The 55930-nt window shown below is 63.1% G+C and carries 55 protein-coding genes and 4 tRNA genes (1 of these 59 cut by a window edge); 39 read left to right on the top strand and 20 right to left on the bottom strand.

Translation table 11 applies throughout. The features are described 5' to 3' along the window. Positions 1–71 precede the first annotated feature (71 nt). On the bottom strand, positions 72–197 hold the full coding sequence (locus ACW8PS_RS00335) for a hypothetical protein (protein ID WP_491525259.1): 126 nt from the start codon (positions 195–197) through the stop codon (positions 72–74). Positions 198–363: 166 nt separating this feature from the next. Here ACW8PS_RS00335 and ACW8PS_RS00340 point away from each other — a divergent pair, with 166 nt between their 5' ends. The 4 genes from ACW8PS_RS00340 to mmsB all read left to right on the top strand — a co-directional run bounded on the left by ACW8PS_RS00340 (position 364) and on the right by mmsB (position 4650). Further along, positions 364–1497, top strand: coding sequence for a carboxylate-amine ligase (locus ACW8PS_RS00340; RefSeq protein ID WP_491525260.1), 1134 nt, complete (start codon positions 364–366; stop codon positions 1495–1497). Positions 1498–1586: 89 nt separating this feature from the next. After that, a complete protein-coding gene (locus tag ACW8PS_RS00345) occupies positions 1587–2732 on the top strand; it encodes an acyl-CoA dehydrogenase family protein (protein ID WP_491525261.1) in 1146 nt (381 codons plus the stop codon). After that, on the top strand, positions 2732–3766 hold the full coding sequence (locus tag ACW8PS_RS00350; RefSeq protein ID WP_491525262.1) for an enoyl-CoA hydratase/isomerase family protein: 1035 nt from the start codon (positions 2732–2734) through the stop codon (positions 3764–3766). The genes ACW8PS_RS00345 and ACW8PS_RS00350 overlap by 1 nt, the downstream gene beginning before the upstream one ends. Positions 3767–3777: 11 nt before the next feature. Next, a complete protein-coding gene (mmsB, locus tag ACW8PS_RS00355; protein ID WP_491525263.1) occupies positions 3778–4650 on the top strand; it encodes a 3-hydroxyisobutyrate dehydrogenase in 873 nt (290 codons plus the stop codon). A gap of 283 nt (positions 4651–4933) precedes the next feature. Here mmsB and ACW8PS_RS00360 read toward each other — a convergent pair. The 5 genes from ACW8PS_RS00360 to ACW8PS_RS00380 all read right to left on the bottom strand — a co-directional run bounded on the left by ACW8PS_RS00360 (position 4934) and on the right by ACW8PS_RS00380 (position 7567). Beyond that, positions 4934–5010: transfer RNA gene (locus tag ACW8PS_RS00360), tRNA-Asp, on the bottom strand. A 45-nt stretch (positions 5011–5055) separates the two neighbouring features. After that, positions 5056–5132, bottom strand: a tRNA-Asp gene (locus ACW8PS_RS00365). Positions 5133–5249: 117 nt separating this feature from the next. After that, positions 5250–6239 carry a DMT family transporter gene (locus tag ACW8PS_RS00370; RefSeq protein ID WP_491525264.1) on the bottom strand — a complete coding sequence of 330 codons (990 nt, stop codon included), beginning with the start codon at positions 6237–6239 and terminating at the stop codon, positions 5250–5252. 240 nt (positions 6240–6479) lie between these two features. Beyond that, positions 6480–6555, bottom strand: a tRNA-Val gene (locus tag ACW8PS_RS00375). A 103-nt stretch (positions 6556–6658) separates the two neighbouring features. Beyond that, a complete protein-coding gene (locus ACW8PS_RS00380; RefSeq protein ID WP_491525265.1) occupies positions 6659–7567 on the bottom strand; it encodes a hydrogen peroxide-inducible genes activator in 909 nt (302 codons plus the stop codon). 128 nt (positions 7568–7695) lie between these two features. On the opposite strand from ACW8PS_RS00380, the gene katG reads away from it, so the two are divergent. After that, positions 7696–9876, top strand: a complete 2181-nt coding sequence (gene katG / locus ACW8PS_RS00385; RefSeq protein WP_491525266.1) for a catalase/peroxidase HPI — start codon at positions 7696–7698, stop codon at positions 9874–9876. Between the two features lie 283 nt (positions 9877–10159). On the opposite strand, the gene ACW8PS_RS00390 is transcribed toward katG, so the two are convergent. From ACW8PS_RS00390 to ACW8PS_RS00400, 3 genes are all read right to left on the bottom strand, one after another. After that, positions 10160–10657, bottom strand: coding sequence for a MarR family winged helix-turn-helix transcriptional regulator (locus ACW8PS_RS00390; protein WP_491525267.1), 498 nt, complete (start codon positions 10655–10657; stop codon positions 10160–10162). Positions 10658–10737: 80 nt separating this feature from the next. Continuing rightward, entirely contained in the window at positions 10738–11007 is a 270-nt protein-coding gene (locus ACW8PS_RS00395; RefSeq protein WP_491525268.1) for a succinate dehydrogenase assembly factor 2, read from the bottom strand. 8 nt (positions 11008–11015) lie between these two features. Beyond that, entirely contained in the window at positions 11016–11420 is a 405-nt protein-coding gene (locus tag ACW8PS_RS00400) for a helix-turn-helix domain-containing protein (protein WP_491525269.1), read from the bottom strand. Positions 11421–11563: 143 nt separating this feature from the next. On the opposite strand from ACW8PS_RS00400, the gene ACW8PS_RS00405 reads away from it, so the two are divergent. Then, on the top strand, positions 11564–12766 hold the full coding sequence (locus tag ACW8PS_RS00405; RefSeq protein WP_491525270.1) for a pyridoxal phosphate-dependent aminotransferase: 1203 nt from the start codon (positions 11564–11566) through the stop codon (positions 12764–12766). A gap of 464 nt (positions 12767–13230) precedes the next feature. Here ACW8PS_RS00405 and ACW8PS_RS00410 read toward each other — a convergent pair whose 3' ends face one another. Continuing rightward, on the bottom strand, positions 13231–14622 hold the full coding sequence (locus tag ACW8PS_RS00410) for a divergent polysaccharide deacetylase family protein (protein ID WP_491525271.1): 1392 nt from the start codon (positions 14620–14622) through the stop codon (positions 13231–13233). A 185-nt stretch (positions 14623–14807) separates the two neighbouring features. On the opposite strand from ACW8PS_RS00410, the gene ACW8PS_RS00415 reads away from it, so the two are divergent. From ACW8PS_RS00415 to ACW8PS_RS00455, 9 genes are all read left to right on the top strand, one after another. Beyond that, positions 14808–15404 carry an anthranilate synthase component II gene (locus ACW8PS_RS00415; RefSeq protein WP_491525272.1) on the top strand — a complete coding sequence of 199 codons (597 nt, stop codon included), beginning with the start codon at positions 14808–14810 and terminating at the stop codon, positions 15402–15404. Continuing rightward, the gene (gene trpD, locus ACW8PS_RS00420) at positions 15401–16417 is read left to right on the top strand and encodes an anthranilate phosphoribosyltransferase (RefSeq protein ID WP_491525273.1); all 1017 of its coding nucleotides are present in this window, start codon (positions 15401–15403) and stop codon (positions 16415–16417) included. The genes ACW8PS_RS00415 and trpD overlap by 4 nt, the downstream gene beginning before the upstream one ends. 139 nt (positions 16418–16556) lie before the next feature. Further along, on the top strand, positions 16557–17222 hold the full coding sequence (locus tag ACW8PS_RS00425; protein ID WP_491525274.1) for a uracil-DNA glycosylase: 666 nt from the start codon (positions 16557–16559) through the stop codon (positions 17220–17222). Beyond that, the gene (trpC, locus tag ACW8PS_RS00430) at positions 17219–18028 is read left to right on the top strand and encodes an indole-3-glycerol phosphate synthase TrpC (protein WP_491525275.1); all 810 of its coding nucleotides are present in this window, start codon (positions 17219–17221) and stop codon (positions 18026–18028) included. Before ACW8PS_RS00425 ends, trpC begins: the two co-directional genes overlap by 4 nt. Then, entirely contained in the window at positions 18028–18501 is a 474-nt protein-coding gene (gene moaC, locus ACW8PS_RS00435; RefSeq protein ID WP_491525276.1) for a cyclic pyranopterin monophosphate synthase MoaC, read from the top strand. The genes trpC and moaC overlap by 1 nt, the downstream gene beginning before the upstream one ends. Next, positions 18498–19394 carry a GIY-YIG nuclease family protein gene (locus ACW8PS_RS00440; RefSeq protein ID WP_491525277.1) on the top strand — a complete coding sequence of 299 codons (897 nt, stop codon included), beginning with the start codon at positions 18498–18500 and terminating at the stop codon, positions 19392–19394. Before moaC ends, ACW8PS_RS00440 begins: the two co-directional genes overlap by 4 nt. Beyond that, positions 19391–20566, top strand: a complete 1176-nt coding sequence (locus ACW8PS_RS00445; protein WP_491525278.1) for a molybdopterin molybdotransferase MoeA — start codon at positions 19391–19393, stop codon at positions 20564–20566. The genes ACW8PS_RS00440 and ACW8PS_RS00445 overlap by 4 nt, the downstream gene beginning before the upstream one ends. Positions 20567–20644: 78 nt before the next feature. Beyond that, positions 20645–21337: a transcriptional repressor LexA gene (gene lexA / locus ACW8PS_RS00450; protein ID WP_491525279.1), complete on the top strand. Its 693-nt coding sequence runs from the start codon at positions 20645–20647 to the stop codon at positions 21335–21337. A gap of 192 nt (positions 21338–21529) precedes the next feature. After that, positions 21530–22516 carry a hypothetical protein gene (locus ACW8PS_RS00455; RefSeq protein WP_491525280.1) on the top strand — a complete coding sequence of 329 codons (987 nt, stop codon included), beginning with the start codon at positions 21530–21532 and terminating at the stop codon, positions 22514–22516. A gap of 208 nt (positions 22517–22724) precedes the next feature. Here ACW8PS_RS00455 and ACW8PS_RS00460 read toward each other — a convergent pair whose 3' ends face one another. After that, positions 22725–24830: a ComEC/Rec2 family competence protein gene (locus ACW8PS_RS00460; RefSeq protein ID WP_491525281.1), complete on the bottom strand. Its 2106-nt coding sequence runs from the start codon at positions 24828–24830 to the stop codon at positions 22725–22727. Between the two features lie 112 nt (positions 24831–24942). On the opposite strand from ACW8PS_RS00460, the gene gltX reads away from it, so the two are divergent. The 4 genes from gltX to ACW8PS_RS00480 all read left to right on the top strand — a co-directional run bounded on the left by gltX (position 24943) and on the right by ACW8PS_RS00480 (position 30487). Continuing rightward, the gene (gltX, locus tag ACW8PS_RS00465) at positions 24943–26346 is read left to right on the top strand and encodes a glutamate--tRNA ligase (RefSeq protein WP_491525282.1); all 1404 of its coding nucleotides are present in this window, start codon (positions 24943–24945) and stop codon (positions 26344–26346) included. Between the two features lie 117 nt (positions 26347–26463). Further along, positions 26464–27756: a citrate synthase gene (gene gltA, locus ACW8PS_RS00470; RefSeq protein ID WP_491525283.1), complete on the top strand. Its 1293-nt coding sequence runs from the start codon at positions 26464–26466 to the stop codon at positions 27754–27756. 301 nt (positions 27757–28057) lie between these two features. Further along, positions 28058–28996 (top strand): nucleoside hydrolase, encoded by a 939-nt coding sequence (locus ACW8PS_RS00475; protein ID WP_491525284.1) that lies wholly within the window; start codon positions 28058–28060, stop codon positions 28994–28996. A gap of 54 nt (positions 28997–29050) precedes the next feature. Then, complete coding sequence (locus tag ACW8PS_RS00480) at positions 29051–30487, top strand: protein adenylyltransferase SelO (RefSeq protein WP_491525285.1); 1437 nt, start codon at positions 29051–29053, stop codon at positions 30485–30487. A gap of 32 nt (positions 30488–30519) precedes the next feature. Here the strand turns inward: ACW8PS_RS00480 and ACW8PS_RS00485 are convergent, their stop codons facing one another. Next, positions 30520–31161 carry a DUF2238 domain-containing protein gene (locus tag ACW8PS_RS00485; protein WP_491525286.1) on the bottom strand — a complete coding sequence of 214 codons (642 nt, stop codon included), beginning with the start codon at positions 31159–31161 and terminating at the stop codon, positions 30520–30522. 80 nt (positions 31162–31241) lie between these two features. Here ACW8PS_RS00485 and ACW8PS_RS00490 point away from each other — a divergent pair, with 80 nt between their 5' ends. Beyond that, positions 31242–31961, top strand: coding sequence for an endonuclease/exonuclease/phosphatase family protein (locus ACW8PS_RS00490; protein ID WP_491525287.1), 720 nt, complete (start codon positions 31242–31244; stop codon positions 31959–31961). Here the strand turns inward: ACW8PS_RS00490 and ACW8PS_RS00495 are convergent. Then, on the bottom strand, positions 31930–32826 hold the full coding sequence (locus ACW8PS_RS00495; RefSeq protein ID WP_491525288.1) for a DMT family transporter: 897 nt from the start codon (positions 32824–32826) through the stop codon (positions 31930–31932). The genes ACW8PS_RS00490 and ACW8PS_RS00495 overlap by 32 nt on opposite strands. 229 nt (positions 32827–33055) lie before the next feature. Here ACW8PS_RS00495 and ACW8PS_RS00500 point away from each other — a divergent pair, with 229 nt between their 5' ends. From ACW8PS_RS00500 to ACW8PS_RS00520, 5 genes are all read left to right on the top strand, one after another. Then, the gene (locus ACW8PS_RS00500; protein WP_491525289.1) at positions 33056–34309 is read left to right on the top strand and encodes a cation:proton antiporter; all 1254 of its coding nucleotides are present in this window, start codon (positions 33056–33058) and stop codon (positions 34307–34309) included. 114 nt (positions 34310–34423) lie between these two features. Continuing rightward, entirely contained in the window at positions 34424–34846 is a 423-nt protein-coding gene (locus ACW8PS_RS00505; RefSeq protein ID WP_491525290.1) for a Fur family transcriptional regulator, read from the top strand. A gap of 84 nt (positions 34847–34930) precedes the next feature. Continuing rightward, positions 34931–35818, top strand: a complete 888-nt coding sequence (locus ACW8PS_RS00510; RefSeq protein ID WP_491525291.1) for a DMT family transporter — start codon at positions 34931–34933, stop codon at positions 35816–35818. A gap of 84 nt (positions 35819–35902) precedes the next feature. Beyond that, positions 35903–37177, top strand: coding sequence for a phosphopyruvate hydratase (eno, locus tag ACW8PS_RS00515; RefSeq protein WP_491525292.1), 1275 nt, complete (start codon positions 35903–35905; stop codon positions 37175–37177). 167 nt (positions 37178–37344) lie between these two features. Continuing rightward, positions 37345–38676: an ATP-binding protein gene (locus ACW8PS_RS00520; protein WP_491525293.1), complete on the top strand. Its 1332-nt coding sequence runs from the start codon at positions 37345–37347 to the stop codon at positions 38674–38676. A gap of 52 nt (positions 38677–38728) precedes the next feature. Here ACW8PS_RS00520 and ACW8PS_RS00525 read toward each other — a convergent pair whose 3' ends face one another. Continuing rightward, the gene (locus ACW8PS_RS00525; protein ID WP_491525294.1) at positions 38729–39820 is read right to left on the bottom strand and encodes an anhydro-N-acetylmuramic acid kinase; all 1092 of its coding nucleotides are present in this window, start codon (positions 39818–39820) and stop codon (positions 38729–38731) included. Positions 39821–39873: 53 nt separating this feature from the next. Between ACW8PS_RS00525 and tyrS the strand changes: the two genes are divergently transcribed. Continuing rightward, positions 39874–41118, top strand: a complete 1245-nt coding sequence (tyrS, locus tag ACW8PS_RS00530; protein ID WP_491525295.1) for a tyrosine--tRNA ligase — start codon at positions 39874–39876, stop codon at positions 41116–41118. A 134-nt stretch (positions 41119–41252) separates the two neighbouring features. Here tyrS and ACW8PS_RS00535 read toward each other — a convergent pair whose 3' ends face one another. Further along, positions 41253–41984 (bottom strand): GNAT family N-acetyltransferase, encoded by a 732-nt coding sequence (locus ACW8PS_RS00535; RefSeq protein WP_491525296.1) that lies wholly within the window; start codon positions 41982–41984, stop codon positions 41253–41255. A gap of 139 nt (positions 41985–42123) precedes the next feature. On the opposite strand from ACW8PS_RS00535, the gene msrB reads away from it, so the two are divergent. Continuing rightward, entirely contained in the window at positions 42124–42519 is a 396-nt protein-coding gene (gene msrB, locus ACW8PS_RS00540; RefSeq protein ID WP_491525297.1) for a peptide-methionine (R)-S-oxide reductase MsrB, read from the top strand. On the opposite strand, the gene ACW8PS_RS00545 is transcribed toward msrB, so the two are convergent. Next, a complete protein-coding gene (locus ACW8PS_RS00545; RefSeq protein ID WP_491525298.1) occupies positions 42520–42981 on the bottom strand; it encodes an outer membrane protein assembly factor BamE in 462 nt (153 codons plus the stop codon). 164 nt (positions 42982–43145) lie between these two features. Between ACW8PS_RS00545 and ACW8PS_RS00550 the strand changes: the two genes are divergently transcribed. From ACW8PS_RS00550 to ACW8PS_RS00585, 8 genes are all read left to right on the top strand, one after another. After that, positions 43146–43724 carry a YceD family protein gene (locus ACW8PS_RS00550; RefSeq protein ID WP_491525299.1) on the top strand — a complete coding sequence of 193 codons (579 nt, stop codon included), beginning with the start codon at positions 43146–43148 and terminating at the stop codon, positions 43722–43724. A 226-nt stretch (positions 43725–43950) separates the two neighbouring features. Then, on the top strand, positions 43951–44154 hold the full coding sequence (gene rpmF / locus ACW8PS_RS00555; protein ID WP_491525300.1) for a 50S ribosomal protein L32: 204 nt from the start codon (positions 43951–43953) through the stop codon (positions 44152–44154). A gap of 30 nt (positions 44155–44184) precedes the next feature. Next, positions 44185–45276, top strand: a complete 1092-nt coding sequence (gene plsX / locus ACW8PS_RS00560) for a phosphate acyltransferase PlsX (protein WP_491525301.1) — start codon at positions 44185–44187, stop codon at positions 45274–45276. After that, positions 45273–46262 (top strand): beta-ketoacyl-ACP synthase III, encoded by a 990-nt coding sequence (locus tag ACW8PS_RS00565; RefSeq protein WP_491525302.1) that lies wholly within the window; start codon positions 45273–45275, stop codon positions 46260–46262. Before plsX ends, ACW8PS_RS00565 begins: the two co-directional genes overlap by 4 nt. Positions 46263–46364: 102 nt before the next feature. Then, the gene (gene ihfA / locus ACW8PS_RS00570) at positions 46365–46667 is read left to right on the top strand and encodes an integration host factor subunit alpha (protein WP_491525303.1); all 303 of its coding nucleotides are present in this window, start codon (positions 46365–46367) and stop codon (positions 46665–46667) included. 8 nt (positions 46668–46675) lie between these two features. After that, positions 46676–47410: a MerR family transcriptional regulator gene (locus tag ACW8PS_RS00575; protein WP_491525304.1), complete on the top strand. Its 735-nt coding sequence runs from the start codon at positions 46676–46678 to the stop codon at positions 47408–47410. Between the two features lie 79 nt (positions 47411–47489). Continuing rightward, positions 47490–47566, top strand: a tRNA-Pro gene (locus tag ACW8PS_RS00580). A 61-nt stretch (positions 47567–47627) separates the two neighbouring features. Beyond that, positions 47628–48719, top strand: a complete 1092-nt coding sequence (locus ACW8PS_RS00585; RefSeq protein ID WP_491525305.1) for a 2'-deoxycytidine 5'-triphosphate deaminase — start codon at positions 47628–47630, stop codon at positions 48717–48719. Between the two features lie 82 nt (positions 48720–48801). Here ACW8PS_RS00585 and ACW8PS_RS00590 read toward each other — a convergent pair whose 3' ends face one another. Together ACW8PS_RS00590 and ACW8PS_RS00595 are read right to left on the bottom strand one after the other, a co-directional pair. After that, a complete protein-coding gene (locus ACW8PS_RS00590; RefSeq protein WP_491525306.1) occupies positions 48802–50001 on the bottom strand; it encodes a class I SAM-dependent methyltransferase in 1200 nt (399 codons plus the stop codon). Beyond that, positions 49998–50795 carry a heme-dependent oxidative N-demethylase family protein gene (locus tag ACW8PS_RS00595; RefSeq protein ID WP_491525307.1) on the bottom strand — a complete coding sequence of 266 codons (798 nt, stop codon included), beginning with the start codon at positions 50793–50795 and terminating at the stop codon, positions 49998–50000. Before ACW8PS_RS00595 ends, ACW8PS_RS00590 begins: the two co-directional genes overlap by 4 nt. Positions 50796–50879: 84 nt before the next feature. Between ACW8PS_RS00595 and dddP the strand changes: the two genes are divergently transcribed. Continuing rightward, a complete protein-coding gene (dddP, locus tag ACW8PS_RS00600) occupies positions 50880–52208 on the top strand; it encodes a dimethylsulfonioproprionate lyase DddP (RefSeq protein ID WP_491525308.1) in 1329 nt (442 codons plus the stop codon). Here dddP and ACW8PS_RS00605 read toward each other — a convergent pair. Then, a complete protein-coding gene (locus ACW8PS_RS00605) occupies positions 52205–53068 on the bottom strand; it encodes an endonuclease/exonuclease/phosphatase family protein (RefSeq protein WP_491525309.1) in 864 nt (287 codons plus the stop codon). The genes dddP and ACW8PS_RS00605 overlap by 4 nt on opposite strands. Before the next feature lie 178 nt (positions 53069–53246). On the opposite strand from ACW8PS_RS00605, the gene ACW8PS_RS00610 reads away from it, so the two are divergent. Beyond that, a complete protein-coding gene (locus ACW8PS_RS00610; RefSeq protein WP_491525310.1) occupies positions 53247–54464 on the top strand; it encodes a bifunctional alpha/beta hydrolase/OsmC family protein in 1218 nt (405 codons plus the stop codon). A gap of 8 nt (positions 54465–54472) precedes the next feature. Beyond that, a complete protein-coding gene (locus ACW8PS_RS00615) occupies positions 54473–54802 on the top strand; it encodes a DUF6455 family protein (RefSeq protein WP_491525311.1) in 330 nt (109 codons plus the stop codon). A gap of 192 nt (positions 54803–54994) precedes the next feature. Here ACW8PS_RS00615 and ACW8PS_RS00620 read toward each other — a convergent pair whose 3' ends face one another. Beyond that, complete coding sequence (locus tag ACW8PS_RS00620; protein ID WP_491525312.1) at positions 54995–55456, bottom strand: Lrp/AsnC family transcriptional regulator; 462 nt, start codon at positions 55454–55456, stop codon at positions 54995–54997. Between the two features lie 137 nt (positions 55457–55593). On the opposite strand from ACW8PS_RS00620, the gene cysG reads away from it, so the two are divergent. Continuing rightward, positions 55594–55930: the beginning of a siroheme synthase CysG gene (cysG, locus tag ACW8PS_RS00625; protein ID WP_491525313.1), read on the top strand. Its footprint extends 1064 nt past the window's final position; only the first 337 of its 1401 coding nucleotides appear in the window; the start codon lies at positions 55594–55596; its stop codon lies off the right edge, out of view.

Below are 55930 nucleotides of genomic sequence, written 5' to 3' on the forward strand. Positions count from 1 at the left end.
AAATGGGGGGCCGCGATGCGACCCCCCGATCTGTTTTGAAAAGTTTTGGTGATGAAAGCGGATGCGGCGGGTTACAGCCCGTGCGGGCCGGAATCGCGCGCCGTGATCTTGCGCCCTGCCAGAGCGCCCGAGATCGCCACCGTCATTGCGGCGATTGCGAAGATGAGGGCGGTGGTGAGGATGAAGATATCTGACATTGCTCCGGCACCCTTGCGATGTTGTGAGGCGATTGTGATTATGTGTCGGACCAGCGGCCAATTGGGTTCAAAGTTTTTTCATGGCCCAGGCTTGGCGTTTGTTTTTCCTTGGCAAATCATCGCTTTCCCGGTTTCCTGACATCATAGCGACGAAAGGACCGGCCATATGGCACAGATCGCGCCACCGTTTTCGATCGGCATCGAAGAAGAATATCTGCTGGTCGACACTGCCAGTTGTGACCTTGCCAAGGCCCCGCCCGAATTGATGGCGGCCTGTGCGGCTGAGCTGGAAGGCCAGGTCAGCCCGGAATTTCTGCAATGCCAGATCGAGATCGGCACCTGTGTCTGTGGCGATGTCAGCAGCGCGCGCGAGGATCTGCGCCGCCTGCGCAGCACCGTGGCGCGCGTGGCGGCGGGCTTTGGCCTTGCCCCGATTGCGGTCTCGTGCCACCCGTTTGCCGATTGGAAGGACCAGCCCCATACCGACAAGGACCGCTACAATGCCCTGGCCCGCGATCTGGGCGGCGTGGTGGAACGGATGCTGATCTGCGGCATGCATGTCCATGTCGGGCTTGGCAGCGATGATCTGCGCAATGATCTGATGGGGCAGCTGTCCTATTTCCTGCCGCATCTTCTGGCGCTGTCCACGTCCTCGCCCTATTGGCAGGGCCGCGATACCGGGCTGGCCTCGTATCGGCTGACGGTGTTTGACAATCTGCCGCGCACCGGATTGCCGCCGCTGTTTCCGTCTTTCAGCGATTATCAGCGCACGGTCGATGCGCTGGTTGATCTTGACGTGATCGAGGACAGTTCCAAGATCTGGTGGGATCTGCGCCCGTCATCGCGGTTTCCGACGCTGGAGACCCGGATCTGCGATGTCTCGCCCCGGCTGGAGGATGCGCTGACGCTGGCGGCGCTGATCCAGAGCCTTTGCCGCATGCTGTTTCGTCTGCGCGAACGCAACCAACGCTGGCGGCTTTACGATGCGTTTCTGGTTGGTGAAAACCGCTGGCGGGCGCAGCGCTATGGCACCCGTGAGGGGCTGATTGATTTTGGCCGCCGTGAGATCGTGCCGTTCACCGAACTGATGGAAGAAATGATCGAGATGATCACCGAGGATGCCCTGGCGCTTGGCTGCCTGGCCGAGGTCGAACATGTCCGTGACATGGGCCTGCGCGGCACGTCATCGGACCGCCAGCGCGCGGTCTATGGCGCGGCGCGCGCCGGTGGCCGCGATCATGGCCGCGCTATGCGCGACGTCGTGCACCACCTGATCGAGGAATTTCATGCTGATTTGTGAGCTGCCCCCCCGGCCTTGCAACATTGCTGCAAGATTTGCTAATTAAACACCTGTTCAATTCCAACGGGCGGGCCAAGGGGAGATACCGGATGGATTTCGCACTTTCCGAAGAACAGGGCATGATCTTTGACATGGCGCGGAGCTTTGGCGCCGAGCATATCGCCCCCTTCGCCCAAGAGTGGGAGGAAGCGGGCACGATTCCGAAAGCGCTGTGGCCACGGATCGCCGAGCTTGGCTTTGGCGGGCTCTATGTCAGCGAGGAATATGGCGGAACGGGGCTGTCGCGGCTGGATGCGACGCTGGTATTCGAGGCGCTGGCGATGTCCTGCCCTGCCGTGGGCAGTTTCCTGTCGATCCACAACATGTGCGGCGGCATGATCGACAAGTTTGGATCGGAGGAAACCAAGGCCAGATGGCTGCCTGATCTGTGCAGCATGGAAAAGGTGTTTTCCTATTGCCTGACCGAGCCGGGATCAGGGTCGGACGCCGCCGCGCTGCGCAGCCGCGCCGAACGGACCGATGAAGGCTACCGGCTGAACGGCACCAAGGCTTTCATCTCGGGCGGTGGATATTCGGATGCCTATGTCACCATGATGCGCACCGGCGAAGATGGCCCCGGGGGGATTTCGACGCTGGTGGTGGAGGATGGTGCCGAGGGGTTAAGTTTTGGCGCGCCGGAACGCAAAATGGGCTGGCTGGCGCAACCCACGGCGCAGGTGCAGTTTGACGATTGCCTGGTCCCGGTTGAAAACCTGATCGGCGAAGAAGGCCAGGGCTTCAAATACGCGATGGCGGGGCTGGATGGCGGGCGGCTGAACATCGCCGCATCGGCGCTTGGCGGGGCGCAGAACGCGCTGGATCTGACGCTGAGCTATATGGGCGAACGCAAGGCTTTCGGCAAAACCATCGACCAGTTTCAGGGCCTGCAATTCCGGCTGGCCGAACAGGAGGTCAAGCTGCAATCGGCGCGGGTGTTCTTGCGTCAGGCGGCGTGGAAGCTGGACAATGCGGCCCCCGACGCCAGCAAGTTCTGCGCCATGGCCAAGCTTTATGTCACCGATGCCGCCTTTGATGTCGCCAACCAATGCCTGCAACTGCATGGCGGCTATGGCTATCTGGCCGATTACGGCATCGAGAAGATCGTCCGCGATCTGCGGGTGCATCAGATCCTGGAAGGCACCAATGAGATCATGCGCGTGATCATTGCGCGCGCCCTGCTGGCGGAGCGCGGATGATGGCCGAGATTGAGTGCCGCATCGAGGGCTGCGCCGGACGCATCACGCTGAACCGCCCCAAGGCGCTGAATGCGCTGACCTGGGAGATGTGTCTTGAGATCGACAAGGCCTTGATGGCATGGGCCGATGACCCGGCGGTCACGCTGTTGATCATCGACGGGCTGCCCTGCGAAAAAGCCTTTTGCGCCGGCGGCGACCTGTCTGAGATGTATGCCACCGGCAAGGCGGGCGATTACAGCTATGGGCAGCGGTTCTGGCGCGATGAATACCGCATGAATGCGCGGATGTTCAATTTCCCCAAACCCGTGGTCACCTTCCTGCATGGCTTTGTCATGGGCGGCGGTGTCGGGGTCGGCTGTCATGGCTCGCACCGGATTGTCTGTGACGACAGCAAGCTGGCAATGCCGGAATGCAGGATCGGGCTGGTGCCTGATGTTGGTGGGTCGCTGATCTTGTCGCGGGCACCGGGGCGGTTGGGCGAATATCTGGGCCTGACCTGTGCCCGGATGGGGCCGGGCGATGCCATCCATGCCGGGTTTGCCGATTATTACCTGCCGCGCGGGGCCTGGGCCGATCTGATCGCCACGCTGTCACAAAGCGGCGATGTGGCGGCGGTGGACAAGGCCGCCCACGCCGCGCCGGCATCCGATCTGGCCGGGTTGCAAGATGAAATTGATGCCCGCTTTGGCGGCGAGGGGATGCGCGATATTGTCAATCTGCTGGAGATTGCCGAGTCTGATCTGGCCCGGAACGCCCTGAAAGCCATACAGGGTAATTCCCCTTTATCAATGGCTTGCACCTTGGAGCTGATCCATCGCGTCCGCGGCAAGGAGCGGATCGAGGCGGCGCTGGAGCTGGAATACCGTTTCACCTCGCAAGCCATGGAGAAGGGTGATTTTCTGGAGGGCATCCGCGCCCTGATCATCGACAAGGACAACGCGCCGCACTGGCGCCATGACGGGCCCAAATCGGTGCCAATGGTCGAAATGTCCAGGCTTTTGATGCCGCTCGGGCCAAAGACACTGACATTTTAAGGAGAGCTGCCATGCAGATCGGTTTCATAGGGTTGGGCAATATGGGCGCGCCGATGGCCGCCAATCTGGCGGCGGCAGGCCATGACGTGACCGGGTTCGATCTGAGCGCGCCCTGCCCCGATGGCGTGACCAGGGCCGCCAGCGCGCCAGAGGCGGCATCGGGGCGCGATGTCGTCATCACCATGCTGCCCAATGGCGCGATCCTGCGCGCGGTCGCGGCCGAGATCATCCCGGCCATGGCCAAGGGCGCGGTGCTGCTGGATTGCTCCACGGTCGAGGTGGACGCCGCCCGCGCGGTCGCGGCTGATTGTGCCGAGGCCGGTCTCGGATTTCTTGATGCGCCGGTATCGGGCGGCGTTGGCGGCGCGGCCGGCGGCACGCTGACCTTCATGGTCGGCGGGGCCGATGATGCTTTCGCCACCGCCGCGCCGCTCTTTGACATCATGGGCCAGAAGGCGGTCCATTGCGGCCCGGCGGGCAATGGTCAGGCCGCCAAGATCTGTAACAACATGATCCTCGGCATCACCATGATCGGCACCTGCGAGGCCTTTGCGCTGGCCGATAAGCTGGGTCTCGACCGGCAGGCGATGTTCGATGTGGTCAGCACCTCCTCGGGCTATAGCTGGGTGATGAACGCCTATTGCCCGGCCCCCGGCATCGGCCCCGCCAGCCCCGCCGATAACGGCTATGAACCCGGCTTCGCGGCTGAACTGATGCTGAAGGATCTGCGCCTGTCGCAGGCCGCCGCCACCGCCGCCGATGCCGATACGCCGATGGGGCTTGCCGCCACTGCGCTATATGAAACATTTGTCGAGGCCGAGGATGGCCGCGGCAAGGATTTTTCCGCCATGCTGCCCCGGTTCGAACGCCGCGGCCGTTCCTGAGCTTTGGCAGGGTCAAGGCGGCGGCACGCCCCGCCGTCAGGCGGCCTGGCCTTGAGGCTGGCAAAGCTCAAATCACCCTTGTTGTGGCGCTTTGACGGGGCAGTTTGCCCCTCAAACGTCTCTCGGCAGATGGACCAAACCCCTGCATCCGAAATGACCTGTCGCTTGCACCTGTCGCCCTTCCCACGCGACAAAGCGCTTCAAGGAGGGCTCCCGCAGGGGGCTTGACGCGAAGCGCCGCGCCGCCCGTCAGGGCAACGACCATACATCGAAAAGGAAAAAGTGGCGCGGTTGACGGGGCTCGAACCCGCGACCCCCGGCGTGACAGGCCGGTACTCTAACCAACTGAGCTACAACCGCGCATGGGCCTTTCGGCAAGGGCTTTTCGCCCTGGAGGGACAGCGGTGGCGCGGTTGACGGGACTCGAACCCGCGACCCCCGGCGTGACAGGCCGGTACTCTAACCAACTGAGCTACAACCGCCCGCTGCACGCGCAACCCTTGCCCGAAGGCCCGGTTGGCGTGACGGCGGTTCTATGGCCCCAACCGGCCCCCGTCAAGCGCGGTTTGCCCCGCAAATGGCCGCAGCCCGAAAAAATGTCAGCCCCGCCGCAGCGGGCGGCGCGGTGCCACCGGTGAGCGGCGTTTGCGCTCGCGCATGAAGACATGGATCCCCGATCCCGCGATCAGCACCGTGCCGGCCAGAACCCAGATATCGGGTATCTCGCCGAAGATGGTCCAGCCGGCAAGAATGGCCATCGGCAGCGCCGAATATTCAAACGAAGAGACGGTCGCGGCATTGCCCAGCTTATAGGCCGCCGACAGGCAATAGCCGATCGCGCCGGAACACAGGCCCAACAGCAAGAACAGCGGCCAATCCTCAGAGCCTGGCCAGACCCAGGCCCGCAACAGGAAGATCAGGCTTTCATGTTCCACCCCTTCGGCAAAGCGCCCATCGCCCGCAATCACGAAAAACCCGGCCGAGACCAGCAGGAACATCGCCTGGATATAGACCGCCAGCGCCGAGGCCTTGGAATAGACGCCCAAAGACCGGGTCATCACCTGCATGCCGGCATAGGCTGCCGCCGCCGCGACCGGCAGCAACAGCACCCAGATCGCGGGCGCGTCATCACCTGCGCCCGACCCCGGCCGCGTCATCACCAGAACCCCGGCAAAGCCCACCAATATCGCCCCGCCGCGATGCAGCCCGACGCGTTCCTTGAGCAAAACGATCGACATCAGCGTGATCATCAGCGGGGCCACGAAAAAGATCGACACCGCCGTGGCCAATGGCAATGTCGCCAGCGCCGCGAAATAGAGCAGGTTGGCCAGGACCACCAGAATCCCGCGCAGCATGTGCAGCCCCGGCGTCGCGGTGCGCAATTGCCCGAACCCGCCCTCGAATTGCAAGATCACCAGCGACACGGCCAGGCCGATGGCCGAGCGGATGAACATCATCTGATGCAGCGGATATCCACCGCTCAACGCCTTGATCAGGCTATCATTTACGGTAATGAAAACCATGCCCGCAAGGATCAGGAAGATCGCGCGCGCGGGCGTGTCTTCTGTGGGGCGTGGCTGGCCTTGCATCGGGCGAGACTTTCAAAAAAAGACGACAGCCGCGCGCAATACCGCCCTGTCCGGTTTTGCGCCAGCTTGCCTCACCCGAACCCGACTTGCAGAAAGGAAAGCGACGCCCATGTCGCAAAACATGCACGCCCGCACTGGCAGGCATCACAAAGGCCCCCGGGGTCATTGAACCCGGGCGCAGTTAGCAACCGCCTGATGGTTGATAGCGTCGCGCAAACGCCTGACAGCAGAAGGGGGGGCTGGTGGGTCGTGAGAGGCTCGAACTCCCGACATCTTCGGTGTAAACGAAGCGCTCTACCAACTGAGCTAACGACCCGGCTGGCACGTGTTAGCCAATCCGGTTTCGGCGTGCAAGGGTCATCTTGCGGCGCGCCCGGCAGTCGCCTTCATGGCCCCCTGCCCGCCATCGGTCGCAGATCTCATGGCCGGCCCGCGCGCAGGGCCGCAGCGGCCGATTGCACCAGATCGGCAATCGCGCTCAGCGCGTCGGCCAGCGGATTTGTCTTGCGCCAGATCATGCCGACGCTGCGGGTCGGGCGCGGGGCCGCAAAGCGGGCGATATCGACCAGGTCTGACCGGCCCTCGACCGTGACCGCCATTGCCGGGATCAGCGTCACACCAAGCCCGGCCCCGACCATCTGCACCAGCGTGGTCAGCGAACTGCCCTCCAGCCCGCCTTGCGGCACCGGTGTGGGGCGGTTGCAATAGCTGAGCGCCTGATCGCGAAAACAATGCCCCTCCTCCAGCAGCAAAAGCCGCATCCGGGCCAGACCCTCGCCATCGGGCACCGGCAGGCCGGCATCGGCGGCGGGGCGCACCAGCATGAATTCCTCCTCAAAAAGCGGCATTTCGACAAAGGCCGGTTCCGAGACCGGCAGCGCCACAATTGCTGCATCGATGCGGCCATCGGCCAATTCCTGCAGCAGGCGTGGCGTCAGCGTCTCTCGCAGATGCAGGTCAACGCCCGGGGCCTGACGGCTGAGAAGCGGCAACAGGGTGGGCAACAGATAGGGGGCAATCGTCGGGATCACGCCAAGGCGCAGCCGCCCCAGCCCCTGCCCCGATGCCGCGCGTGCCAGATCATGCAGATCATCGGCCGCGCTCAGAATCTCACGCACCCGCGCCAACAGCGCCTGGCCCGGCCCGGTCAGACGCACCTGCCGCGCGCCGCGTTCAAAAAGCGTGACACCCAGGGTCGCCTCAAGTTCCCGGATCTGCACCGAGAGCGCCGGTTGCGATATCGCCGAGGCCGCGGCCGCATGCCCGAAATGGCCATGCCGGGCGAGGGCATCGAAATAACGTAATTGTCTCAAAGTGACATCTTTCATAATTTTAAGTTATCACAGCCATGAAAAAATGCAACTTAAACCAATTGCGGGAATCGGATATAGCCGGGATCAGGACGCCAGTTATGCGTTAGCCACGAACCCAAATATCTTCAGGGAGATTGACAGCGATGGACGGAAATAATGCGGGCAAATGCCCGGTCATGCACACAACCAATGCCGGCAGCGCGACACGCGACTGGTGGCCGAACCAGTTGAACCTGAAAATCCTGCATCAGCACACGCCCGCCGCCAGCCCGATGGCCCCGGATTTCAACTATGCAGAGGCGTTCAAATCGCTCGATCTGGACGCGCTGCGCGCCGATCTGACGGCGCTGATGACCGACAGTCAAAGCTGGTGGCCCGCCGATTACGGCCATTACGGCCCGCTTTTCATCCGCATGGCATGGCACAGCGCCGGCACCTATCGGACCGCCGATGGCCGCGGCGGGGCCACATCGGGCACGCAGCGCTTTGCGCCGCTCAATTCCTGGCCCGACAATGGCAATCTGGACAAGGCGCGCCGCCTTTTATGGCCGATCAAGCAGAAATATGGCGACAAGATTTCCTGGGCCGATCTGATGATCCTGGCGGGCAATGTCGCGATCGAAAGCATGGGCGGCCCGACCGCCGGTTTCGCTGGCGGGCGCGCCGATGTCTGGGAGCCCGAGGAGGATATCTATTGGGGACCTGAGACCGAATGGCTGGGCGACAGGCGCTATTCCGGCGACCGTGATCTGCAAGATCCGCTGGCCGCGGTGCAGATGGGCCTGATCTATGTCAATCCCGAAGGGCCCAACGGCAACCCCGATCCGGTGGCCTCGGGGCGTGACATCCGCGAGACCTTTGCCCGCATGGGCATGGATGATGAGGATACCGTGGCGCTGACCGCCGGGGGCCACACATTCGGCAAGGCCCATGGCGCGGGCGACCCCGCCCTTGTCGGGCCCGAACCCGAGGCGGCAGGGCTGGCCGAACAGGGGTTTGGCTGGGCCAACAGCTATCGCAGCGGCAAGGGTGTCGATACCACCACCAGCGGCATCGAGGGGCCCTGGACGGCCAATCCGATCCGGTGGGACAATGGCTATTTCGATGTGCTGTTCGGCTATGACTGGCGGCTGACCAAAAGCCCGGCCGGTGCCCATATCTGGGAAGCGGTCGATCTGAGCCCGGCCGATCACGCACCGCAGGTCGATGGATCGGACCAGCCCGTCAAGCTGATGATGACCACCGCCGACATGGCGATGCGGATGGACCCGGAATACGAGGTGATTTCACGCCGCTATCATGCCGATCCGCAAGCGTTTGCGGACGCCTTTGCGCGGGCCTGGTTCAAGCTGACGCATCGCGATATGGGGCCGAAATCCCTGTATCTGGGGCCGTTGGTGCCTGAGGAAGATCACCTGTGGCAGGATCCGATCCCGGCGCTGGACCACCCCGTTATCGACGCCGCCGATATTGCCGATCTGAAGGGCCGGATCCTGGACTCTGGCCTGGGCATCGGTGAATTGGTGGCCACGGCCTGGGCCTCGGCTGCCACTTTCCGCGGCTCTGACCGGCGCGGCGGTGCAAATGGCGCACGGATCCGGCTGGCCCCGCAAAAGGACTGGCCGGTCAACCAGCCGGCGCAACTGGCCAAAGTGCTGACGGCGCTGGAAGAAATCCAGTCGGATTTCAACGCGGCAGCATCGGGGGGCAAGCGCGTGTCGCTGGCCGATCTGATCGTGCTGGGCGGATGCGCGGCGATCGAGGCGGCGGCAGAGGCGGCGGGAAATCCGGTCAGCGTTCCGTTTACGCCCGGCCGGATGGATGCCAGCCAGGAGCAGACCGATATCGACGCCATGGCGGTGCTGGAGCCTGAGGCCGATGGTTTCCGCAACTATCAGAGGGCTGAGTATACCGTGCCCGCTGAGGCGCTGCTGCTGGATCGGGCGCAGCTTTTGGGGCTCAGCGCGCCGCAGATGACGGCGCTGGTTGGCGGCTTGCGGGTTCTGGGGGCCAATCATGACGGATCGCCCGATGGTGTGTTTACCGACCGGCCCGGCGTGTTGAGCAATGATTTCTTTACCAACCTGCTGGATATGTCGACAATCTGGACCCCGGTATCAGAGGATGAAACCGCCTTTGAAGGCCGCGACCGTGCCAGCGGCGATCTGAAATGGACCGGCAGCCGGGTCGATCTGGTCTTTGGGTCGAACTCGCAACTGCGCGCATTGGCCGAAGTCTATGCCTCGTCGGGCAATCGCTTTGTCGATGATTTCGTCGCGGCCTGGGCGCAGGTGATGAATGCCGATCGGTTCGATCTGGCCTGAGACCTGAAACATGAACGACGTGCCCCGCCGGTTATGGTTGGGGCATGTCGATAGTTTGCCTGCGACCGGTTGCAGCGGTGTTAAGGGAGCATTAGAGCGCGTCGCGCCAAATCGAATTCACCGGCCGACCCGAACGCATTCGATTGCGCGAACGCTGCCTCGGTCCGGCCGATGAACGCTCGAATCCGATCAGGCGCGACGCGCTATAATTGAAACGGCCGAGTTCCCCTTTGGCGGAGCTATCCGGAAGGCAGCCACGTTGTGGCCCAGACACCCGCACTGCTCAATAGATATAGCGGATCTGATCGGCCCAGTAGCGTTCCACCCGTTTCAATGAGTGATTGATCTGGTCGATACCATCGGGGCCCAACACGCCCTTATCCTGCAAGCCTTCGGCGTGGCGGCCAAAGAGATCGGTCACCACATCGCGCACATCGCGGCCCCTTTCGGTCAGGCGGACCCGGACCGAGCGGCGGTCGATCTCGCAGCGTTGATGGTGCATATAGCCCATTTCGACCAGCTTCTTGAGATTGTAGCTGACATTCGAGCCCTGGTAATAGCCGCGCGTTTTCAGCTCGCCCGCCGTCACCTCATTGTCACCGACATTGAACAGAAGCAGCGCCTGCACCGCGTTGATATCGAGCACGCCAAGCCGCTCAAACTCATCCTTTATGACATCAAGGAGAAGTCGGTGCAGCCGCTCCACCAGCGAAAGCGATTCCAGATAGCCGGACATGAAACCATGCCGGGACGATTCCGCAATGGGGCTGTGCAAACTCATGATGGTCTCCGCATATCTGCTTGGCAGGCAGATTTGCCGATAAGTCCAAACATTGCGTTAAGCGCCACAAATTATTCGGGTCAGCCCTGCCCGGCGCGCAGAACCGCGGCCAGTTCAACGGCAAATTCCTGCATATAATCCGGGGCTTGGCGCTGACCAGAGACCCATTGATAAAGGTCGTGATCATCTTCTTCCAGCACCCGTTCAAACAGATCAAGCGCCAGATCATCAGCATCATCGAGATGCCGGGCCGCCCATCCGCCCAGGATCAGGTCCATTTCCTTGATGCCGCGATGGCCGGCGCGCATTCTGAGCCGTTTGATGCGAATCTGACGCGGTTCTGCCGACATCTGTGCCATCATGGCGCATCGTCGCGCGCCGGGCGCATCAACCGCAGCCGTTTTTCCAGCTTGCCAAGCGTTTCGCCAAGCCGCTGATGCTGTATCCGCACCTGGCGCAGATCGAGCAGCAGGTCATTGAAATCCTGCGCCACTTCGATCTCATCGGGATCTTCCGGGCCGACGCCTTCGCCGGTCAAAAGCCAGCGGATCGAGACATTGAGCAACCCTGCCATCATCGCCAACCGGTTGGCGCGCGGCTCGCTCATGTCGTTTTCCCAGGCCTCGACGGTTTTCAGCTTGATGCCAAGACGGCGGGAAAATTCCTCCTGCGTCAGTCCAACGGCCTCACGCGCGCCTGCCAGGCGATCTCCGAAGGTTGCATTTTCTTCGCTGAACCATCCGTCCTGGTCCGTCCCCGCCATCGCCATCCGGTCTCCTTTTCCGACCCGCTTCGTCGCGCATGGGCGCTATCACCACTTGAACGCTTGTGGCGCGGACCCTAATCATGGCCCCGCCACTATGTAAACCGGACCAATTGCCCGGCTCATCCACCGGAGACATTCTGATGACCTTCCTGTCCAAGACGCTCGCGCGCGTGAAACCTTCGCCCACCATCGCCGTCTCGACCCTTGCGGCCGAACTGAAAGCGGCCGGCAGGGATGTGATCGGCCTGGGGGCCGGTGAACCCGATTTCAATACCCCCGCCAATATCTGCGCGGCGGCAAAAGCAGCGATTGATGCAGGCAAGACGAAATATACCGCGCCCGATGGCATTATCGAGCTGAAACAGGCGATTTGCGACAAGTTCCTGCGCGATAACGGGCTGAATTACACGCCCGCGCAGGTCAGCGTCGGAACCGGGGGCAAGCAGATCCTCTATAACGCGCTGATGGCGACGCTGAACCCCGGCGATGAAGTGGTGATCCCCGCGCCCTATTGGGTCAGCTACCCGGATATGGTGCTGCTGGCCGGCGGCGAGCCGGTGATTGCCATGGCGACGGCGGAAAACGCCTACAAGCTGACGCCGGAGGCGCTGGAGGCCGCGATCACGCCGAAAACCAAGTGGCTGATCTTCAATTCGCCGTCAAACCCGACCGGCGCAGGCTATACGCGCGCCGAGCTGAAGGGGCTGAGCGATGTGTTGATGCGCCACCCCCATGTCTGGGTGATGACCGACGACATGTATGAGCACCTGGTTTATGACGGCTTTGAATTTGTCACCCCCGCCCAGGTGGAACCGGGGCTGTATGACCGCACCCTGACCTGCAATGGCGTCTCGAAGGCCTATGCCATGACCGGCTGGCGGATCGGCTATGCGGCGGGTCCGGAGGCGTTGATTGGCGCGATGCGCAAGATCCAGAGCCAGAGCACGTCGAACCCCTGTTCAATCAGTCAATGGGCAGCTGTCGAGGCGCTGAATGGCACGCAGGACTACATCGCCAGCAACAACGCAGTGTTCAAGCGCCGCCGCGATCTGGCGGTCGAGATGTTGAACAAGGCGGAGGGGATCACCTGCCCGACACCCGAAGGCGCGTTCTACGTCTATCCGTCGATTGCCGGCTGCATGGGCAAGACCACCCCTGGCGGAACACGCATCGAGACCGACGAGGATTTCGCAACTGCCCTGCTGGAAGAGAACGACGTCGCGGTGGTATTTGGCGGGGCTTTTGGGTTTTCGCCAAACTTCCGCGTTTCCTATGCGACGTCGGATGAAAACCTGGAAAAAGCCTGTGCCCGGATCCAGGAGTTTTGCGCGAATTTGAGGTGAGTGTTTCCCGAAAAGAGAGATTGCGCCGGTTGTCACCGTCGCACCAGGGGCGGCGCAACTTGCCCGCCCCAAGGGGGCGGGGTCGTGGCACCGCTTGGGGCCAGCCCCAAACCCCGGGAGTATTTTCACAAAGAAGAAGGCAAAATGTGCTTTCTGGTCTGTAAGTATCGCCTGCCAACAGGATCGAACTCCGACCGGTTGGGCTGACAATATTTACCCGGTCGACGCCGTCAGGCGTCGATACGACATGGCGCAACCTTGGATCGGGTATGCGCGTGGGTGCCCATTTTGGAACAGCCGAGCCACCAAAGCACCATCAGAGGCTTTTAACGGCCCTTGCCTTCTTTGCGCATCAAATATCCATAATCCACGGGTCCGTCACGTTGCGCCGGTGACCACTTATCACAAGGCCTCGCGCGCCGAAGGCGGGCCCGGTCGACGCCGTCAGGCGGCGAAACTTCTCATCAACGGGTCAAAACCGCCGATATCGGGGCCAGCGCCACACCTTCGGAACGCGACCCGAGCGCCCAGGAAAACAGCGCCGTCACGGTGTCGGAATAGGTATGCCCGACCACGATCACCTGCCCCTGCTGTCCTGCGGCAAAAGCCGCACGATCGAGATAGCGGGTGATCACAGTAGCGCGTTCACGTTCCAGGTCGATTTCGCGGAACAGGGTCCCGGCCGGGACATTGGCGCGCGTGGCGGTTTGCTCAGCTACGTTCAGCCCGCGCGGATAGGCGATCAGCCCGTGCCCGGTATCGGCCAGCACGGCCACCACGCTCTCCAACACCAGGCGGTTCGACTGGATTGGGCCGGTTATGGTATCCAACACTGCCACTGCCTCAGGCAGCACTGCAAACCCTGCCGCCAACAGCGCCGCCGCGCCATCTTCAGTCTCAGCCGCATCGAACCCTTGCGCCAGCAGCAAAACCTCAAAGCCGGCCGCACGATACTGGGCCGCGGCCTGGGCGGCATCGGCGCGGTTGGGGTCAATCGCGAAGGAGACCGGAAAATCAAACCGGGTCAACACATCGCGGCCAAGTGGAAAGCTGGGATCATCTATCAGGATCACCGCCATCAGGGGGCGCGTCTCATTGCGATCAAACGGGGCCGCGTGGGCCACAATCGCGGGCAAGTCGGTGGCGGGGGGGGCCGGGGTGTCGGGCAGCGCGACCGGGGCGGATGGATTCTCCCCTGCGGTCAGGCGCTGCAGGGGGGAGCCTTCGGGCGCAGGTGCGGTTTCGGCTTCGGGATCGGTCTCCATACTGGGCAGGCCAAGCGGGGCCGGCTGCAATTCAGGCGGTGGCGGCAACGGATCGTCGCCCTGCGCCGGGGCGGCGGACGCAGAGGCTTCGGGCAAATCTGTCACTGCCGGGCCCTGAAGCGAGGCTGTCGCCACCGGTTGCGGTGCGGGGGCCGTGTCGGGCAGCGGAGGGGCCGAAGGGGCCGCCAATTGGGTCAGAACCGCAGGTGCGGTGGCCGGGCCGGTGTCGATGCCGGGCAGGGCCGCGGCCTCTTCGGCGGGCGGGCGGTTGAATTCAGAGCCTGCGGGCAAGGGAATTTCAGAGGCTGGCGCGGCCACGGCCGGGGCCGGATCGGTGGGCAGAACCGGCGTGGTTTCTGCAGACCTGGTATCGGCAGGCGCTGCGTCTGATTGCTGAGAAACCGGTTGGTCGGCCATTGCGGTGTCGGGGGATGTATCCGCGCCAGTCGCCATGCCCGCTGCCGCATCGCCCATCGCGGCTGCCACCGGTTGCGACCGCTCCGGCAATGGCTGCGTCAGGGATAACAGCGCAACCGCTGCGACCACGATCAGCGCCCCCCAGATCGAACCAAGAAGAAGCCCTCTGCCCATCTTTTCCACCCTCTCGATGCCCGATGCGCCTCCGCCTGCGGGCAATATCATAACCTCGTGTCGGACCCCTGCCGGCCCATAGCCGTTCTGGCGCGCATGGCTTGACCCTGCGGCGCGGCTCTGAACATGTATAGCGCGGGGTCGCGCCCGGGCGCACCCCTTTTTCACGACAAGGACCGCCGCCAATGCTGCTGCTCATCGATAACTACGACAGTTTCACCTACAACCTGGTTCATTATCTGGGCGAATTGGGTTCGGTGCCGCATGTGGTGCGCAATGATGCGCTTGATGTGCAGGAGGCGATGGCCCTGAATCCAGCCGGAATTGTGCTGTCGCCCGGCCCCTGCGACCCCGCGCAGGCAGGGATTTGCCTAAGCCTGACGGCGGCGGCGGCGGAAACCCGCACATCGTTGCTTGGCGTCTGCCTGGGCCACCAGACCATCGGTGAGGCATTCGGCGGCAAGGTCGTTCGCTGCCATGAGATCGTGCATGGCAAGATGGGGGTGATTCACCATTCCGGCACCGGTGTGTTCCAGGATCTGCCCTCGCCGCTGCAAGGCACCCGATACCATTCGCTGATCGTTGACCGCGACAGCCTGCCCGATTGCCTGGAGATCACCGCCTGGCTGGAGGATGGCACCATCATGGGCCTGCGTCACCGAGACCTGCCCATCGAGGGGGTGCAGTTTCACCCCGAAAGCATCCGATCCGAACATGGCCATGCGATGTTGCGAAATTTCCTGCAAACCGTGCCGGGGGCACAGGCCCGGGTTCCGGCATGAGCGACGCGATGAAGCCCCTGATCGCTGTGGTTGCCGAGCGCAGCCTGACCGCCCTTGAGGCCGAAGCCGCCTTTGACCTTCTGTTCAACGGCGAGGCCACCGACGCCCAGATCGGCGCGATGCTGATGGCGATGCGGGTGCGCGGCGAGACCGTCGCCGAGATTACCGCCGCCGCCAAGGTGATGCGCGCCAAATGCGTCGCCGTCAAAGCCCCTGAAGGCGCGATGGATATCGTGGGAACCGGCGGCGACGGCAAGGGCACGCTGAATATCTCGACCGCCACCGCCTTTGTCGTGGCCGGCGCGGGCGTGCCGGTGGCCAAGCATGGCAATCGCAACCTGTCCTCCAAATCCGGGGCGGCGGATGCGCTCGGGGCCCTGGGGATCGATGTCATGGTCGGCGCGGATGTGGTCGAGCGGGGGCTGGCCGAGGCCGGGATCGGGTTCATGATGGCCCCGATGCATCATCCCGCGATTGCCCATGTCATGCCGACCCGGCAACAGCTTGGCACCAGGACGCTGTTCAATGTGCTCGGGCCGCTGACCAATCCCGCGGGCGTCAAGCGGCAGCTGACCGGGGCCTTTGCGCCCGGGCTCATTCGCCCGATGGCCGAGGTTCTGGATGCTCTGGGATCAGAGGCGGCCTGGCTGGTGCATGGCTCGGATGGCACCGATGAGCTGTCCATTGCCGGGCCATCGGCGGTGGCGGCGTTGAAAGACGGCGCCATCGAGGAATTCGAGATCACGCCCGCCGATGCCGGCCTGCCCACCCATCCGTTCGAAGCCATATTGGGCGGCACGCCCGAGGAAAACGGCAAGGCCTTCAGCGCATTGCTGGCAGGCGAAGGCGGGGCTTACCGCGATGCGGTGCTGTTGAATGCGGCGGCGGCGCTGCTGGTGGCGGAGAAGGTGAGCAATCTGAGCCAGGGCGTTGAACTGGCGGCCCAAAGCATAGATGGCGGCGCGGCATTGACGGCGCTGAAAACACTGGCGCGGGTGACCATGGCGGGGTGACGCGAAAGCCGTTTTGAAGCGGCTTTTCAACGCGGTTTCAAAACCGCGTCCCCAAAGGCCATCGAAGGCCTTTGGGCAAGGCATTTTGAAAAGCCATCAGCCCTTGCATCCGCCCCGGCCTCGGGCCAGGCTCTCTCCCATGCTTTTTGACCTCACCCCGCTTGGTCGCTGGTCCGACCTGCCCTTCTTCACCGAAGATCTGCCCGGTATCGAAACCGCGCTGGCCGCCGATCCGCAGCCCTGGTTGCCCGGACCCGATCAGGTCTTTGCCGCGCTGGCGGCCTGCCCGCCCGCTTCCACCCGCGTCGTCATTCTGGGGCAAGATCCCTACCCCACACCCGGCCATGCGCATGGGCTGGCTTTTTCGGCCGAACCGGATATCTGCCCGCTGCCCCGCAGCCTGGCCAATATCTACCGCGAAATGACCGATGATCTGGGGGCCTGCCCGGCCAATGCCGATCTCAGGTTCTGGGCCGCGCAGGGCGTGCTGCTGCTCAACCCGATCCTGACCGTGCCGGCCCATGCCGCCAAGGGCCACGCCAGGCTGGGCTGGCAGAAACTGACCGATCAGGTGCTGGCGAAACTGGCCGATACCCCGCGCGCCTATCTGCTATGGGGGGCGACCGCGCAAAAGGCGGCAACCAATGTTTCGGCGACCAAAAACCTCAAGATCGAGACCGCCCACCCATCGCCGCTGTCGGCGCGGCGCGGTTTTTTCGGCTCACGCCCCTTTTCTCGGGTCAATAACTGGTTAGAAAGCAATGGGCACGCGCCCCTCAACTGGACCAATCCGGAGCTGACATGAGCGACAGTATTCTAGACAAGATCAGAGCCTACAAGCTGGAAGATGTCGCCGCGCGCAAATCCGCGCGCCCGCCCGAAGAGGTCGAGGCCGCCGCCCGCGCGGCCCCAAAGCTGCGCCCCTTCATCAGCACCCTGCGCGATGCATCGCGCGAGGGCTATGGGCTGATTGCCGAAATAAAGAAGGCCAGCCCCTCCAAGGGCCTCATCCGCGCCGATTTCGACCCGCCCGAACTGGCGCGCGCCTATGGGCTCGGCGGTGCCGCCTGCCTGTCGGTTCTGACCGACGGGCCGTCTTTTCAGGGGGCCGATGACTTTCTGGTCGCGGCGCGGGCTGCGGTTGATCTGCCGGTGCTGCGCAAGGATTTTCTCTATGACCCCTATCAGGTGGTCGAATCCCGCGCGCTGGGGGCCGATTGCATTCTGATCATCATGGCCGCCGTCAGCGATGCCCAGGCGGCCGAGCTTGAGGGTGCCGCGACCGAATGGGGCATGGATGCGCTGATCGAGGTGCATAATACGGCGGAGCTGGAGCGCGCGCTGTTGCTGCGCTCTGAGATGATCGGCGTCAACAACCGCGATCTCAACAGCTTTGCAACCTCGCTCGATGTCACCAAGGATCTGGTGCGGCGCATTCCGGGGGAAAAACTTGTGGTATCGGAAAGCGGCCTCGCCACGCCCGATGATCTGGCCGAGATTGCCCGCTATGGGGCCCGTTGTTTCCTGGTCGGCGAAAGCCTGATGCGCCAGGACGATGTCACCGATGCAACGCGGCGGCTGCTGGCCAGCCCGCTGGTGGCGGGCAACTGATGGCGGGGCTGACGCATTTCGACAAGGACGGCCAGGCCCATATGGTCGATGTCTCGGACAAACCGGTGACGGCGCGTATCGCGGTGGCCGAGGGCGCGGTTGTGATGGCAGCGGACACGCTGGCGATGATCACCGAAGGCAGTGCCAAAAAGGGCGATGTTCTGGGCGTGGCGCGGCTGGCGGGCATCATGGCGGCCAAGAAAACCGCCGATCTGATCCCGCTCTGCCATCCTTTGCCGATCACCAAAGTGGCGCTGGAACTGATCCCGGACCCGGCCCTGCCCGGCATCCGCATTACCGCCACCGTCAAGACCGGCGGCCAGACCGGGGTCGAGATGGAGGCGCTGACGGCCGTTTCCGTATCCGCGCTGACGGTCTATGACATGGTCAAGGCAGTGGATAAGCGGATGCAGATCACCGGCATCCGGGTGGTGCTGAAGGATGGCGGCAAATCGGGGCGGTTCGAGGCATGACCGGGGGCCGGGCGCTGGAGCTGTTCTTTGTCGATGGCAACCCCGAGGGCATGCTGACGGCGGAGGTCTTCAACTGGACCGGCCATGTGCTGCGCATCCCGCGCACGCGTCTGGCTGAGGGGCTGCGCCGGGGCGAGGCCAGCCAGACCGGCATTTATCTGTTGATCGGTGAAAATGAGGATGGGCCGCTCGCCTATATCGGCGAGGCCGAGAATGTCGCCCGCCGCCTGGTCCAACATGCGCGGCAAAAGGAGTGGTGGGATCTGGCCGTGATCATCACCGCAACGGGCGACGCGCTGAACAAGGCGCATGTGAAATATCTCGAAAGCCGGTTGATTGAGGCCGCAACCCAGGCCGGTGCGATACGGCTGGAAAACGGCAACGCGCCGCCGCGCGCCAGCCTGAACGAGGCGGCGATATCCAATATGGAGGGGTTTCTGGATATCCTGCACATGGTGTTGCCCGCAATCCGGGTGGATCTGTTTCAGACCGGGCGGCGGGCCATCCGGGCGGTCGAGAAAGCAGAAGCGGTGCCTGCGGATGGCGTTGCCTTCACCCTCACCCTGCCGCGCTATGGCATCACAGCGACGGCAATCCTCGTTTCAGGTGAAATGGTGGTGCAGGCCGGATCGGAAGTTCGCACCGAATGGGTGGGAACCAATCGCTCAAAGACCTCTTACCGAACCCTCTACGAGGACCTCTTGGCGCGCGGGATCATCCAGGTTGCCGGGGACAGAGCTGTTTTCACGGAAGATTACGCCTTTTCAAGTCCCTCCGCGGCCGCGGCCGTCATTTCAGGCCGCGCCGCCAATGGCCGCACCAAATGGAAGCGCCCCGATGGCCAGAGCTATGCCGATTGGGAAGAGGCCCAGATCGCCGGGGCTACGCCGTGATCTCGGTTGCCGAAGCCCTCGCCGCCTGTCTCGATCTTTGCGACCCTCTGGAAGTGGAGGACATGCCCCTGGCGCAGGCCGCAGGCCGGGTGCTGGCCCGCCCGGTTGTGGCCACCCGTGATCAGCCGCCCTTTGCCTCCTCGGCGATGGATGGTTACGCGGTGGTGGAGGAGGACGTGATCCCCGGCCGGTCGCTGCGGGTGATCGGCGAGGCGGCGGCGGGCCATGTCTGGCGCGGCGCTTTAGGGCGCGGTGAAGCGGTGCGGATTTTTACCGGCGCACCGGTGCCCGAAGGGGCCGGGCGGGTGATCATTCAGGAGGATGTGACGCGCCAGGGCGACCGGATCACGCTTGGCGAGCATCTGGATGAGGGCCGCCATATCCGCGCCGCGGGCGGTGATTTCTCCATCGGCCAGACCCTGCCCGCGCCGCGCCGCTTGCGCCCGGCCGATATTGCGCTGGCGGCGGCGATGAACCTGCCCACCCTGCCGGTGACGCGCAAACCGGTGGTGGCGCTGATTGCAACCGGCGATGAGCTGGTCCATCCCGGCCAAACCCCGCGCGCCGATCAGATCATCGCCTCGAATTCCTACGGGCTGAAAGCGATGGTCGAGGCGGAGGGGGCCGACGCGCGCCTGCTGCCGATTGCGCGCGACACCGAGGACAGCCTGCGCGCGGTGCTGGCCCTGACGGAAGGGGCCGATATCATCGTGACCATTGGCGGCGCGTCGGTGGGCGATCATGATCTGGTGGGCAAGGTGGCGCTTGGCGCCGGGCTGAAGCGCGCCTTTTACAAAGTTGCGATGCGCCCCGGCAAACCGCTGATGGCGGGGCGGTTTGGGCCTGCGGCGCTGTTGGGACTGCCGGGCAATCCGGTCTCCTCGATGGTCTGCGGCCATGTTTTTCTGCTGCCGATGATCCGGGCCTGTCTGGGTCTGGGCAAATCGCCCGCGCCGCTGGCCCGCGCCCCTCTGGCGGTCGATCTGCCCGCCAACGGCCCGCGCGAACATTATATGCGGGCGCGAATGGGCGCGGATGGACGGGTGACACCGGCCTCGCGCCAGGACAGCGCCTTGCTGACGGTGCTGTCAGAGGCCGATCTGCTGATGGTGCGCCCGGCGGGGCAAGGTCCGGTCCGGGCCGGAAGCCCCATGGATATCTTGCCATTATAAGTCACGCGCGTTGACACGAAGGGGGAACAGGGGTAGAACATACCCCGAACGATAGCGATATTGAGGGGGATGCCCGCGATGCTGACCAAGAAGCAGCTCGACCTGTTGGAACTGATTCACAAACGCGTGCAGCGCGATGGTGTGCCGCCCTCCTTTGATGAAATGAAGGAAGCGCTGGATCTGCGCTCGAAATCGGGCATTCACCGGCTGATCACGGCGCTGGAAGAGCGTGGGTTCATCCGCCGCCTGCCGCATCGCGCGCGCGCCATCGAGATCGTGAAACTGCCCGACAGCCTGGCCGCAAGACTGGACGGGTTTTCGCCGCGTGTGATCGAAGGCAGCCGCAGCGACGCGCCGCCGGGCGCGATTCCTGTATCGGGCGCGCGCGCCACCGAATTGCCGGTCATGGGCCGGATCGCGGCGGGCACACCGATTGAAGCCATCAGCGAGGTGGCCGCCCATGTCGCGGTGCCGCAGCAGATGCTCGGGGCCGGAAAATCGCATTACGCGCTTGAAGTCAAAGGCGATTCGATGATCGAGGCCGGCATCAACGAGGGCGATATCGTGGTCATCGAGGAAGGCCCGACCGCCAATAACGGGGATATCGTGGTGGCGCTGGTCGATGGCCATGAGGCGACGCTGAAACGGTTCCGCCAGAAGGGCAACATGATTGCGCTCGAGGCCGCCAATCCCGCCTATCAGACCCGCATGCTGCGCGACGATCAGGTCAAGGTGCAGGGCAGGCTGGTGGGGCTGATCCGCAGCTACTGAAGCGAGGCTTTGGCCTGCGTCGACGCCGGCCATGGGGTTTTCAAGGGATTGAAACCGCCATCCGCGCCCCGGCCCGGGATGTGACGCCTGTCCACAATACGCGCCCAAGAGGCTTGATGAGGGCACAAAACAAAGACACCCTGCAGAAAGAGCTATTCTGCCTGGAGAATGTCGGCTCGTGGAGGCATCAGCATGCTCTTGGTTCATATCGGACTGGGAAAAACCGCAACAACATCATTACAGAAGCATATCTTCCCCGAATTGGCGAAGGGCTTGGGCTGCACCTATAACGACCCTGAAATGACGCGGGTCCTGTCTCGTGCGGCCCTGTTTGCGTTGTCAGACGCCGATATGGGCCTGATCCGGACGAAATCCGCCACCGAAGATCATATAATCAGCCTCGAAAACCTGGTTGGCTGGAACCCGGTGGTCTGGGATGAGTTTGCCGAAAGGAATCGAATTCTGTTCGGTGAAGGGGCCACGATCCTGATCACTGTCCGCGAACCATTATCCTGGATGACAAGCGTCTATCAGGAAATGGTTCATGAAGGTAATATCGTTGCCCCGCAGGAGTTCTTTGTGAATGACGAGCAATGGCAATTGGCCAGTCGCCTGTCGACGCGATACAGGCTGGATTACCTTAACGTCGATGCGGTTGATTTCAGGGCACTTCACAAAGCCTATTCGGATCGGTTCAGGACGGTTGTGTTTGCGGATGTGTCCAGGTTGGAGACCATGAACTTCCTGGACGGGTGCCTGGATATTGACGAGGGGTTGAGGAAGATCCTGCGGGAACGCATGGCGAAAAAGGGGCGTCTCCACAGGTCTTATTCTTCGTCGGGAATGTTCCTGACGCTGAAATACGAGGGGCTTCTGAAAGCGTTTCGCATGACGACCTACGGCAGCCAGGCCAAGCGCCTGAAGCACTATCGCAGCGTGCTGAGCAATGCGGAATTGGGTGAAGTCGGGGATGGCACTTGCGTTGGCAGGCGGAAAAACCTGCTGCAGAAGATCGGGGATTGGCTCGCGCCGAGACTCATTCCCCGATGGAGCAGTTTCATCAAGGGGTTTTACGACAGGATCGTTCCCTACCGAAAATACAAGCTGCCCGAAGATGTATACCTGAACAGGGAGCTTCTTGAGGCCAACCGAAGATTTATCGAGGACCACGCGGTGTAAACGGCGGTGAACCGCCCCCTTTTCGACCGGACACTCGGGCATGAACATGCAGGCTTAGGGATAGCCCCGGGGTCAGGATCAATGGGTTCTGACCCTATGGCGCGTCGCGCCTGACCGGATTCGAGCATTCATCACCCGGACCGAGGCAGCGTTCGCGCAATCGAATGCGTTCGGGCCGGCCGGTGAATTCGATTTGGCGCGACGCGCTCTAGCGCCGATCCGGCACCCAGGGCCGCGCGCCCTGACGCGCGCGCGCGGTCTGAACCCTGAGCCCGCCGCCCTGCACAATAAGCGCGATCGACCCGCTGGCGCGCAGGATGTCGGGCCCGATCAGGGTGCATTGCGCGCTTTGCGCCAGGGCAGCCCCGGCAGCTGCGCCAACCGGCAGGCCTTGCTGTTCAAATAGCTCGGGCGGGATATCCTCGGGCGTCACCACCCAGGTGTAGCGTGCGCAGGCATCGGCGATCTCGGCACCGGCCCGGCGGCCAACGCCATGCCACAGCGTGCCGCCCGCAATCCGGGTTACAAACCCCGCCCCGTCGCTTTGCCAACCGGCGCGCGCCGCAGCCGTCGCCTGATCGGCGAAATCGCCATCGTTTTCAAGCCAGAGCCCGGCCACGAACCCATCGCCGCGGGGGCGGCTAAAACTGCGACCCGCCGCATCCATGACCCCGACCAGCCGCCCCGAGGATGAGATCAGCAGCCCGGGCCGATCCACCCCGACCCAGATCATCAACGCCAGTGCCACCGGGGCCAGCCCTGCCCATCTTGCCCGCCCGCGCCACAGGATGATCAGCAGAACACCGCCCGAGATCAGCCCCAGAACCAAGGCCGGCGGCATCACCACCGGCCGGATCGCGCCGGGCTGCGTTGACGCCCACATCGCCACGCCGATGATCCAGTTCAGCCCGACTTCCATCACCCGCAGGGCCAGCATCTCCAATCCGAACGGCCAGAGCAGCAACGCCACCACGGCCGCCGGAATGACCACCGACCCCATCACCGGCACCGTCAGAAGATTGGCCGGCAGACCGTAGGCCGCAATCATGTTGAAATGCGCCGCGGCAAAAGGCGCGGTTGCGGCACCGGCCACGACGGAAGACAGGATCAGGGCAACGACCCCGCGCGTCCATTTCGGCAGGCTTGTAAGAAAAGCGTTGTTCTTCAGCGCATTGAACACCGCGACAAGCGCTGTGGTGGCGGCAAAGCTCATCTGGAAACCCGGCCCCAGCAATGTCTCGGGCCGGTGCGCCAGCACGATCAGCGCCGCAATGGCCACTGAGCGCAGGGTCACCGCGCGCCGATCGAGCAACACCGCCACGAACATCACGGCAACCTGGATGAAGGCGCGCTCGGTCGCAACATTTCCACCCGACAGGGCAAGATAGACGCCCCCCGCGAAAAGCGCCCCGATGGCCGCCAGTTTCCTGGTCGGCACGCGCAGGGCCAGCGCCGGAATGAGGGCAAACCCGCCACGCAGACACAAAAAGACGAAGCCGGTCAGCAGCCCCATATGCAGCCCCGAAATGGCCAGCAGATGGGCGATGTTGGACCAGCGCAGCGCGGTCAGAACCTCCAGGCTGATTGCGGACCGATCACCGGTCAGCACCGCGGTGGCAAAGGCCCCGGCCTCACCGGGGATGCGCGCCTGAATGGCCCGGCTCATCGCGTTGCGCAAACTGGCTATCGGCAGCGCGTCAGGCTCGGGCGGGGCCAATAGCAGCGCCGGTATGCGGGTATAGCCCACAGCCCCGATCTGCTGAAACCAGGCGTGGCGCTGAAAATCAAAGCCGCGCGGCTCACCCGGGCCTTCGGGCGGGCTGAGAAAGCCTGTCATCATCACCCGCGCACCGGGCACCGGATCGAGAAAGCCCTGATCGCCATGCAGCGACACCCGCACCCGGGTCGGCACCCGGGCCGGATCCATCCGCGACAGCACCACCTGATCGAGCGTGATGCGAACCTTGTCGCTGGCGGATCGGTCGATCATGACAATGCGCCCCTCGATGGGCCCATAGTAGCGAAAGCCAAGCACCGGCCCCGCGACATAGGCGCTGCGCGCCGCCGACAGGGCGAAGCCTGCGATCACCAGCAAAAGCGCCATCGCCACCGGGCCGAACCCCTCGCGATGCCGCCAGCCCGCCGCGACCAGCCAGGCCGCCACCAGGCCCAGGCCCGCCAGCATCGCCGCATTGGGTTCGTCGGGCCACGCGAAATAGATCAGCACCCCGATGCCCATCGCCACCGGGGACCAGGGCATCAACGCCCCGCGCTGGCCCTGCTGGACCGCGTTCATCAGGCTTAGAAGGCGCACCCTTGCCACCCTTTCCGGCCTTGCCTAAACACCCCTTGACGCAGCATTGCGCCTGCATGGTTTCCAAATCCTTAACGCGCCCGCCCGGGCGTGCATCCCGAAAGGCCCGCCCATGACCCGCGCCCCCGTGACCCGCTTTGCGCCCTCGCCCACCGGCTACCTTCATATCGGCGGTGCCCGCACGGCGCTGTTCAACTGGCTTTATGCGCGCGGTCGCGGCGGCACGTTCCTGCTGCGGATCGAGGATACCGACCGGGAACGCTCCACGCCCGAGGCGACGCAGGCGATTTTGAACGGTCTGACCTGGCTTGGCCTCGATTGGGATGGTGATCCGATCAGCCAATTCGCCCGCAAGGACCGCCATGCCGAGGTGGCGCAGGAGATGCTGGACAATGGCACCGCCTATAAATGCTTTGCCACCCAGGCCGAGATTGCCGCATTCCGCGATGCGGCCCGGGCCGAAAAACGCTCCAGCCTGTTTTTGTCGCCCTGGCGCGATGTGCCGGCCGATCAGCACCCCGATGCGCCGCATGTCATCCGCCTGAAGGCCCCCCGCGACGGCGAAACGGTGATTGAGGATCAGGTCCAGGGGCGGGTCGTGATCCGCAACACCGAGCTTGACGACATGATCCTGCTGCGCTCGGACGGGACGCCGACCTACATGCATGCGGTCGTGGTCGATGACCATGATATGGGCGTGACCCATGTGATCCGGGGCGATGACCACCTCAACAATGCCGCCCGCCAGGCCCAGATCTATGCCGCGATGGGCTGGCAGGTGCCGGTCTGGGCGCATATCCCGCTGATCCATGGCCCCGATGGCAAGAAGCTGAGCAAACGCCACGGCGCGCTTGGGGTCGAGGAATATGCCGCCATGGGCTACCCGCCTGCCGCGATGCGCAATTATCTGGCACGGCTTGGCTGGAGCCATGGCGATGATGAATTGTTCAGCGATGCGCAGGCTCTCGAGTGGTTCGATCTGAGCGGAATCGGCAAATCGCCGGCCCGGCTCGACTTCAAGAAACTGGAGCATGTCTCCGGCCACCATATCGCCAGCATGGCGGATGCGGAGCTGCTGACCGAGATCGACCGTTTCTTGGCCGCTACGCAGCAATCTCCGCTTTCGCAGGTGCAGAAAGATGGGCTTGAGGCTGCGATGTATTGCCTCAAGGACCGGGCGCGATCGATTCCGCAACTGCTTGAAAAAGCTCATTTTGTATTGGTGAAAAGCCCCATCGACCGGGATCAGAAAGCGCTGGATGCCCTCACGGATGTATCCCGTGGTATACTGAAAGAATTGACGCCGCAGTTGCAAAATGCTAGCTGGACACGTGACGCGCTTGAGGCCATTGTCGCCAATGTGGCGGAGGGCCATGGATTGAAACTCGGCAAGGTCGCGCCGGCCCTCAGGGCAGCACTTTGCGGCCGCCCGATCAGCCCAAGCGTATTCGACATGATGCTCGTCATCGGCCGGGATGAAACTTTGGCCCGCCTGACGGATGCGGCGCACGCCTGATCATTTTGCACGGTCGGGGCAGACGCGAAAGAGATCGGACCGGGCATACCGCTCCACCCGCAAACACGCGCTCGCCCGGGGCTATCGGGTCGGCATTCTAGAGATGAGGGACAAGAGATGGCAGACAGCAAAACCGCAACGCTCAGTTTCGACGGCAAGACCATTGAACTGCCGATCCACAGCCCAAGCCTTGGCCCCGATGTCATTGATATCACAAAGCTTTATGCGCAAGGCCATGTGTTCACGCATGATCCGGGCTTTACCTCGACCTCGGCCTGCGAATCCAAGATCACCTATATCGACGGCGACAAGGGCGAATTGTTGCACCGCGGCTATCCGATCGACCAGCTGGCGGGCAAATCGCACTATCTGGAAGTTTGCTACCTGCTGCTTTACGGGGAATTGCCAACCGGTGCCGAACTGGAAGATTTCGAAAGCCGGGTGACCAATCACACCATGATCCATGAGCAGATGGTCAATTTCTTCCGTGGTTTCCGCCGTGACGCGCATCCGATGGCGGTGATGACCGGCGTGGTCGGCGCGATGTCGGCCTTCTATCATGACAGCACCGATATTTCCGATCCCTGGCAGCGCGAAGTGGCCTCGATCCGAATGATCGCAAAGATGCCGACCATCGCCGCGATGGCCTATAAATACACCATCGGCCAGCCCTTCGTGTATCCGCGCAATGATTGCGACTATGCCACCAACTTCCTGCGCATGTGTTTTGCGGTTCCGGCCGAGGAATATCAGCCCGACCCGATCCTGAGCCGCGCGATGGACCGGATCTTTACACTGCATGCCGATCATGAACAAAACGCCTCGACATCGACAGTGCGGCTGGCCGGATCCTCCGGTGCCAATCCGTTCGCCTGCATCGCGGCGGGCATTGCCTGTCTGTGGGGGCCGGCCCATGGCGGGGCCAATCAGGCCTGTCTGGAAATGCTGCAGGAGATCGGCACGCCGGATCGCATCCCCGAATATATCGCGCGCGCCAAGGACAAGGATGATCCCTTCCGCCTGATGGGCTTTGGCCACCGGGTCTACAAGAATTTCGACCCCCGCGCGACGGTGATGAAGCAAAGCGCCGATGAGGTGCTGGATCTTCTGGGGGTCGAGAACAAACCCATTCTTCAGGTTGCCAAGGAACTGGAAGCCGCGGCCCTGGCCGATCCTTACTTCACCGAGAAGAAACTGTTTCCGAATGTCGATTTCTATTCCGGCATCATTCTGGAGGCGATGGGCTTTCCGACTTCGATGTTCACACCCATCTTTGCGCTCAGCCGCACCGTGGGATGGGTCGCACAATGGAAGGAGATGATCGCCGATCCGGCCGGCAAAATCGGCCGCCCGCGCCAGCTTTATACCGGGGCGACCTTCCGCGACTACGTCGATATCGAAAACCGCTGATTTTTGACGCTGGCAATTGAGACCGGGCTGCCTTGTCCAGGGCAGCCCGGCCCCCAATGACGCTATTGTGCCCGTTTCGACGCCCATGGCTGTCGGCCCTTGCCGTTCCCCGCGACCATGGTGTCCGCGACCTGCCCCCCCCCAAACCCTCGCGCATCACCGCCTGCATCAACCTTAACGCCAGCCCCGTTAACCTTAACGCCCCCCTGCTTGTTTGCAAAAATACTCCCGCCGGAGGCATTGAATCTCTTGCTCCCCCCGATAGAGTCAGGCAATCCGCCTGCTGTGAAAGACCACCCCAATGCCCCGCAATATCATTATCGACACCGATCCCGGCCAGGATGATGCGGTGGCCATCTTGTTGGCTCTGGCCAGCCCCGAGGATGTGACCGTTCTGGGCATCACGGCGGTGGCCGGCAATGTGGCACTGGAACTGACGGCCAGGAACGCGCGGATGATCTGTGAGGTGGCTGAACGGCCCGACATCAAGGTTTTCGCAGGCTGCGACCGGCCCTTGGCGCATGATCTTGTCACGGCCGAACATGTGCATGGCAAAACCGGTCTGGATGGCCTCGATCTGCCTGATCCGCAGATGCCGCTTCAAGACCGGCATGGCGTCGATTTCATCATCGAAACCCTGCGCAGGGAACCCGCCGGGACCGTCACGCTTTGCCCCCTCGGCCCGCTGACAAATATCGCCACAGCGCTGCAACGAGCCCCCGATATTGCCGAAAGAATTCAGGAAATCGTGCTGATGGGCGGGGCCTATTTCGAAGTTGGCAACATCACGCCGGCGGCTGAATTCAACATCTATGTCGACCCGGAAGCCGCTGATATTGTGTTTAAATCAGGCGCTCCTATTGTGGTGATGCCGCTTGATGTCACCCATAAGGCCCTGGTCACAGCGCCGCGCAATGATGCGTTTCGTGCAATTGGGTCACATGCCGGGCGCACCGTCGCGGCCTGGACCGAGTTTTTTGAACGCTACGACCGCGAAAAATACGGCTCGCCCGGTGCCCCCCTGCATGATCCGACCGTGATTGCCTATCTGATCCGGCCCGACCTTTTTTCGGGGCGACATGTCAATGTCGAGATCGAGACCGGATCGACCCTGACCCGCGGCATGAGTGTTGCCGATTGGTGGCGCGTGACCGGTCGCGCCCCGAATGCGATGTTCATGGGGGATCTGGACGCCGATGCGTTCTTTGACATCCTGACCACGCGTATCGCCCGGCTGTGACGCTGGCAAATGCCCCGCCCCGCGCCTAGATAGGGATAAAGGGAAACGCCCGCCATGCAGATCGCTTTCGACAATTCCTATACCGCCCTGCCGGGCCGCTTTTACAGCCACCTCGCCCCGACCCCGGTCGCCAGCCCCGAATTGGTGGCGCTGAACGAGCCGCTGGCCAGGCAGCTTGGCCTCGAACCCGACGCGCTGCGCAGCGGTGACGGGCTGGCAATGCTGGCGGGAAATGCGCTGCCCGAGGGGGCCGCCTCCATCGCGCAGGTCTATGCCGGGCACCAGTTTGGCGGTTGGGTGCCGCAATTGGGTGACGGGCGGGCGCTGCTGATCGGTGAGGTGATCGACGCCGCCGGCCAGCGCCGCGATATCCAGTTGAAAGGCGCCGGCCCCACCCCCTATTCGCGCCGGGGCGACGGGCGCGCGGGGCTGGGGCCGGTGCTGCGCGAATATCTGGTCTCCGAGGCGATGGCGGCCCTGGGCATCCCGACCACGCGCGCGCTGGCCGCCGTCACCACCGGTGAGGCGGTCTACCGCGAACGGGTCTTGCCCGGTGCCGTGCTGACCCGTGTCGCGGCCTCGCATATCCGGGTTGGCACCTTCCAGTATTTCGCCGCCCGTGGGGATGAGCCCGGATTGCAGGCGCTGATGGAGCATGTCATCGCCCGCCATTACCCCGATGCCGATGGCCCGGTCGGTCTGCTGCGCGCAGTGGTCGCCGCGCAGGCCGAACTGATCGCAAAATGGATGGGGGTGGGTTTTGTTCATGGCGTGATGAACACCGACAACATGAGCATCGCAGGCGAAACCATCGACTATGGCCCTTGCGCGTTTCTCGATGCCTACCATCCCGATACCGTGTTTTCCTCGATCGACCGCTACGGGCGCTATGCCTATGGCAAACAACCCGAAATCGCGGTCTGGAATCTGGCGCAACTGGCCACGGCGCTGTTGCCGCTGATGGGGCGGGATCAGGATCGCGCGATTGCCGAGGCGACCGAGACGGTGCAGGGCTTTGCCGATCACTTTGCCGCCGCCTGGGACCGCGTTTTTGCCGCGAAACTGGGCCTGGGCGAAGCCCGGCAGGGGGATGCCACACTGGCCTATGATCTATTGCAACGCATGGCGCTGAACCAGGCCGATTTCACCCGGACGTTTCGCGCGCTATCGGGGGCCAGCCCCGAATCCGCCCGCGATGAATTCCGAGACCCCACCGCCTTCGACGACTGGCTGCCCGGCTGGCAGGCACGCGTCGCGGGCACGGCACCCGCAGACCGGATAACGGCAATGCAGGGCGCAAACCCCGCCTTCATTGCGCGCAATCACCGGATCGAGCAGGCCATTCAGGCAGGGCTGGGTGGTGATTTTGCCCCATTTCACAGATTGAACGCGGTGCTTGCGCGCCCGTTTCAGGATCAACCTGATGCGGGCGATCTGATGGTGCCGCCGACGCCCGATGAGCAGGTGCGCGAAACTTTTTGTGGCACCTGAAACGCCCGGGCGCAATTGGCACCGCGCGGGCGCTAGCGCCGGAAATTTTTGAAAAGCCGCCGGTTGAGCTGCACGAACTCGTCGAACAGCGCCGCAAGAGAGCCGAGCGCCTGCCCCCGCAAATACAGCGCGCCTGTGATGCCGGCAATGCCCGCGCCAATCACATTGACGATCAGATCGCCCATCGTGTCCAGCAGGCCCGATTTCTGCATGTTGAGGCCGAATGTCTGATCCATGGCAAATTCGAAAATCTCCCAGATGGCACCAATGGTGACCGCAAAACAGAAGGCCATAAACCCCATCGCCCAGGCTGGTGCGGCATAGCGGTCGCCCTCAAACAGGATGAACACGAACAGGAACCCGGCAAATCCGAAGCCAAGCGCCGAAAACCCATGCAGCGCGATATCCCACCACCAGAACCGTTCATAGAAATCCAGCACCTCGCCCAGAAACAGCGACGCAAAGGCGAAGCTCGCCACCGCCGCAATGATCCAGCGCGGCAGGCGGATATGCAGGCGCGAGGCCAGCAGTTGTGGCGTCATCGACAGGGCCAGGGTCGATAGCGACACAAAGGCGACCGTCCAGCGCATGGTGATCATCGCGGCGATACCCTCGATGATCAGAATCGTCCAGATCGCGTATGTCAGGCCGCTTTGGTTGCGCAACAGGTTCATCGGCTTCTCCTTGCCTGTCCCTGTCCGAAGATGCGCGATTGGGCTTGCCGCTGCAAGGTTACTGCGGGCAGATTGGCACCATGTCTTTGCCATCGCCTCCCGATCCGGGGCACCTGCGGGTGCTCAGCTACAATATCCATAAATGCGTCGGCCTGGACCGACGCCGCGACCCGCATCGCGTGGCCGGCGTGATCCGCGATATTGCACCAGCGATTGCGGTTTTGCAGGAGGTCGATAAACGGCTTGGCTCGCGCCCGACCGCCCTGCCGACGCAAGTGGTGGTGCAGGAATGCGGGCTGCGCCCCGCCCCCGTGGCGACAACCCGCGTCAGCCTTGGCTGGCATGGCAATGCGATCTTGTTGGCCCCGGATTGGCAGATGGCGGAACTGACCCGCGTGGCCTTGCCGGGTCTGGAGCCGCGCGGGGCCTTGATTGCCGATCTCGACGGGCCGCAATGCCTGCGCATCGTGGCCACCCATCTGGGCCTCAGACGGCGCGACCGGCAGCGCCAGATGACGGTGATCATGGCGCATCTGGCCGCAATGCCAGAGCGGCCCACGATATTGCTTGGCGATCTGAACGAATGGTCGGTGGCCGCGGGTTTCGCGCCGCTGGACCCCTATTTCACGCTGCACAATCCCGGCCGCAGTTTTCCCGCCCGCCGCCCCGTCGCCGCACTTGACCGCATCGCCACCGGCCCCGGCCTGCGCCTGATTGCCAGCGGCACCTGCCGAACCGGGGCCGCCGGGCGCGCCTCGGATCACCTGCCTATCTGGGGCGATGTTGCGCTGGCCGATTGATCAGCACAATTCCGACCGCGACCAGTGCCAGCGCCACGAAGGTTTCCGGCCCGACATATTCATCGAGCAGGCTCCAGCCCAGAAACACGCCCAGAACCGGGGTCAGGAAGCTGAACGAGGCCACCGATGAGGCCGGATAGATCCGCAACAGGTTGAACCAGAACAGGAAACTGAACGAGGCGACAAAGAGGGCCTGGTAGAACAAAAGCCCGAGGTGAAACAGCGTCGGGTCGCGCAGCAGCGGGCCAAATAGCGGTGCCAGCGCGATCAGCACCGGGGCCGAAATGGCCAATTGCCAGAAAAGCTGCATCTCGGGGATGGCGCGCCGGATCGGCAGAACCCGCGCCGCCAGCGCAATCGCGCCCCAGCTCAGCGCCGCCGCAAGGGCGAATATATCGCCCCAAAGCGACGCCTGGCCGCTGTCACCGCGCGACAGGACCGCCACCACGACGCCCGCGAATGCCAGCCCCAGGCCGATCATCCTGACCCGGCTCATCCGTTCGCCCGGCAACAGGAAATGCGCCGCCAGCGTCAGCCAGACCGGCATCGAATAGAACAGGATCGAGGTGCGCGCCACGGTGGTCAGGTCCAGCGCCAGAAAGAGAAAGATGAACTCGATCGAAAAAAGCCCGCCAAGCAGCAGCCCGGATGCCACCGTGCCCGGTTCAACCCTGATCCGCAGACCGCGCAGGCGCATCCAGATCAGCAGGAATACCAGCGCCAGCGCCGAGCGCAGCCCGGCCATGAAGACCGGCCCGACCCCCTGATTGCCCAGTTTGATCACCACCTGATTGATGGCCAGAATGATGGCGATCGCGATCAGGGATGCCGCGCCGAACGTATCAATGCTGTGTTTGCGTGGCATGGCACCTGCATCCCCTTGGAACCTGCACGCCCAGAAGGCCCCTCCCCTGGCGGCTGTCAAGACGCTGCGCGTTGTGCTATAGCGCGTCGCGCCTGATCGGATTCGAGCATTCGTCGGCCGGACCGAGGCAGCGTTCGCGCAATCGAATGCGTTCGGGTCGGCCGGTGAATTCGATTTGGCGCGACGCGCTCTAATCGGCGGATAACGCCCCCAAAATGGCCCGCCCCGGATGTCCCTGCTGCAGATCACCTCGCTTCTCATTGTTCTGGCCGGTGCTTTCGGGGCGATCAATTACCTCTTTTTGCGGCTGCCCGCGGCCATCGGCATCCTGATCGTGGCGCTTGTCGCGTCGCTGGTGGTGCTGGGCCTGGATCTGGTGGTGCCGGAGTTCGGCATCGACGATACGCTGCGCGCGATGATTTCCGAGATCGATTTCTCGGGCGCGTTGCTGGAGGGGATGCTGGGCCTGCTGCTGTTTGCCGGTGCCCTGCATGTGAAGCTGGAGGATCTGCGCGCCGAATGGCCGGTGGTGGCGCTGATGGCGACCATGGGGGTCGCTCTTTCGACGCTGATCATCGGGGTCGGGTTTTCCTGGCTGACGGGCATGCCGCTGCTGATTGCGCTGGTCTTTGGCGTCATTGTCACGCCCACCGATCCGGTGGCGGTTCTGGGTGTGCTGCGAAATGCCAACCTGCCGAAATCGCTGGAAACCAAGATTGCGGGCGAAAGCCTGTTCAATGACGGGGTCGGCTATGTGGTGTTTCTGGTGCTGGTCGGGCTGGCCTTTCCGCAGGCCGGAGATCATGGTGGCGGCGGGGTGTCCGATGCGGCGATCCTGTTCACGCGCGAGGCCTTTGGCGGGGCCGCCCTGGGCGGCGCTCTGGGTTGGCTGACCTTTCGGGTGATGCGCCGGATCGATGACCCTTCGCTTGAGGTTCTGCTGACGCTCGGGCTGGCCTTCGGCGGCTATGAGCTGGCCATCGGGCTGGAGGTGTCGGCCCCGATCATGGCCGTGGTGGCGGGGCTGTTGATCGGCCATACCGGCCCCAAGGGCGGCATGAGCGAGGAGACCCGCAAATATGTCGATGCGTTCTGGTTCATGATCGACGAGATCCTGAATGCGGTGCTGTTCCTGCTGATCGGGATCGAGGTCTTTGCGGTCGCGTTTTCCGGCGATGTGCTGCTGAGCGGGCTTGCGGCCATCGCGCTGGCCCTTGTGGCGCGGCTGGTGGCGGTTGCGGTGCCGGTGCTGCTGCTGCGCCCGTTTCGCAGTTTTTCGGCCGGCGTGATCCCGATCATGACCTGGGGCGGGCTCAAGGGGGGGATCTCGGTGGCGCTGGCGCTGTCACTGCCCGAAAACGAATGGAAACCGATCATATTGGGCGCGACCTATCTGATCGTGGTGTTTTCGATCATTGTGCAGGGGCTGAGTGTGGCCCGGCTTGCCGGTCGGCTTGGCCGCGAAGCCGAGCTGGAGATCTGAGGGCCGGCCACTCTGATCGCGCGATGAATTTCCCCGGGCCGCCTGGCAGAACGGGGCTTTTCGCATGGGGGCAAAATCGGTTAAACCGGACCTCAGACCATGACGGGGGCAGCCATGCCGGAAACCATCTTGACGCGTTGCGAGGCCAAGGGCCTGCGCATGACCGAACAGCGCCGTGTGATCGCGCAGGTTCTGGAAGGGGCCGAGGATCACCCCGATGTCGAAGAGCTTTATGCCCGCGCCTCGGCCCGCGACCCCAATATCTCGATCGCCACCATCTATCGCACCGTCAAGCTGTTCGAGGAGGCGGGCATTCTGGAAAAGCTGGAATTCGGCGATGGCCGGGCCCGGTATGAAGATGCCGAACGCGACCACCACGACCACCTGATCGACATGCAGACCGGCGAGGTGATCGAATTCGTCGATCCCGAGATCGAGGCGCTTCAGGAACGCATCGCGCAGAAACTGGGCTACACGCTGAAGGGCCACAAGCTGGAACTTTACGGTGTGGCGCTGAAAAACCGCGGCTCAGACTAACGGGCCCACGCGCGCATTTCCTCTGGCGCTGCCGCCGCAGCTTCGCGTATCTGCGTGCTTTGCACCCTATGCGACAGGCCCATCATGGCGGATGCCAAGGACAATTTCAGCGGTATCATGTGGATGCTGGCCGCGATGGCCGCATTCGCGCTTGGCGATGTCGGCATCAAATTGTTGGCCGGCGCAATGCCGCCGGGGCAGATCATGGGCAGCCTGGGTATCCTGGGCGTGATCATTTTTGGCATCTGGACCCGCGCGCGGGGTTTCGCCCTGTTGCCGGCGGCGCTGTGGCACCCCGCCATCGGCCTGCGCTTTCTGGCCGAGATCGTGGCCGGCATTGGCATGGTTCTGGCCCTGACGCTGACGCCCCTGTCGCTGGTGACGACGGTCTTGCAGGCCACGCCGCTGGTGGTGGCGATGGCGGCGGCGATATTCTTTGGCGAGCGGGTTGGCTGGCGACGCTGGAGCGCGATTGCCCTGGGCCTGACCGGCGTGTTGATCATTTTGCGCCCGGGATTGGAGGGGTTTGATCCGAACGCGATCTGGGCCGTGGTGGCGATGTTGGGCCTGGCGGCGCGCGATCTGGCCACGCGCGCGGCCCCCAAATCTCTGGAAACGCTGCAGCTTTCGACCTTCGGCATTTCTGCTCTGATCCCCTGCGGGGCGATCCTGCTGTTATTTGACGGCCCGCCAGTTGCCGCCACGGCGATGGATTGGGGCATCCTTCTGGGGACCATCCTGGCCACTATTACGGGCTATTACGCCATCACTTCAGCCATGCGCGTGGGCGAAATTGCCGCCGTCACCCCGTTTCGCTATTCGCGGCTTATCTTCGGGCTGATCCTGGGCATCGCCATATTTGCCGAGCGCCCCGATGCCTTGACCTATGCGGGTGCGGCGCTGATCCTGGGCACCGGGCTTTATTCAGCCTGGCGCGAACGCCGCCTCAGCGCGCAATCACCGCTCTGTTAGCGCTATCATAAGCCGTTTACTTTCGCCACGCCCCTGCTATAGCTGCGCCAACCCGCCAAATCTGCCGTCAAGGAACCCGGTCTCATGAGCACAATCATCGACATTCACGCCCGCGAAATTCTGGACAGCCGGGGCAACCCGACGGTCGAGGTTGATGTCGTGCTGGAGGATGGCACCATGGGCCGCGCGGCGGTGCCCTCAGGTGCCTCTACCGGCATCCATGAGGCGGTCGAAATACGCGATGGCGACGCCGCGCGCTATTTGGGCAAGGGCGTGTTGGAGGCGGTGGCGGCGGTCAATGGCGAGTTGGCCGAAAATCTGGTTGGCTTTGACGCCACCGAACAGGCCGCAATCGACGCGACCATGTGCGAACTGGACGGCACCGACAACAAATCCCGCCTGGGGGCCAATGCCATTCTGGGGGTCAGCCTGGCCGTCGCCAAGGCCGCCGCGGATTATACCGGCCAGCCGCTTTATCGCTATGTCGGCGGCACCGGCGCGCGGCTTTTGCCGGTGCCGATGATGAATATCATCAATGGTGGCGAACATGCCGATAACCCGATCGACATTCAGGAATTCATGATCATGCCGGTTGCCGCGGAAAATATCCGTGAGGCCGTGCGCATGGGCTCGGAAATTTTCCACACGCTGAAGGGCGAGCTGTCGGCGGCGGGTCTTTCGACCGGGATCGGCGATGAGGGCGGCTTTGCCCCCAACCTTAGCTCTACCCGCGACGCGCTTGATTTTATTCTGAAATCCATCGAAAAAGCGGGATACAAACCGGGCGATGACATCATGCTGGCGCTCGATTGCGCCGCGACCGAATATTTCCGCGATGGCACATATGTCATGGCCGGCGAAGGCAAGATTCTGAGCCCGGCGGAGAATGTCGATTACCTTGCAGCACTTTGCGCGGATTACCCGATTCTGTCGATCGAGGACGGCATGTCGGAAGATGACTGGGAGGGCTGGAAACTGCTGACCGACCGCCTTGGCAGCACCGTGCAACTGGTCGGTGATGATCTGTTTGTCACCAACCCCGCGCGTCTGGCGATGGGGATCGAACAGGGTGCGGCCAATTCATTGCTGGTGAAAGTGAACCAGATCGGCACGCTTTCGCAAACCCTGGCCGCGGTCGAGCTGGCCCATCGCAACCGAATGACCTGCGTGATGTCGCACCGCTCCGGCGAAACCGAGGATGCCACCATCGCCGATCTGGCCGTGGCCACCAATTGCGGACAGATCAAGACCGGTTCGCTGGCGCGCTCGGACCGGCTGGCGAAATACAACCAGCTGATCCGCATCGAAGAAATGTTGGGCGAGAGCGCCGAATTTGCCGGCCGCTCGATCCTGCGTTGAGCCGCGAAACCATATCCGGGCCAGCCCCCGTCAAGGCCCGGATGCTCTTTACAGCCGCCCCCGTTCGCTGTTTTACTAAGGTCCGGTGACCTGCCGCCGCCTCGGCGCCCCCCGAGATAATTGCGAATGATTTGAGACAGCGCCCGACCCAGAAACCGCATCCTCCCATGCGTAAAGAGCCTTGGGAAACGCTTGCGCTGATGATCGAATCCGATGTCGAGCCGGTCTTGGAAATCGGGGCCCGTTTCGCCCTGCTGGCCATTTTCTGCATCAGCATCGCGATCTGGCTGGATCTGACCTCGGCGCTGTATTGGCTGGCGATCTACATGCTGGCCGAGGCGGCCAGTATCAGCTTTCTTGCCACCCGGCGCCGGCCCGGCACGCAGCTTGATACCCAGATTGCGACCGCGCTCATCTTCACCACAACCTTGTGGTTTGCCATCCTGCCCGTCTTTCTGTGGTCGCTGGATATCACCTTGATGCGAATTGCGGCGCTGTCCCTGGTTGTGGGCATGGTGCTGTATTCGATCAGCCGTTATTCCGGCCTGCGCCGGATCGCGATCTGGGATGGCCTCCTGATTTCCGGCCTGACGCTTTATTTCGGCTATGACATGGCGCGCCAGGCCGACACCATGACCATGATGCTGCTGACGATGCTGTTTTCGGTGCTGATGGTGATCTATTATCTGGTCAGCCTGCATGAGAGCGTTGCCATGCGCAGCGCCCTGAAACTGGCGGAAAAGCGCAATATTCAGGCCCAGAAGATGCAGGCTGTCGGCCAATTGACTGGCGGAATTGCGCATGATTTCAACAATTTGCTGACCGTCATGATTGGAAATCTTGACCTCTATTCAGAAGTGCCGACACGCGCGGAAAAGGACCAGCTGGCCGAGGAAGCCCGCCAGGCGGCGCTGCGCGCGGCGACCTTGACCGCGCATTTGCTGACCTTTTCGCGCAAGGCCCGATTGAACCCGAAAACCTTCGATCCCGAACGGTTTGTGCAAAACTTCGTGGCGCTGACAAGCCGGGTTTTACCGGATTCGATATCGCTCCAGCTGGAGCTGACATCTGCCCCGCACCCGATTACCGCCGATGTGAACCAGTTGGAAAACGCGCTGCTGAACCTGGTGATCAATGCCCGCGACGCGATGGCGGATTCCGGCACCATCATCTTGCGGCTGGACTGGGTCGATGCCGGGCATGAGCAGGAATTTCATGGCACCACCCTGCCGGCCGGGCGCTATTGCCGGATCTCGGTCATGGATTCGGGGCCGGGCATCACGCCGGAGCTTCAGATGAGTGTGATGGACCCGTTTTTCACCACCAAGCCGGCAGGCAAAGGGTCGGGCCTTGGCCTGCCGATGGCCAAGGGGTTTGTCGAACAATCGGGCGGCGGGCTGGAACTGGTCAGCCAGCCGGGCGATGGCACGAGTATCGCGCTGTGGCTGCCGGTGTCAGACGCCGATGCGTCTCAGCCGCAAGACAGCCGCGCCGAGTGATGGAAAGACCGGCAGCGCAGATTTCGGCCCTGGGCTTCGTTTGCCGCCCGCGTCAGCCGGGATGGCTGAGAACGCCACCGCCGACATTGGCCCGAACGCCGGTCGTCGCAGGCCCCGAGGTTGCCATTCTGCGCATCACGCGCACGGCCAGATAGGCAAAAGCCTGCGCCTCCAGCATATCGCCATCCAGACCCACCGCATCCACCGGCAGAACCGGACAGGGGATCCGTGCCGCCAAAGCCGCCATCATCGCCCGATTATGCCTGCCGCCGCCAGAGACCAGCACCTGTGCGGGCGGGGTCGGGCAATGTTCCAGCCCGCGCGCCACGGCCTCAGCGCTGATCGCGGTCAGCGTGGCGGCGGCGTCTTCGGTCGTCAGGTTTTTCACCAGATCGGCCAGATCCGAAAAATCGTTTCGATCCAGTGACTTTGGGGGCATTCTTAACATGAAGACCCGGGCAAGCGCGGCCGCAACAATCGCCGCATCAGCCTGCCCCGCCAGAGCCATCGCACCGCCTTCATCGCGGGGTTTGCCACAGCGCGCCCGCATCAGATCATCCAAAGGCGCATTGCCGGGGCCGGTGTCAAAGGCCAGCAGCGCCCCCTCGGCCTCGGGTCCGGGCGCGGCGGGATCGACCCATGTCAGGTTGCCGACCCCGCCAAGGTTGAGAAACACCACCGGCTCGGTCGCCTTGATCCAGCGCGCGCAGGCGAAGTGAAAGAACGGGGCCAGCGGCGCGCCTTCGCCGCCCAGCTCCACATCCGCGCTGCGGAAATCCCACACCACCGGCAGCCCCAGAACATCGGCCAGCACCTGCCCGCAACCGGCCTGATGCGTGCCGCGCCGATGCGGGTCATGGGCCAGTGTCTGGCCATGAAACCCGACCAGTTCGGCACCGTTCAGCCGCGACAGGAGCGCGGCATGGGCGGTCTCGACGACCTCGGCGGCCGCCGCCACCCCGGCCTGGCCCGGCCAGCGCCCGATCGCGGCCCGCAGCACCTCCCTCTCGGCCCTGGAATAGGGCCGATAGCGGCTGGGGCCAAATTCGATGATGGCGTGCCCATCAGTGCGCAACAGCGCCGCATCAACGCCATCCAGCGATGTCCCCGACATCGCGCCCGCCACCCATATCGGCCCTTCCATCGCGCCATCCTTCCCGGTATCACGCCTGCACTGACAGAATGGACGGACAAACCATGGCCTACCACCCCAAATCCGAATTCATGCATGTGATGATGGCGCGCGGCTTTCTGGCCGATTGCACCGATTATCAGAGCTTTGACGAGGCGCTGAGCAAGGGTGTGGTGCCGGGCTATATCGGTTTTGACGCCACCGCCTCATCGCTGCATGTCGGCAGTCTGATCCAGATCATGACATTGCGCTGGCTGCAAAAGACCGGCCACAAGCCGATCACCCTGATGGGCGGCGGCACCACCAAAGTGGGCGACCCGAGCTTTCGCGCCGAGGAACGCCCGCTACTGACGCCGGACCAGATCGATGCCAATATTTCCGGCATCAGATCTGTCTTTGCCAATTACATCACCTATGGCGACGGGGCCACCGATGCGCTGATGCTGAATAATGATGAATGGCTGGCGGATCTGAATTACCTCGACTTTCTGCGCGACATCGGCCGCCATTTCAGCGTCAACCGGATGCTGTCCTTTGAATCGGTGAAGTCGCGGCTGGATCGGGAACAGTCGCTCAGCTTTCTTGAATTCAACTACATGATCCTGCAAGCCTATGATTTTCTTGAGCTGAACCGGCGCTATGGCTGTCTGGTGCAGTTTGGCGGGTCGGATCAATGGGGCAATATCGTGAACGGGATCGACCTGACCCGACGCGTGCTGGACCATGAGATCTATGGCATGACCACGCCGCTTTTGACCACGTCGGATGGCAAGAAGATGGGCAAGACCGCCGATGGCGCGATCTGGCTGAATGCCGAAATGCGGTCGCCCTATGAGTTCTGGCAGTTCTGGCGCAATACCACCGATGCCGATGTCGGCCGGTTCCTGAAGCTTTATACCGAGCTCGACGTTGAGGAATGCGACCGGTTGGGGGCGCTTGAAGGTGCTGAGATCAACGAGGCCAAGATCGTGCTGGCCAATGAGGTGACGGGGCTGTTGCACGGGGCCGATGCGGCCCGGACCGCCGCGGCCACCGCGCGCGATGTGTTTGAAAAGGGCGGCACCGGCGCGGATCTGCCCACGTTGCGGCTCAGCGCGGGAGAAAAAATATCCATTGTTCAGATTTTCGTCCGTTCTGGATTGGCAAGCTCGGGCAAGGAGGCCAAGCGGCTCATCGACAGCGACGGCGCAAGGATGAATGATGGGCTGATCAAGGATCCCGGATTGATGATCGATAGCGACGGCAGCGAGTTTCCGATAAAGGTTTCTGCGGGAAAGAAACGCCACGCATTGGTAGTTCTGGACGAATAAGACCGGGTTTTGGGGGCCTTGCCCCCGCCCGCCTTTGGCGGTCTCCCCCAGAGTATTTTTGCAAAGAAGAAGGCCGTTACGGCGTTCTGCCGGGAGGGAGGGGCGTTGACAAGGGGTGGGCCGAGCGGCCCGCGTCAGCCCACCATATCGCGCAGGCGCGCCGCGCGGCCCGGTGGGATGGCGGCGATCTCCAGCCCGGTGAAGACATGCAGCGTGTTCATCTCCCGGTCCACGACCGCATGGTCACTGACCCTGCCGCCCATCATCAGATAGGTCTTGAGCAAGGGCGGCATCACCGCATTGGCGCGTTTCAGATCGGGTTTGTGGCGCAGCGCCGTGGCATAGGAATACACCTCGGCCGCCTTGATACCGGGATGCCATGACGCCGGCGCGAGATGGCGATCACGCAGCAGCGCAAAGGCGTCGCTGTAAGGGTCTGCATCGGTGCCGGGAAAGGACGAGCAGCCAAACAGCATCCCGACCCCGTTGGCATCGACATATCCGGTCAGCGCCCCCCAGGCCACGCGCAGGATGTCGGGATCGGTGTGGGAGGGATGCAGGCAGAACCGCCCGATTTCGGCCATTGGTCCCTTGAAATGCGCCAGCGAGGCCAGATCGTAGAATTGCGCCGAATAGCTGTCTGCAATCGCGGCACCGCCAGACAGGGCCAGCAGCCGAAAGCACCCAACCAGCGCGCCGGTCGCCACTTCCTCGATCAGGATATGCTGGCAGCGGTCGTCAAAGGCATCACGATCAATGCCGTCAACGCCGTGAAAGGCCAGGGCGCGCAGGCGCTGTGCACGGCGCAGATCCCGCGCGCCTTGCGTTGCGCGTGCCCGATACCGGCCTTTGCTGAGTGTCAGCATCTGTTGCGATGCTCCCGCCAATGTTATCGCCACCGCGCGCCCCTGCCCCTTGGCGCAACGCGCCGCAAGGTCTACATCCCGGGATGCGGAATATTTCGACAATGAGACCATGCCATAGCGGCAACAAGGGGGAATGTGGATGGAAAAACTAGTCAAGCCGGATGCCGAGTGGCGCAAGGATCTGAGCGACCTGGCCTATAAGGTCACCCGCAAACACGGCACCGAGCGCGCCTTCAGCCATGACAGTTTCGCCAAGGAGGACGGCGTTTTCCATTGCGTCTGCTGTGGCGCGCCGCTGTTTGATCAATCCACCAAATTCGGCAGCGGCACCGGCTGGCCCAGTTTTTATGCCCCGCTGGAGGATGCCCCGGTGGGCGAAAAAGAGGATCGCGGGTTCTTCATGCGCCGCACCGAAGTGTATTGCACCCGCTGCGAGGCACATCTGGGCCATGTCTTTCCCGATGGGCCCGCACCCACGGGGCTGCGCTATTGCATCAATGGGGTGGCGCTGGATTTCAAACCCGACGCGGGGTGATCAGGACCCGTTCAGGGCATCGGCGATGCTGATGCGCCCGAAATTGCCGACCAACTGGCGCAGGAAGGTCACTTCCTGGATATTCGATTCGGTCACCCGGCGGGACAGGCGGACGACCTGGCCATCCTCCAGACCCAGTTCGCGGATATTTTCCACCACACCGCGATCATCAAAGGAAATGGCCACGATCTCACGCTCGATCACTTCGGGCGCGGTATAGGTGTAGAACCGTTGCCGCGACGCGACATAGAACCAGGTGTTTTCGCCGATCACGCCCGACGCGGTCGGCCGGCCGATTGTCGCCTCGACGCTGGCGCGGGTATCGACGCCCGGCAGGATGGTCTCAAGTTCCTCTGGCGGCGGAATATAGCCGTGATTGACATAGGTCGCGGCGCAGGCGGACAGGCCAACCGCCAGAACGGCCGCCAGAACCCATTTCGTGCCCTTGGGATGCGTTGTCATCTGCCCGGCCCTCTTATGCGCCATCATTATTGGATGCCCCAAACATCTTGCGGGCTCTTGCAAGGCCCGGCAAAGCTTTCTATCGGCTTACCCGACCAGAACCGGCAGGGCAAGTTCCCCTGTCGATTTTGCCATGCACGTGCCCCAAAAGAAAGGCCCCGACCATGTCCGATCTGCCAAGCACACCGTTGCGCGTCAACGATCTCGGCGCAAGCCGGCCCAACAGCTTTGATCTGCGCCCCGAGGCCGGGGCCCGCGCCGCGATTGCGGCAGCGTTGGAAATCATGGGCCTGCGCAAGCTGCGCTTTCACGGTGCCATCCTTGCCGATGCGGGCCAGGACTGGCGTCTTGAGGCGACGCTTGGCGCGACGGTTGTGCAGCCTTGCGTGGTGACGCTGGACCCGGTGACCACCCGGCTGGATCTGGCGGTCAGCCGCCGTTACATGGTCACCCCGCCCGAGCCGGAACTGACCGAGGATGGCGAGGCGCTGATGCCAAAGGATGACACGATCGAGCCGCTTGGCCCGGTGATCGACCCCGCCGCCGTGATGATCGAGGCGCTGGCGCTGAACCTGCCGCTTTATCCGCGCGCCGCCGGGGCCGAACTGGACCAGGCCGTCTTTGCCGGGCCAGGCGTTGTGCCGATGCGCGATGAGGATACCCGCCCCTTTGCCGGCCTGGCCGGGTTGCGCGATGCATTGAGCGATAAAGATCCCGATGACACGCCCGAGGGGTCGTCCTGAAGAGGCCCCGCGATTAGGGCTTGCATGGGCGTGGAATCCCAGTATGTTCCCGGCCTCATTCGCCGCGTGAGATTGCCGCGCCCCCTGGCGCGCCCGCACCGGGCCCGAAAAAGGGTTGCCGAGCCGGATTTCAGGCGTTAGGCGGTGCCAGGATATGAACGTTACATGACACTACCGGGGCCATCCGCGACCAAGGTCCGCCCCCTAATAATTTCGAGGTTGAGACATGGCTGTCCCCAAAAGTAAGATTACCCCGTCCCGTCGCGGCATGCGCCGGTCGCATGACGCCTTGGTTGCGGCCAACCCAAATGAATGCCCAAGCTGCGGTGAACTGAAGCGCCCGCACCATGTCTGCCCTTCCTGCGGCACCTATGCCGAACGCGAAGTGATCGCGCAGGCCGAGGTTGATCTGGACGACGACGCGGCATAATCCGACGTTATCCGCAAGGCAGGTCCCCTGATGTCAGAAACAGCACAAGCGACCGGCGCCACGGCGTCTGATACGGTGCTGTCAATCGATGCCATGGGCGGGGATCTGGGGCCATCTGCTGTGGTCGATGGTATGGCCAAGGCCGCCGAGAGTATCGGTGGCCTTCGTTTCATTGTGCATGGTGACAAGCCCGAGCTGGAGGCTCTGATCGCGCGCAAACCGGTTTTGACGGGCCGCTGCGACCTGCGCCATGCCGATGGCGTGGTGTCGATGGATGACAAACCCAGTCAGGTGGTTCGCTCGGGCAAGGGCACGTCCATGTGGTCGGCCATCGAATCGGTGCGCGACGGCGAAGCGACGGCGGCCATTTCCTGCGGCAATACCGGCGCATTGATGGCCATCTCCATGGTGCGCCTGCGCAAGATCGAGGGCGTCAACCGGCCTGCAATTGCCTGCCTCTGGCCATCGCGCAATCCCGGCGGGTTCAATGTGATGCTGGATGTCGGGGCCGATATCCGCGCCGATGAAAACGACCTTTTGCAATATGCGCTGATGGGGGCCAGCTATGCCCGCAACGGGTTTGGCCTGTCGCGCCCGCGGGTCGGTTTGCTGAATGTCGGCACCGAGGAATTCAAGGGCCGGGCCGAACTGAAACTTGGGGCGCAGGCGATTGCCCGATCGGCCGCTGCCGGGCAGTATGAATATGTCGGCTTTGTCGAAGGCGGCGATATTCCTTCGGATCGGGTCGATGTGATCGTGACCGACGGGTTTACCGGCAATATCGCGTTGAAAACCGGGGAAGGCACCGCCAGCCTGATCCGCGAGTTTCTGGGCCAGGCATTCCGCTATTCCATCCTGTCGAAGATTGCGGCGCTGCTGTCGATGGGCTCGATGCGGCGACTGTCAAGGCGGATTGACCCGCGCCAGGTCAATGGCGGCGTGTTTCTGGGCCTGAACGGAACTGTGGTAAAATCGCATGGTGCCGCCGACGCGACCGGCGTTTCGGCGGCAATCAAACTGGCGGCCCAACTATCCGAGGCTGGGTTCAATGACAGGCTGGCCGCGCGTATCGCGGTCTCTGAACGGGCGCTGGCCCTTGCAAACGGAGAGGCCGAGATATGAACGCAGAGGACGGAACACGCCGCGCAGTCGCGGTTGGCATTGGCCATTATCTGCCCGAACGCATGGTCGAAAACGCCGAGTTTGAGGCCAGGATTGACACCAGTGATGAATGGATTCGCAGCCGCAGCGGGATTGAGCGGCGCCATTTCGCGGCCGAGGGCGAGACCACATCGCATCTGGGTGTGAAAGCCGCCAAGGCTGCCCTGGAAAACGCTGGCCTGACCGCCGCCGATATCGACGCGGTGATTGTGGCCACCTCGACGGCCGATCTGACCTTCCCATCGGTCGCCACCATGATCCAGCACGGGCTTGGCATGAAAACCGGCTTTGCCTTTGATGTGCAGGCGGTCTGTGCCGGCTTCATCTTTGCGTTGTCGACCGCCAATGCCTTTATTCTGTCAGGTCAGGCAAATCGCGTGCTGGTGATCGGGGCCGAAACCTTTTCGCGGATCATGGACTGGCAGGACCGGACCACGTCGGTTCTGTTCGGGGACGGGGCCGGCGCGCTGGTGCTTGAGGGCCAGGACCGCGCCGGGTCCGGCGAGGATCGCGGCATTCTGGCGGTCGATCTGCATTCCGACGGGCGCTTCAAGGATCTGCTTTATGTCGATGGCGGCGTCTCACAGACGCAAAGCACCGGTGTGCTGCGCATGGAGGGCCGCGAGGTGTTTCGCCACGCGGTCGAAAAACTGGCCGAAACCGCCCATACCGCGCTGGCCCGCGCCGGGCTTGCGGCCGATGATGTCGATTGGATCGTGCCGCATCAGGCCAATCTGCGCATCATTAAACGCACGGCGCAAAAGATGGGCGTCGGCATGGACCGGGTGATCGTGACGGTTCAGGATCATGGCAATACCTCTGCCGCCTCGATCCCGCTGGCCTTGTCGGTCGGCGTGGCGCAAGGCAAGATCAAACGCGGTGATCTGTTGGTGGTCGAGGCCATCGGCGGCGGCCTGGCCTGGGGATCGGCTGTCCTGCGCTGGTAGCCTGGTTCATGTGGCGGCGAGGCTCTGCCATGCAAGCCCTTGATATTGACTTGGGAAACCACAAAGCGCAGGATGGTCGCATCATTTGGGGGATCTTGTGATATGGCCGGGAAAACACTGACACGCATGGACCTGAGCGAAGCGGTTTACCGCGAAGTGGGCCTGTCGCGCAATGAAAGCGCGCAATTGGTCGAACGGGTTCTGGAACTGATGTCCGACAGCCTGGTCAGCGATGAACAGGTCAAGATCTCGTCCTTCGGCACGTTTTCGGTGCGCTCCAAGACCGCGCGGGTGGGCCGCAACCCCAAGACCGGCGAAGAAGCGCCGATTCCGCCACGCCGGGTGCTGACCTTTCGCCCCTCGCATCTGATGAAAGACCGCGTTGCCACCGGCAACCGGAGGTAGTCGGGGCAATGGCGTCAAAATCGCCCCAGGCGTTTCGCACCATCCGTGAGGTTGCCGACTGGCTGGGGGTTGAGGCGCATGTGCTGCGATTCTGGGAAAGCAAGTTCAGCCAGATCAAGCCGGTAAAACGCGCCGGCGGGCGGCGCTATTACCGCCCCGCCGATATGCGGCTGGTGGGCGGCATCAAGGTGCTGCTGCATGATCAGGGCCTGACGATTCGCGGCGTGCAGAAGATATTCCGCGAGGAGGGTATGGGCCATGTGTCTGCCCTGTCTCCGGCGCTGGCAGAGGATCTGCTGGATGGGGAGGTGATCGAGAGCGTCGCAATGGATGCCACCATCGTCGCGCCTGCGCAGGCCCCGCCACCCGAGGCTGCAACCGGATTTTTCGATATTGACGCAATGGCCAGCTCTGACAGGGCCGGGCAAGACGCGCCGGTGCAGGCGGATAAGGCCGCGCAGGATGAACCGGTGGCCGCGGGCGCGCAGCAGTCAAATCAAGCGGCCGAGGACGCGCCGGAAGATGCCCCCGAGCCGGTTATGGCCGATGCGGCTGCCCCGGTGCCAATGCCGCAAGCGCACCTTGTTGCGCCGGATGCCAGCGAGGCACCATTATCGGCCCTGCACGCTCTGATTGCCGAATCGAAGCCGCTCGATGCGACCCGGATTGCAGAGCTGACCCCGCATGTTATCCGGTTGCAGGCGCTGGCCGACCGGCTGACCGCCAGATCCCGCGCCTCTTAGGCAAATCCCGGACCTTGTGCAGATATCGCCCCCTTTCACGCTTGCACCGGCGCGCAAAACCGCTAGAACGCATGGCAGTCGGGCTATGGCGCAGTCTGGTAGCGCGTCCGTCTGGGGGACGGAAGGTCGCAGGTTCGAGTCCTGCTAGCCCGACCAACCTGAAAACCGCTCATGCCCGCTCTGGGCCGGGCGGTTTTTGTGTATGTGGAGCCTTGCTATGACACCAGACCTGCCCCACCCCGGTGTTCTGCCCGATCACGCGATCGAAGCGATGGCGGCGGCCGGGCAGATCCGCTCTGAGCGCGCCTTTGCCGACACCCAGGTGCAACCCGCCAGCCTGGATCTGCGCCTTGGCGACACCGCTTATCGGGTGCGCGCCTCGTTTCTCACCGGGGCCGGGCAGACCGTGGCCGAACGTCTGGCCGAATTTACCATGCACAAGGTCGATCTCAGCGATGGGGCGGTGCTGGAAAAGGGCTGCGTCTATCTGGTGCCATTGATCGAGGCGCTGGCCCTGCCCGGCACGATCAACGCGGTGGCAAATGCCAAAAGCTCCACCGGCAGGCTGGATCTGCTGACCCGCACCATCACCGATTACGGCACTGAATTTGACCATATCCCGGCGGGCTATCAGGGCGGGCTTTACGCCGAAATCTGCCCGCGCAGTTTCTCGGTTCTGGTGCGCCCGGGAATGCGGCTCAATCAGATCCGGTTTCGCGCCGGGCAGGCCGTGCTGAGCGATGCCGAACTGAACGCCCGCCACGCCGAGACCCCGCTCGTCTCAGGGCAGCCCGTGATCCGCGACGGGTTGGGCTTTTCGGTCGATCTCAGGCCCGGCGCGGGCGGGCTGGTGGGCTACCGTGCCAAACCGCATACCGGTGTGATCGATCTGGACAATATCGGCTATTACGCGCCCGATGATTTCTGGGAACGGCTGGAAACCACCGATGCCCGCATCATCCTGGACCCCGGTGCCTTCTATATCCTCGTCAGTCAGGAGGCGGTGACGATCCCGCCCGATTGCGCCGCCGAAATGGCCCCCTATCTGGCCATGGTGGGTGAGTTTCGCGTCCATTATGCGGGGTTCTTCGACCCCGGTTTCGGCTATGCCGCGGCCGGAGGGGCAGGCGCGCGCGGCGTGCTGGAGGTGCGCTGCCACGAGGCCCCTTTTGTGCTGGAGCACGGGCAGGTTGTGGGCCGTCTGGTCTATGAACGCATGGCCGCCCTGCCCCGAACGCTCTATGGCGCGGAATTGGCGTCGAATTATCAGGGTCAGGGATTGAAACTGTCGAAACATTTCAAGATGTAGCGCGACATTTGAGCGGAAATTTCTTCTCGAAGAAATTTCGGGGCGGCAAATTTTTCCGGAAAAATTTGGCCCGGCCGACCGCTCAGCGCAAGAGCGACGAGTAGAACATCAGACCATAGGTGCACATCGCATCAGACACACCGTTCCAGAGCGCCGAAAACGCGACCGGATCCAGCCGCTCAGCGCGTGCGATTTCGGCCAGATTGGCCCGCCCGTTGATATGGCGAACCAGCGTTGCGGCGGCGGCCGAAACCGGAACTTCCAGCTTTTCGCCCGCCACATTGATCGGCAAAACGCCTTGCCTTGCAATCGCATTGGCAAGCTGTGCCGGTTTGACGCCTTTGAGATGCGGCACCGATTGCGGGGTCGGTTTGGCAACCCGCGCTTGGGCATTTGCCGCCGGGGCCGCATAGGCGATATGCAGCTTGATCGTGCCGCGCAGTTTTTCTGCAATCTCCATGCGGGTGACGGCATCCAGCCCCACCAACAGCCGTGGATCGGGCAACAGCGGGACCGGATCATAGGCATGGGCCTGCGGCAACCCGGTGATCGCCAGACCGGCCTGCGTGAAGGCGGCGGCCAACTCGCGGATGCTGTAGGCCCGGTCCTGCGAATGCAGCAGCAGATCATAGAAACCGGCATCGCTTTGATGATGATCGACCAGATGCGGATTGCATTTGAACGGGTGGGTTTCGGGCAGGCGGGCGTAGATCTCTTTCGCGCTGCGCAGCCGGTCCTGCGGGCTGCCCTGCAACAACGCCCCGAACGCCTGCTGCAAGGGATAGACGCCCGACCGGCCATAGGGGGCATAGACCATGACGCCGATTCCGCCCTCGGGTTTCAGGGCCTGTGCCAATGCGTTGAACCCGGCCTGTGGTTCGGGCAGATGATGCAGCACGCCGCAGCAGTCGATATAGTCAAACGGCCCATGGCGGGCGGCATCCAGAAGCGATCCGGTGATGAATTCGATACCCTCAAGCCCGCGCGCCCTGGCCCGCGCTTCGGCAATGCCGCGCGCCGTAACAGACAGATCCATATAGGTAATTTCATAGGGCCTGCCAGCAGTGGTCAGGATCTGCGCCATCTGGATCAGCGCATCACCAGTGCCGCCGCCCGCAACCAGGGCACGCAAGGGCTGTGCCCAGTCGCGCCGCCCGGCAAAGACGAAATGGTCAATCTCCAACGGGTGCGAGGGCGACCCGGTGATCAGGCGTTTGGCCTCATCGGCGGGGTCGCGTTCGGGATAGGGATAGGCGTCATATTGCTCTTCGATCAGGCTCATGATTCTGCCCCTACCTTGTCCACCGGATGGGCCGCAAGGCCCGCACGCTGCGCGTCGGTCAGGTTTTCCCAGGCCACCACCCAGGTATGGATCGAGAACACGACGGCGCGGGTTTCGGGCAGCCGCAACAGGCTTTGCCGTTCGGAGCGCAGAAAGGATGGCTGGTTGCGGGGCCGAATGCGGCGTTTGGCATGGCGGCGCGGCTGAAACAGGGCCGGATCATCATAGCGCAAGGCGTTGGCACGCCAGAGCGGCCGGTCGGGATGCAGCGCATCAAACAGGCGTTGCACACGCGCCGCCATACTGGCCTCATATTCCGGCACCGGATCATGGATCGCGATCAGCGGCCGGCCCAGTTTCTCGGCCAGGGTCCAACTGGCGGGAAAGCACAGGACGGCACCGGTCAGCACATGTTCACCGGCCTGGGCGGGGTGTTCCAGCAGGCACAGATCCTCCTGCACCAGACGGGCGGCCACCACCAACGGGTGGTCACTGTCAAAGGCCACCTCGACACCATCGGGACGGATCACGCCACCGGGCCTGATCTGGTATCCCGGGCCCAGATGCGACACCACCAGATCCAGCAATTCCTGCGCCGGGGCGACGTCGCAGGCACCGAACACATCGGCGCGCCGATCCGACAACAGCCGGTCGCGCAATGCCATCTGGGCGGCAAAGGCGTCATCGACCACCAGCCAATTTGCCATATCCAGCGGCTGAATGCCCGGCAGGCGGCGCGCGGCGGGCACCATCCAGGGCGCGAAAGGCAGGCTCTGCTGGCAGATATGTTCCAAATTCGACCCCCTTGATGCCGTAAATCCGCGCGCGGGCGCGATTCCCCTGCACCAGTGTGGGGCCGAGCATCGGGAGGGTCCAGAATGAATGACGCCTATCGCCCACGGGCACGCAAGATCGACCCGTCACAGGGGACGCATCTGCCCGACGGAACCCTGAACGACAATGACCGGATCGAGATCGGGCCGACGCCGCTGGCCTATGGCGAATGGGAGGCTGCCGGGCTTGTCCTGCCCAACCTGCCCGACATGCGCGCCTATCGGCTGAACCGGATCACCGAAAAACTGGTTGAGCGGGATTATGGCGGGCTGCTGGTCTTTGACCCGCTCAATATCCGATATGCCACTGACAGCACCAATATGCAGCTTTGGAACACGCATAACCCGTTTCGGGCCTGCCTGATCCTGGCCGATGGCTATATGGTGCTGTGGGATTACAGGAACGCGCCGTTTCTGTCGGGGTTCAACCCGCTGGTGCGCGAGGTCCGCTCGGGCGCGGATCTGTTCTATTTCGACCGCGGCGACAAGGTGGACGTGGCTGCAGATGCCTTTGCCAATGACATGCGCGAACTGATGGCGGCGCATGCGCCGGGCAACATGCGGTTGGCGGTCGACAAGATCATGCTGCACGGGCTGCGCGCGCTTGAAACGCAGGGTTTCGAGATCAAGGATGGCGAGGAAGTCACCGAAAAATCCCGCGCCATCAAGGGCCGCGATGAGATCAGGGCGATGCGCTGCGCCATGCATGGCTGCGAAGCCGCCATGGCCGAAATGGAGGCCGCGACCGAACCGGGGCTGACCGAGGATGCGATCTGGGCCGAGCTGCACAAGGCCAATATCGCGCGCGGCGGTGAATGGATCGAAACCCGCCTGCTGACCACCGGCCCGCGCACCAACCCCTGGTTTCAGGAATGCGGGCCGCGGGTGTTGCAAAATAACGAGATCCTGTCTTTCGATACCGACCTGATCGGGTGTTATGGCATCTGCGCCGATATCTCGCGCTCCTGGTGGATCGGCGACGGTGCCCCGCGCCCCGACATGATCGAGGCCATGCGCCACGCCTATGATCATATCATGACCAATATGGAGATGCTGAAACCGGGTGTCCGCCTCAACGATCTCACCGCCAATACCCATGTTCTGGCCCCGCAATATCAAAAGCAGAAATACAGCTGCCTGATGCATGGTGTGGGGCTGTGCGATGAATGGCCGCTGATTGCCTATCCCGATCAGGCCGTGCCGGGGGCCTTCGATTATGTGCTGGAGCCGGGCATGACCTTATGCGTCGAGGCTTTGGTATCGCCTGAGGGCGGTGATTTCTCGATCAAGCTGGAGGATCAGGTGCTGATCACCGAGGATGGGTTTGAAAACCTGACCACCTATCCCTTTGATGAACGGCTATTGGGCAATTAGCCCGGCGCAAGCGTGACCCGTGCCAAAACCCCGAGATGGTCCGATCCCAGGCGCGGGCGGCGTTCGGTCTGTCCGCCACCGGGCGCAAGGATATAGTCAATGGGCAGCGGCACCGGGCCGACACGGATGGTCGGAAACAACGGCCTTGCCAGCGATGTCCCGGAGGCCGCCGCCAATTGCCGGACGCTGGCCCCCCAGGGCACCATGTTGAAGTCACCGCCCATGATCACAGGCCCGTCAAGCGCGCCGATGATTGGCAACAGGGCATCGACCAGTAAGCGCTGGCGATGCGGATAGGGCCAATGCAGATGGATCGACAATGCCCAGACCGGGCCTGCCGGCGTCTCTACCGGCAGCCCCGCCATGCCGCGCCCGTCCGAGCAGATGCCGGGGCCGGTCGCGGGCCAGCGTGACAGCACGGCCATGCCGCCGCGCCCGGAAAACCGGCACAATTGTTGATAGGGATGGGTCGGGCGCAAAAGATCCAGCAGCGCGATATTGCGGTCCGACAGTTCCTGAAGCAGGACAATATCGGCGTCACTGTCGATGATATCGGCAATCAGCTCGGCATTGGCCGTGTTGCCGACCCACAGGTTTTTCTGATAGACCGACAGCCCGCCCGCCTGCCCCGGCAACCAGGCCTGCGCCGCAATCCCGCCCACGGCAAGCACCGCGACCGCCACTCCACCAAGCCGCAGCCAGCCCGGCCCGCCGATCAAGCCAACGCTGAGCAAGAGGACAATCCCCACCGGCAAGCGCACGATGGCAATCGAATCGCCCGCCGGATGCAGCGCACCGCCATAGCCCGCCAACAGCAAAGCCAGGGCCATGACGGCCATGATACGAACCAGAACCCGCATGAACCTCCCGAAGCAAATATTTCACCAGACCCTATAGCAGGCCGCAATATCTGCAATGGCCGCAAGATTGCCGGGCCGCATGCACACAACCCTACACGCCCGCGTGAGGTGGGTTGCGGCGGCGCGCGCGGGCCCACATTCTGCAATGCAACGCACTACCGCGAAGGACGCGCCTGCCATGCCCACCGAACGTTTTACCTTTCCCGGCCATGATGGCGGGAAACTGGCCGCACGGCTCGACCTGCCTGCCGGTCCGCATCTGACCACGGCCCTGCTGGCGCATTGCTTTACCTGCGGCAAGGATGTCGTCGCCTCGCGCCGCATTGCCGCGCGGCTGGCGGGGATGGGCATCGCTGTGTTGCGGTTCGATTTCACCGGGCTTGGCCATTCCGAGGGCGAGTTCGAGAATACCTCCTTTTCCACCAATGTCGCGGATCTGGGGGCCGCCGCCGATGCGCTGCGCGCGCGCGGCATGGCCCCGGCGCTGCTGATCGGTCATTCGCTTGGCGGGGCTGCCGTGCTGCGCGCGGCCGGGTCCATCGACAGCGTCAAGGCCGTGATCACCATTGGCGCGCCCTTTGACCCCGGCCATGTGACGCATAATTTTGACGATGCGCTGGACCGGATCGCGGCCGACGGGGCCGGTGAGGTCACGCTTGGCGGCCGCCAGATCCGCATTGGCAAGGGATTTGTCGAAGATGTCCGCGCCGAAAATCTGGCCCCGGCCATTGCCAGCCTTGGCAAGGCTTTACTGGTGTTGCACGCGCCGCGTGACGCCGTTGTCGGCATCGAAAACGCCACCCGGATTTTCACTGCCGCCAAACATCCGAAAAGTTTCATCACGCTCGATGATGCCGACCACCTGCTGACCCGCACCGAGGATGCCGAATATGGCGCCGAAATCATTGCCGCATGGGTCGGAAAATACGTGCCGCTGCGCCCGCCAGCGCCGCCCATCGGCGCGCCCGAAGGTGTGACCCGCGTGGTCGAGGCCGACCCAAAGGGCTTTCGTCAGGATGTGCAGGCCGGCCCGTTCCATCACGCCGTGGCCGATGAACCGCTGTCATATGGCGGCACCAATCAGGGATTTACGCCCTATCAGTTTGTCGCCGCCGGGCTTGGGGCCTGCACCTCGATGACGATCCGCATGTATGCCAGGCGCAAGGGCTGGCCGCTGACCGGCGTGTCGGTCGATATTCTGCATGACAAGGTGCACGCCCAGGATGCCGGCGGGCACAGCTCCAGGATCGACCGGTTCATCCGCCGCATCGCGTTGCAAGGTGATCTTGATGAGGGTCAGCGTGCCCGGCTGCTGGAGATTGCCAATAAATGCCCGGTCCACCGGACCCTGGAAAGCGGCGCGCAAGTGCAGACCGAGCTGATCGCGGGCAATTGACATGGATCATGGCGGGCCGGCGTGGCGCGGCCATCATGGCGGGGTCACTTGATCTTGAGGAACGCGCCATGGGGATAATCAACAAACTTGGTAAAAGCGCCGAGCTGGTGCAGGACATGGCCAGGCATCTGGATGTCGATCTGGACAGACAGCTGATGGGCGATCCCGAAACCGGGGCCTTTGCCTATCGCAACATGGTTCTGTCCTGTTCGGCCTGCACCGATCAGGAGGGCTGCCGCGCCCTGCTGGATGAAACCGAGAAACTGGATGCGGCCCCGACATATTGCCGCAACGGCCATCTGCTGAGCCGGGCCTATAGCACTTCTCGAAAAACCTGAACCACTTAACGCTGCCTGAAATCAAAGATTTCAACGCGTTAGAGCGCGTCGCGCCAAATCGAATTCACCGGCCGACCCGAACGCATTCGATTGCGCGAACGCTGCCTCGGTCCGGGTGATGAATGCTCGAATCCGATCAGGCACGACGCGCTATAAGAGATGCATAATGTCTCAGGTGTTCCGAGAAGTGCCTTAAAGCGGCAACATCGTGGTGGATTTGATCTGCTCCATGCTGAGCAGGGCGGTGACATTATAGATACGCACTTCTGAAATCAGCGCCTGATAGAACACGTCATAGGCGCGCGCATTGGCGACGCGCACTTTCAGGATATAGTCGATATCGCCCGCCAGCCGGTGCGCCTCCATCACCTCGGGGCGCGCCTGCAGCGCCGCAAGAAATTTCTGTTGCCAGTCGGTTTCATGTTCCGATGTGCGGATCAGGACAAAGAAACAGGCCTCCAGCCCAAGCGCGTCGGCATCCAGCACCACGGTCTGCTGGCCGATGATGCCGGCGGCGCGCATTTTGCGGATGCGCGACCAGACCGGCGTCTTGGAAGACCCCACTTTTCTGGCAATATCATCCAGCGATTGGCTGGCATCCTCCTGCAGCGTCTGAAGGATCTTCCGATCCAGCGCGTCGATCTGGACAGACATTTGGCAATTTCCCTTTGTTTGGAACGCAGATAAGCCTTTCCTGACCAATAGCGAACATATGTCCTTATTGGCAAGGGTATCTGGTCATTTTCCGGGAAATTCTCCTATATCTAAGGGCAGAAACAGGAATGCCCGTCATGAAACATTTCCCGATCTTCCTTGCGATGGAAAACCAGCGGCTGGTGCTGTCGGGCGGCGGCGCTGCGGCCTTGGCAAAATTGCGGCTCCTGCTGAAGACCGAGGCCCGGATTTCGGTCTTTGCCAGGCAGCCCGCGCCCGAGATTGAGGCCTGGGCCAGGGCGGGCAGGCTGATACTCAACCGGCGCGCAGTGCAGGCCGGTGATGTCACGGGGGCCGCGCTGTTTTATGCCGCCGATGAGGAGGCTGCCGAGGATGCCCGCAGCGCCGCCATTGCGCGCGCGGAAGGCGCGCTGGTCAATATCGTCGACAACCTTGCCGACAGCCAGTTCATCA

The organism is Alterinioella sp. (assembly GCF_058343375.1).

Coding starts and splice junctions, on each gene's coding strand:
- msrB (WP_491525297.1), top strand. CDS start 42,124: ATGGAAAAACTAGTCAAGCCGGATGCCGAGTGGCGCAAGGATCTGAGC.
- lexA (WP_491525279.1), top strand. CDS start 20,645: ATGCTGACCAAGAAGCAGCTCGACCTGTTGGAACTGATTCACAAACGC.
- trpD (WP_491525273.1), top strand. CDS start 15,401: ATGAGCGACGCGATGAAGCCCCTGATCGCTGTGGTTGCCGAGCGCAGC.
- ACW8PS_RS00615 (WP_491525311.1), top strand. CDS start 54,473: ATGGCGGGCCGGCGTGGCGCGGCCATCATGGCGGGGTCACTTGATCTT.
- ACW8PS_RS00520 (WP_491525293.1), top strand. CDS start 37,345: ATGCGTAAAGAGCCTTGGGAAACGCTTGCGCTGATGATCGAATCCGAT.
- mmsB (WP_491525263.1), top strand. CDS start 3,778: ATGCAGATCGGTTTCATAGGGTTGGGCAATATGGGCGCGCCGATGGCC.
- ACW8PS_RS00380 (WP_491525265.1), bottom strand. CDS start 7,567: ATGAAAGATGTCACTTTGAGACAATTACGTTATTTCGATGCCCTCGCC.
- tyrS (WP_491525295.1), top strand. CDS start 39,874: ATGGCCTACCACCCCAAATCCGAATTCATGCATGTGATGATGGCGCGC.
- ACW8PS_RS00535 (WP_491525296.1), bottom strand. CDS start 41,984: ATGCTGACACTCAGCAAAGGCCGGTATCGGGCACGCGCAACGCAAGGC.
- plsX (WP_491525301.1), top strand. CDS start 44,185: ATGTCAGAAACAGCACAAGCGACCGGCGCCACGGCGTCTGATACGGTG.
- gltX (WP_491525282.1), top strand. CDS start 24,943: ATGACCCGCGCCCCCGTGACCCGCTTTGCGCCCTCGCCCACCGGCTAC.
- ACW8PS_RS00395 (WP_491525268.1), bottom strand. CDS start 11,007: ATGTCGGCAGAACCGCGTCAGATTCGCATCAAACGGCTCAGAATGCGC.
- ACW8PS_RS00345 (WP_491525261.1), top strand. CDS start 1,587: ATGGATTTCGCACTTTCCGAAGAACAGGGCATGATCTTTGACATGGCG.
- ACW8PS_RS00500 (WP_491525289.1), top strand. CDS start 33,056: ATGTCCCTGCTGCAGATCACCTCGCTTCTCATTGTTCTGGCCGGTGCT.
- moaC (WP_491525276.1), top strand. CDS start 18,028: ATGGCGGGGCTGACGCATTTCGACAAGGACGGCCAGGCCCATATGGTC.
- ACW8PS_RS00415 (WP_491525272.1), top strand. CDS start 14,808: ATGCTGCTGCTCATCGATAACTACGACAGTTTCACCTACAACCTGGTT.
- ACW8PS_RS00605 (WP_491525309.1), bottom strand. CDS start 53,068: ATGCGGGTTCTGGTTCGTATCATGGCCGTCATGGCCCTGGCTTTGCTG.
- ACW8PS_RS00335 (WP_491525259.1), bottom strand. CDS start 197: ATGTCAGATATCTTCATCCTCACCACCGCCCTCATCTTCGCAATCGCC.
- ACW8PS_RS00550 (WP_491525299.1), top strand. CDS start 43,146: ATGTCCGATCTGCCAAGCACACCGTTGCGCGTCAACGATCTCGGCGCA.
- ACW8PS_RS00525 (WP_491525294.1), bottom strand. CDS start 39,820: ATGGAAGGGCCGATATGGGTGGCGGGCGCGATGTCGGGGACATCGCTG.
- ihfA (WP_491525303.1), top strand. CDS start 46,365: ATGGCCGGGAAAACACTGACACGCATGGACCTGAGCGAAGCGGTTTAC.
- ACW8PS_RS00410 (WP_491525271.1), bottom strand. CDS start 14,622: ATGGGCAGAGGGCTTCTTCTTGGTTCGATCTGGGGGGCGCTGATCGTG.
- rpmF (WP_491525300.1), top strand. CDS start 43,951: ATGGCTGTCCCCAAAAGTAAGATTACCCCGTCCCGTCGCGGCATGCGC.
- ACW8PS_RS00480 (WP_491525285.1), top strand. CDS start 29,051: ATGCAGATCGCTTTCGACAATTCCTATACCGCCCTGCCGGGCCGCTTT.
- ACW8PS_RS00545 (WP_491525298.1), bottom strand. CDS start 42,981: ATGACAACGCATCCCAAGGGCACGAAATGGGTTCTGGCGGCCGTTCTG.
- ACW8PS_RS00565 (WP_491525302.1), top strand. CDS start 45,273: ATGAACGCAGAGGACGGAACACGCCGCGCAGTCGCGGTTGGCATTGGC.
- ACW8PS_RS00505 (WP_491525290.1), top strand. CDS start 34,424: ATGCCGGAAACCATCTTGACGCGTTGCGAGGCCAAGGGCCTGCGCATG.
- ACW8PS_RS00490 (WP_491525287.1), top strand. CDS start 31,242: ATGTCTTTGCCATCGCCTCCCGATCCGGGGCACCTGCGGGTGCTCAGC.
- ACW8PS_RS00590 (WP_491525306.1), bottom strand. CDS start 50,001: ATGAGCCTGATCGAAGAGCAATATGACGCCTATCCCTATCCCGAACGC.
- ACW8PS_RS00510 (WP_491525291.1), top strand. CDS start 34,931: ATGGCGGATGCCAAGGACAATTTCAGCGGTATCATGTGGATGCTGGCC.
- trpC (WP_491525275.1), top strand. CDS start 17,219: ATGAGCGACAGTATTCTAGACAAGATCAGAGCCTACAAGCTGGAAGAT.
- ACW8PS_RS00475 (WP_491525284.1), top strand. CDS start 28,058: ATGCCCCGCAATATCATTATCGACACCGATCCCGGCCAGGATGATGCG.
- ACW8PS_RS00340 (WP_491525260.1), top strand. CDS start 364: ATGGCACAGATCGCGCCACCGTTTTCGATCGGCATCGAAGAAGAATAT.
- ACW8PS_RS00610 (WP_491525310.1), top strand. CDS start 53,247: ATGCCCACCGAACGTTTTACCTTTCCCGGCCATGATGGCGGGAAACTG.
- ACW8PS_RS00455 (WP_491525280.1), top strand. CDS start 21,530: ATGCTCTTGGTTCATATCGGACTGGGAAAAACCGCAACAACATCATTA.
- ACW8PS_RS00440 (WP_491525277.1), top strand. CDS start 18,498: ATGACCGGGGGCCGGGCGCTGGAGCTGTTCTTTGTCGATGGCAACCCC.
- ACW8PS_RS00390 (WP_491525267.1), bottom strand. CDS start 10,657: ATGAGTTTGCACAGCCCCATTGCGGAATCGTCCCGGCATGGTTTCATG.
- ACW8PS_RS00620 (WP_491525312.1), bottom strand. CDS start 55,456: ATGTCTGTCCAGATCGACGCGCTGGATCGGAAGATCCTTCAGACGCTG.
- ACW8PS_RS00370 (WP_491525264.1), bottom strand. CDS start 6,239: ATGCAAGGCCAGCCACGCCCCACAGAAGACACGCCCGCGCGCGCGATC.
- ACW8PS_RS00400 (WP_491525269.1), bottom strand. CDS start 11,420: ATGGCGGGGACGGACCAGGACGGATGGTTCAGCGAAGAAAATGCAACC.
- ACW8PS_RS00585 (WP_491525305.1), top strand. CDS start 47,628: ATGACACCAGACCTGCCCCACCCCGGTGTTCTGCCCGATCACGCGATC.
- ACW8PS_RS00350 (WP_491525262.1), top strand. CDS start 2,732: ATGGCCGAGATTGAGTGCCGCATCGAGGGCTGCGCCGGACGCATCACG.
- gltA (WP_491525283.1), top strand. CDS start 26,464: ATGGCAGACAGCAAAACCGCAACGCTCAGTTTCGACGGCAAGACCATT.
- ACW8PS_RS00495 (WP_491525288.1), bottom strand. CDS start 32,826: ATGCCACGCAAACACAGCATTGATACGTTCGGCGCGGCATCCCTGATC.
- katG (WP_491525266.1), top strand. CDS start 7,696: ATGGACGGAAATAATGCGGGCAAATGCCCGGTCATGCACACAACCAAT.
- eno (WP_491525292.1), top strand. CDS start 35,903: ATGAGCACAATCATCGACATTCACGCCCGCGAAATTCTGGACAGCCGG.
- ACW8PS_RS00405 (WP_491525270.1), top strand. CDS start 11,564: ATGACCTTCCTGTCCAAGACGCTCGCGCGCGTGAAACCTTCGCCCACC.
- ACW8PS_RS00425 (WP_491525274.1), top strand. CDS start 16,557: ATGCTTTTTGACCTCACCCCGCTTGGTCGCTGGTCCGACCTGCCCTTC.
- ACW8PS_RS00485 (WP_491525286.1), bottom strand. CDS start 31,161: ATGAACCTGTTGCGCAACCAAAGCGGCCTGACATACGCGATCTGGACG.
- ACW8PS_RS00575 (WP_491525304.1), top strand. CDS start 46,676: ATGGCGTCAAAATCGCCCCAGGCGTTTCGCACCATCCGTGAGGTTGCC.
- dddP (WP_491525308.1), top strand. CDS start 50,880: ATGAATGACGCCTATCGCCCACGGGCACGCAAGATCGACCCGTCACAG.